Below are 55,153 nucleotides of genomic sequence, written 5' to 3'. Positions count from 1 at the left end.
GTTACGAGCCCTGGGATCCGGACGCCGGGCTCTATCAGCTGGTGCTGCCCGGTCAGCACGAGCTGGCGCTGGCGCTGCCCTGGGGCGGCACCTCGCATCCGGTCTGGTACCGCAGCGACCCCCGCGTGGCCAACGTCAAGGTGCTCGGCGGCGTCTTCAACCGGGCGCTGATGAACGGCGTACCGCGGATCGTGTCGGCCGCCGTCGAGGCGACGAAGGACATGACCCCCGAGGAGAGGTACGCGGCGCTGACCGCGACCGCGGCGCAGGTGATGAACCGGATGCCACCCCGGGAGAACCCGCGGCTGAACAAGTCGGTCGACTCCGTGCACGCCTCCGGTCCGCTCGGCCGGGCGCACTGCGTCATCTACGGCAACTCCAACTACAAGCAGACCGGGCTGATGCAGGCGTACGCCGCGTACCACCTGCTGCAGCGCCCGCCCCGGCGGGTCGGTTTCGCCTCCGGCTGCCAGGCCTTCGGCCACCGCGAGCTGCTCGGCGTGCTGGAGAGCTTCGGCCTGGTCCGCGAGCCGACGGTCACGGTCGAGCGCTGAGTCATGCGACTGGTCGACTACCTGGACAAGGGCGCGTCGCTCGACGCGAGCGCGCCCTGCCTCAGCACCGACGGTGAGACCCGGACCTATGGCGAGGTGCGGCGGCTCAGCTTCCGCATCGCGGCGGCGCTGGCCGCCCGCGGAGTCGTTCCCGGAGAGCGGGTGGCGGTGCTCTCCGGGAACGACCCCACCGCCTTCACCTGCGTCTTCGGCATCAGCCGGGCGGGCGCGGTGTGGTGCCCGATCAACCCCCGCAACGAGGCGTACGAGAACCGGGAGCTCCTTGCGCTCTTCGGGTGCACCGCGCTGATCTACCAGGAGTCGTTCGCCCCGCTGGTGGCGAAGATCCGCGCCGAGCTGCCGGAGCTGAGGACGCTGGTGTGCCTGGAGACCGAGTTCGACGATTTCCTCGCCTCCGCCGGCTCCGACGATGTCGATCGGCCGGCCCGGGACGACCTCGCCATGATTGTCGGCACCGGCGGGACGACCGGGCGGCCCAAGGGCGTCGAGCTGACCGGGGACAACCTGCTGGCGATGACGGCGATCACGCTGATGAGCTATCCCTGGGCGGACCGGCCGGTCTATCTGGCCCTCGCCCCGCTCACCCACGCCGCCGGGGTGCTGTGCTTCCCCGTACTGGCGAAGGGGGGTGAGATCGTGATCATGCGCAAGCCGGACGTCGGCGCGTTCCTCGCGCTGATCGAGCGGCACCGGGTGACGCACACGTTCCTGCCGCCGACGCTGATCTACATGGTGCTCGCCCACCCCGGCCTCGACGAGGCCGACCAGTCCTCGCTGCGCTGCTTCTGGTACGGCGCGGCGCCGATGTCCGCGGCCCGGCTCGAGGAGGCGCTGCGCCGGATCGGCCCGATGGCGCAGCTGTTCGGCCAGACCGAGGCGCCCATGATGATCTCGACGATGGCGCCGGCCGACCACTACCGGCCCGACGGAAGCGTCGCCCGGGATCGGCTGTCGTCGGCCGGCCGCCCGTCGCCGCTGGTCACGGTGGCCATCATGGGACCGGACGGCGCGCTGCTCCCCCGCGGCGGGACCGGTGAGATCGTGTGCCGGGGCCCGCTGGTGATGCGGGGCTACCACCGCGACCCGGCGGCGACCGCGGCCGCCTCGGCGCACGGCTGGCACCACACCGGCGACATCGGCTACCTCGACGAGGACAACTACCTGTTCATCGTGGACCGGGCCAAGGACATGGTGATCACCGGCGGCTTCAACGTCTACTCGACCGAGGTCGAGCAGGCGCTGATGCAGCACCCGGCGGTGCAGGACTGCGCGGTGATCGGCCTGCCGGACGACAAGTGGGGCGAGCGGGTGACCGCGATCCTGCAGCTGCGCGCCGGGGCGACGGCCGACAAGGAGGAGGTGGCGGCGTTCGTGAAGGCGCGGATCGGCAGCGTGAAGGCCCCGAAGCAGATCGAGATCTGGGACGACCTGCCGCGTTCCAAGGTCGGCAAGGTGCTGAAGTCCGACCTGCGCGCCCGCCTCGGCGGCCGGTGAAGACCTACCACTGCTGAGACGATCGTCGATACATTGAGCGCGTCAAATTTCCCGGATGTGGGACGGGGACGCGATGCGAATTCCGGAAATCTCCAGAGCCGCGATGGTGGTCGTGCTTGCGGCCGCGCTTACTCCACTTCTGACCGGCGACCCGGCGAGCGCCACGCCCCGCCCGGGCTCGTGCACCACCGACCCGACCTACCTCGGTTCGGTCCCGAGCCCGGAAAGCTACCTCGGCTTCCCGCTCGGGGCCGGCCAGCAGCGGGTCGTCACCAACGCCGAGATCCGCGGCTATCTGAGCGCGGTCGATCAGGCCTCGGACCGCGTCGTCACCGGGACGATGGGCACCAGCGTGCTCGGCCAGCCGCTGCGGTACGCGGTCGTCGCCGGCAAGCGGGTCGACCGCCGCACGCTCGACGCGATCCGCGCCCTGCGGGATCCGCGCACGCTGAGCGTAGGGCAGGCGCGCCGGATCGCCAGGGACGGGCCGGCCATCGTCTGGATCGCCGGTAACGTGCACGGCGGCGAGACGAGCGGGGCCGACGCCTCCCTCAAGACCCTGTACGAGCTGGCGGCCGGGCTCTCGTGCGCGGTGCGCGACCGGAACGACAACCTGATCACCGTGATCCTGCCGACCCAGAACCCGGACGGGCGGGACGCGGCCCGGCGGCAGAACGAGTTCGGCTTCGACCTCAACCGGGACTGGTTCGCGCGTACACAACCGGAGACCGACAGCAAGCTGGAGCTGCTGCGCCGATACCCGCCGCAGGTCTTCATCGACGCGCACGAGATGGGCGGCCGGCAGTATTTCTTCCCGCCGAACGCGGACCCGATCCACCACGAGATCGCCGATCAGCCGGTCGACTGGATCAATCGGATCGGCGCGGCGAACGCGGCCGCCTTCGGATACAACGGCGCCTGCACCGACACCGTGAACACCGAGTGCTACTTCAACTACGACACCTATGACCTGTTCTACATGGGATACGGCGACACGGTTCCGTCCACCGGCTTCGGAGCGGCCGGTATGACGTACGAGAAAGGCAGCGCCTCCGCCGTCCAGGATCGGGTACAGCAGCAGTTCACCACGCAGTGGGCGACGCTCGGCTGGGCCGCCGCCCACAAGCGAGAGGTGCTGAACGGCTACTACCAGATCTGGTCGGACGCGCTGGCCGAGGGACGGGCCGGCGCGCTCGAGCCGAACGAGGTGGTCCAGCCCGAGAACGAGGTCCAGTTCCCGGTACCGGACATCAAGATCAAGTCGTACTTCCTGATGCCCGGCCGTCAGCTCGGGGACGTGCGCCGGCTGGTCGAGCGGCTGCGCCGGATGGACGTCGAGGTCTACCGGGTGACCAAGCCGCTCACCGTGCCGCACGCGCACATCTTCGGCGGCCGCACCGGCACCGGCGTCAAGGTGCCGGCCGGCGCCTACTGGATCCCGATGGACCAGCCGCAGAAGCACTGGATCCAGGCGACGCTGGGCGAGGACCCCTACGTCCCGTTCCCCTACTTCTACGACGTGTCCTCGTGGAGCAACCCGCTCCTGATGGGCATCGACACGATCTACACCGGCGACGACCTTCGCCCACGCGCCGTCCGGGTCAGAACCATCTCCGGCGGCCGTACGGGATCAGCTCCGCGCCACGGCTCGTACTCCTTCCCGATGGACTCCGCCTCCGCCGCCCAGCTGACCTTCCAGCTTCTGGGGCAGGGTGTCGCCGTGACCCGCGACGCCGGCCGCGCCGAGGTGCCGGCCGCCGCCGTGACGCCGGCCGTCGACCGGCTCGCCCGCTCACTCGGCGTCGACCTGACCCCGTCGCGCCGCCCGGCCGCCGGGGCCGCGATCGCCCTTCCCGACGTCGGGCTGTTCCGGGGCACCGGCATCTCCACGACGTCGGGCTCCTACGGCGAGGCCCGTTACGTGCTCGGTCAGCGGTGGGGCCTGAGCCTGACGCCCGTCACCACGGCCGACATCAACGACAACACGGCCGCGTTCTCCGCGCGTACGGTGCTGATCGTCCCCGACGGCAGCAGCGCGACCGGCGGTCTCACCGCGACCGGGCAGGCGAACCTGCGGAACTGGATCGCCTCCGGCCGCACCTACATCGGGTTGCGCAACGAGGGCACCCGGGTCGCCCGGTCCGCCGGCCTCACCTCCACCACCGAGAAGGCCAAGCCCGACGACTACCTGGTGATCGGCTCGCACCTGCGGGTCGACGCCGACACCACCAACCCGGTCGCGCACGGCCGCCCGGCCGAGGACTTCGAGTTCAACAACGACGACCCGATCCTCAACCCGAGCACGACCGGCGCCAACGTGCTGACCTACCCGGGCGGCGACACGTTCTGGCACAACGGCTACACCGTGGACGCCGACCTGCTCAAGGGCACGGCGGTCGTGGTCGACGAGCCGACCGGCGCCGGGCACGCCGTGCTGTTCGCCTTCAACCCGCTGTTCCGCGGCTACAACGAGAGCGGCCTGCAGCTGGTCGCCAACGCGCTGCTGTACCCGGCCGCGCCGGCCCCGTCACCGCTGCGCGCACCGGGCGTCGACCCGGCCCGCGCGACCGCGGCGGCGCTTCCGGCCCCGGCCAACCTCGGCGGCAAGTGGCGGCCGGCCCGCATCCAGGTCGCCGCGGCCGACCTCGGCCGGACGCAGCGCCTGGTCGCCCGGTACACCGGCACCGCCACGGCCGCGGTCGTCGGCGACTCGGCGTACCTGACCATTCCCAACCCGCAGGGTCTCTCGTTCGACGAGCACCCGTTCCTGCGGGACCTGGTCGGCGACCTGCGCGCGGCTCGCATCCCGCTGCGCTCGGTCGTGGGCTGAGCCGTCCCCCGGCCGGGGTCTTCCGGGACCCCGGCCGGGCTCTACAGGACCTTCGCGCCGTACATCTCGCCCAGCGGATCGGCCAGCAGCTCGAGCCGGGCGCCGTCCGGGTCCCGGAAGTAGATCGACGTGCCGCTCTCCACCTCGTGCGGCACGTTCGCGGCGACGAGCCGCTCCCGCAGGTGCTGCCATCTCTCCGGCGTCACCGAGATGGCGAGGTGGTGCAATCCGCCGAGGACCTCCGCGTACGGGCCGAGATCGAGACCCGGCAGGTCGAAGAATGCCAGCAGGTTGCCGTTGCCGATGTCGAAGAAGAAATGGTTGGAGCCCGGGTAGTCCCGGTTCTCGAAGATCTCGGTGAGCGGGAACTCGAGCACCCCTTGGTAGAACTCGATCGTCCGCCGCACGTCCGAGCAGATCAGCGCGAAGTGGTGCAGGCCGCGGGCGCTGGTCGGCGGGCGCCCGTCCGGCGGCCGGAGATAGTCGTCGCGGATGCGGTCACGCTCGGCCGCGATGGCTTCGAGATCAATCGTCATGGCCGTCCCTCCTCCGGCCATCGTAGGCGCCGGCCGGCCCCCTTCAATGCAGGTAGCCGTTGTTGTCGCAGGTGCGGCGCTGGACCACGCAGTCCTTCGTGCGCTTGTTCATGGCGTCGGCGTCCCACACCAGGAACGCGTCGCCGTGCATCGACGAGGCGCTCCGGCCGGTCGGGTCGGAAGACAGGTAGTAGCCCTGCTTGGTGCCCTTCACCCCGTACTGGATGTCGAAGGTGAGCGCCGGAATCCGCACCGGATGGCCGGCCGGGCAGCCGTTCTCCGTCCCGAAGGCGACGTGGTCCTTGTGGTTGGGGCTGTCCAGGTGCTTGCCGTCCCAGCAGTCCGGGAACTGCAGCATGAAATGCAGGGTGGCCGGCTCGCCGCAGATCGGCCAGTTGCCGTTCGTGCTGCGGGCGATGCCGTCGAGGTCGCCCGGCCCGTAGAAGGCGCAATAGAACTGGCCCTGGGCGCCGCGCGGGGTCGGCACCTTCTTCTTGGCGTCGCCGGCGATCATCCGCAGCCCGGCGGGAATCGGCATCGTGCCCCGCGAATTGCCGCGGATCGATCGGTAATAGACCCGGAAGCCGGTGGTCTCGACCGGTTTGCCGGTGGCCGCGTCGTAGAGCGTCGGCACCCAGTACGAGGAATGGTCGACGGCCGGCTTGCAGGTGGAGGCCGTGAACCGGGTCAGGTCCTCGGCGGTGGTGTCGGCATCGACCGCCTTGTTGCCCACGAACGAATGCATGTGCGAGGCGCCCGGCAGGCCGGGAAAGACGATCGGGTCGTCGGCGCGGCGGTGGCTGTAGGTGCAGTCGGCGCGGAACTCGGGAAGGTTGCCGACGCCGTTCGGGACCGGGTCGACCGGCCGGGCCTTGAAGTTCGCGACCTGCTTCTGCCAGGCCGCCTGGTCGACCGGGATCCAGCCGTTGGTTGCGGCCGGTTTCCGGGGCGTCTCGCTTTTCGCCGGCGTCGTGGTCTTTGCGGTTTCCGGGCTCGGTTTCGCGGGCGGCGCCGCACTCGTCGGGACGATCGAGGCGATCGAGGCGATCGCGGCGGCCGTATCGGAAACGGGCTCCGGGCTCGTCGGCGATGACCCGGCCAGCCGGACGCCGACCGCCGCGCCGGCGAGCACCAGGACGACCAATGCACTGCCCCAGACGGGCTTCGCGGTTATCGACACCCCTGGGAGACGGCCCGCCCGGACCGCCATAACACAAACGAGCCGCGATCTTGCGTACGCCGTCGGCGGCTCGCTATCGTGCATCGCTTTCGACGATTCTCAAAATAGAGGAGACATCACATAATGACCGCCACCCAGACCGTCGCCACCGGCACCAAGTCCTGGATCGCCACCCTGCTGATCTGCTTCTTCCTCGGGTCGCTCGGCATTCACCGCTTTTACGTCGGCAAGGTCGGCACCGGCATCCTGATGCTGATCACCTTCGGCGGCCTCGGCGTCTGGACGCTCATCGACTTCATCATGATCGCGGTCGGGAAGTTCTCCGACAAGGACGGGCTGGCCCTCGCCCGCTGAGCGCGTTCACCGGGCGTCTCCCTTCTCCGGGGGACGCCCGGTTCACCTCCGCGCTGTTAACGTGCGTCGATGGAGCGGGTCGACTACGACGCCAGGCAGCACGCGGTCTATGCGGCCGGCCGGGCGATGCCCGACGACATGCGGCAGACCTGGGCCGAGGTGTTCGCCGCCTGGGCGCCGCCGGAACGGCCGCTGACGGTTCTCGACCTGGGCTCGGGCACCGGGCGATTCACCCCGACGCTGGCCGGGACCTTCGGCGGCCCGGTCTACGGCGTCGAGCCGTCCGAGCGAATGCGCGAACAGGCCGCCCCCCACCCGGGCGTCGAGTACCGGGCCGGCCGGGCCGAAGCCATCCCGCTGCCGGATCGGTCCTGCGATCTCGTGCTGATGTTCCTGATGTTCCACCACGTCGTCGATCGGCCGGCCGCGGTGGCGGAGATCCGGCGGGTGCTGCGGCCGGGCGGGCGGGTCCTGCTGCACAGCACCTTCGCCGATCGGATGCCCGATCTGCTGTGGCATCGCTTCATCCCCGGGGCGCGGACGGTCGAGCAGCGGATGTTCCCCACGCTCACCGAGGTGGTACGGCTTTTCGGCGCGGCCGGCATGCCGGTGGTGGCGATCGAGCGCGTACGCGAGAAGTTCGCCCCCAGCCTGTCCTCGTACGCGGCCCGGATGCGGTTGCGGCCGATCTCCACCTTCGAGCATCTGACCGAGGACGAGATCGTGCGTGGCCTCACCGCGCTGGACCGCGCCGCGGCGGCCGAGACGACCCCGCGGCCGGTGACCGCCGAGGTCGACCTGCTCGTGCTCGGGACCGATCAGAGCGACAGCGCCTCCACCCGGGCCGACGCGACCGGGGAGCCGGCCGGCACCTCGAAGCCGCCGAACGCCACCAGGTGATCGCGGACCACCGCCGCCGACAGGGAGGCGCGACCGACGGCCAGCTGCGCGTCGATCGTCCGCCACCGGTCGGCGTGCGGGTCGTAGACCTCGGTCGTGCGCAGCGGGCCGTCCGGGCTCGCCCCGCCGACCACGAAGATGCGCCGGCCGCCGGCCGCCACGCCCGGGTTGCCGCGGCCCGTGTGCAACGGCGCGACCGTCCCCCAGGTGTCCGAAGCCGGGTCGTACCGCTCCACCGTGGTCTGGAAGACCTGCACGTCGACGGTGCCGGCGATCGCGTACAGGTGGCCGTCGAGCACCTCGGCCTTGAGCAGCCCCCGCGCCGTCGGCATGGGTTTCACGTCGTGCCAGGAGTCGCGCCGGATGTCATAGAAGGCGACCGCCGTGGTCGCGTTGTCGTCCGCGTCGAAGCCACCGACCACGTAGATGCGGTCGCCGATCGCGGCCGCCGCGGCGCCGCCCCGCGCACCCGGAAGCGGCCGCCCGGCGCGCCAGTGACCCGTCCGGTGATCGAGGATCTCCACCACGTCGACGGTCTTGTCGCCGACGAATCCGCCGAGCACGTAGACGTCGCCGTCGCGGGCGGTGGCGGCCGCGGAGTTGCCCCGCTTGACGTTAAGCGGCCGGATCAGGCTCCACCGCCCGGTCGCCGGGTCCAGCCGCTCGACGGAGCCCAACTCGGCGCCGAAGCCCGAGGTATAACCTCCGATCGCGTACGTGATGCCGGTCGTCGTCCCGATCAGCCCGCCGCGCGCCTCGTTGAGCGACGGGCGCGCCTGCCATTCGTTGTGTCCCATGCTTTCCACGCTGCCGTCCGCTGGGTGACAGGCGCCATACGACGTACGTCGTAGGGTCACGCCGTGGGCATAGCGCTCGGTGACGACGCACTTCGGCGGCTGCTCGGCCCGTCGCCGACGATCGCCGACGTGCTGGCGGTCGCCGCCGAGGCCGTGCCGTGCGACATCGTCTCGTGGTCGCGCTTGGACCTGGCCGGCCGGCGCGTGCTCGACAACGTCTGCTCGGTCCCGGTCGACGACGACGATCTCGACGAGGCCTTCTGGGCGACGTATCGCGAGCACCCGCTGTGCCACGGGCCCGGCTCGTTACTGCCGGTATGCGCGATCAGCGACCTGCTGTCGCCGCGGGAGTGGCACCGGACGGCCATCTACGCGGAGTACTTCCAGCCGACCGGCGTGGAGCACGAGCTCGGCGTGAATCTGAGCCATCCGGCGGGCCAGACCAACGTGCTGCTGTTCGACCGAGGCCCCGGCGCCGACTTCGACGGCCACGACCGCCTGGTGCTCACGCTGCTGCGGCCGCATTTGGACGCCGCGATCCAGCGCATCGTCTCGCCGGCGCTGACACCCCGCGAGGAGGAGGTGCTCGGCTTGGTGCGGCACGGCCTGACCAACCGGGCCATCTCCCGGCGGCTGGGCATCTCACCCCACACGGTGCGCAAGCATTTGGAGAACGCGTACGCCCGCCTGGACGTACACACCCGCACCGAGGCCGCCTTCCACGGCGATCGCGCCATTGATGGACGCCACTTGTTAGCGTCGAGAGCCATGGACCCCGCCGACCGATTCCGCCGATGACGGGCCGGCCGCGCAGGCCCCACGGAGGCAACGGCGACGACGGCGGCGAGCCACCCGACCGCCACGGCGGCGGTGGCGACGACGGCGGCGACGAGCCGCCCGGCCACCGCGGTGGCGACGTCCCCGGGCCTGGGGACTTCGGAAGCGTGCGCCGAGCCGAGGACGGCGTCGCCGGCGTGGCCCGCGACGGCAGATCCAACCCGGCTCCCGGATGGAGGCCCAGCACCTCCTCCGGCGCCGGCGACTCCCCATCGCGGCCCGCGCACCCGGACGACGTGCGGCTGCAGCGCATCATGCACACGTACGACCAACTCGGCGACGAGCCGCCCACCTTCAACATCGCAAGCAATGATGCCGCGCACGACAGGGCGCACACGATCGACCGCCATGGCCCGGACCTGCCCATGACCAGGGATCCGAACGTCCAGACGGTCGAAGGGCGGATCTATGGCGACACGGGGTGGGAGAAGGCCGCCAACGGTTCCTACAAGTGGACGGACCACACCACGATGAATCGCGAGGTGAACCGATACGTTGAGGAGAACTGGCCGAGTATCCGCGACGATCTGGCCATCGACGGGTCACACGAGAACGTCTTCGACGCGGGTCATCGCATCGGCGAGGGCTACTACAACAGAGGAATGCACGGTGCCGGTCCACGCCAGTCGCAGTACGACGCGACCAGCCTGGTCAGAATCCGCATCAAGGTAGTGGAGGGCTCCGATCCGCCCGTGCCGTTCATCGTCACCGCATTCCCCGCCGGGCTAGGGTAAGTCGATGGATACGTCGGAACTGCCGGAATCGGTGCGAGCACGCATCGCGGAGCGGTCGGCGCTTCCCGCGGTCGACAAGGTGCGGGCGCTGCTGCATGGATACGTCGCGGACGCGGAGACGTTCTCGGAGATTCGGGACGAGCTCGCGAGCACGGCCCGGACCAACACGGTGTTCCTCCGCCAATACCTCGCGGCGCTGGAAACGATCCTCACCGAGCCTCAGCCGGCCGGGACGCTTCTCCGGCTCGTCGAGAGCGACGGCAACTGGGGAATCGACCACGACCAGACCGACGCCGGCGCCGCGGAGTTTTTTCGAAGGCTTGCCGACATGCTCCGCGAAGTGATCGGTGAGGTCGAGTAGCTCCGCCGTACCAACCGGGCCATCTCCCGGCGGCTGGACATGTCCCGCACCGAGGCCGCCTTCCGCCATTGATGGACGCCACTTGTTAGCGTCGAGAGCCATGGACCCCGCCGACCGATCCCTAGGATGACCGGCCGGCCCCGGAAGCCGCGCGGCGGTGGGGGTGGCGGTGATGACGGCGGAAAGCCACCCGCTCACCACACCGGCGGGCCGCCGGACCCGGACGACTTCGGCAGCATCCGCCGTGGCGAGGATGCCGTCGAGCGGAAGATCCTGGCGAACAGGCCCACCCCGACGCCGAGCGGGCGGCCGCGGCCATCAGGCGGCGACCGCACCACCACGGCGCCGCCGGACCATTCTGACGACGTCGTCCTGCGGAACGCGATGCGCAAGTACGAGCAGCTCGGCGACAAGCCACCGAGGATCCGCTTGGAAGCCAACGATGCCCTGTTCAACAGCGAAGGGGCGCACACGCTGGACCGGCACAGTCCCGATATTCCGCTACGGCGAGCCCCGGGCGAGAAAACGGTCGAGGGAAGAATCTACGGCGATGAAGGGTGGCACGCGCCCGCGAACTGGGCGTTGAAATGGACCGACCACACGACGATGCACCACGAGGTCAATGACTACGTCCAGCGGAACTGGGCGACCATCCGCAGCGATCTCGCGATGGAAGGCCAGCACGTCGGCGCATTCGAGGCAGGCCATCGGGTCGGCGAGGGCTTCTACAACGACGGCATGTTCGGGATGGGACCGGTCCACGCCCGATATACGGCCGCCAGCGCCGTCAAAATCGTCATCGAGCTCGACGAGGGCGTCGATCCGCCGCAGCCCTTCATCGTCACCGCCTACCCTCTCGGCGTTTTGCCGCGCGGACTAATGTGATTTCCATGGAGATCTCCGACCTCCCCGAGCCGCTCCGCCGGCGGATGGCGGAGCAGGCGGCGCAGCCGCCGATCGACACGGTCCGGGAGTTCCTCCACGGCAACGTCGCGGATGCCGAAAGTCTCGACGAAGTTCGCGCGCACCTCCGACGGTTGGCACGATCCACGACGCGGATGCACCACCGGGTCCTCACCGCGCTGGAAACCGTTCTCGCTACGTCGTGGCCGGCCGGCACTCTGGCCCAATTGGTGGGCTGGGACGGCAACTGGGTTTTGGACGACCCGTCCGACGTGGGCGCTGCGGTGTTTTTGCGCGGGCTTGCGGACATGCTGCGCGAAGTGATCGGTGAGGTCGAGTAGCTCCGCCGTACGGCTTGACGAAGCGGTTAACAGCCTTTGAAGGCGGCCGGCGCGGGGCCGCGGGCATGCATCAACTTCGATATGTTGGCCGGGAACAGACGCACGTCGGGCCGTGATCCGGTCCGCCGACGGAAGGAAAGTTCCTGTGCGACGACTGCTTGTGGCCCCGATCGCCACGGCGTTGGTGCTTGCTGGGACGGGGGTGGCGGCCCACGCGGCGCCGGCGGCGCCCACCCCTGGAGCGCCCGGGATCGGCGACAGCTATTTCCCGGACTACGGCAACGGTGGGTACGACGTCTCCCACTATGACATCCGGCTCAAGTACACGCCGGCCACCGACAAACTGACCGGCACCACGACGATCCTGGCCACCGCGACACAGGATCTCAGCCGGTTCAACCTCGACTTCCTGCTCGACGTCTCCTCGATCTACGTCAACAACCGGCCGGCCACGTACGCGCGAGAGGGCGACCACGAGCTCATCGTGACCCCGGCCCGCACCGTGGCCGAGGGCGGCCCGATGACGGTGGTCGTGCAGTACTCCGGTGTGCCGTCGACGAAGGTGGCCGAGGGCTTCACCGCGTGGATCCGCACGCCGGACGGCGCGATGGCGGTCGGCGAGCCGGAGATCGCCTGGTGGTGGTACCCGAGCAACGACCACCCGCGGGACAAGGCCACCTTCGACGTCTCGGTGTCGGTGCCGGACGGGGTCGAGGCGATCAGCAACGGGACGATGCCGCGGCCGCCGGTACGGGAGACGCTCGGCTACACCCGGTGGAGCTGGCGGTCGCTGAAGCCGCAGGCCACCTACCTGACCTTCCTCACCGTCGGTCAATACGACATCACCACGGACAGCGCCGCCAACGGTGACACGGTCTACAACGCGTACTCGCAATTGCTGAGCCCCGATTTCCGCGACGCGGCGCAGGCGAGCGTGGAGCGCACCGCCGAGATCACCGATTGGGAGAGCACCGTCTTCGGCCCCTGGCCGTTCGAGGCCCGCGGCGGCATCGTCGCGCCGCCGGGAACGCTGGGCTTCGCGCTGGAGAACCAGACCCGGCCCAACTACGCCGCCTCGTTCTTCCGGCGCGGGTCCAACACGTACGTGATCGCGCACGAGAACGCCCACCAGTGGTTCGGTGACTCCGTGTCGGTGGCGGACTGGCAACACATCTGGCTCAACGAGGGCTTCGCCAGTTACGCGGAGTGGCTGTGGTCGGAGAAGAACGGCGAGGGCACGACCCAGGAGATCTTCGATTACCTGTACGCGACGTATCCGGACGACGCCTCGATCTGGACCACGGCGCCGGGCGACCCGGGCGTGCCGCGGATGTTCGGCGACGCCGTCTACGACCGCGGCGCGATGACCCTCCACCAGCTGCGGCTCGCGGTGGGCGACGACAACTTCTTCACCATCCTCCGTACGTGGACGGCCGATCACCGCTACGGCAACGGCACCACCGGCGAGTTCGTCGCACTGGCCGAGAAGATCTCCGGTCAGGACCTCGGCGCCCTCTTCCAGGCCTGGCTCTTCACGCCGTCCAAGCCGGTCGTCCCCGGCGCGACGACGACGCTCGCCCGGAAGGCCGCACCCAAGTCGTGGGCCCAGATCAGCCGGACCCACGCGCTGCTGCACGAATAACGAGCGCAACTGATTGACAGTCCTCAATGGTCATCGACAGGGTGGAGAGCGACATCCTTCGATGACGCAGGAGGTTCGATGTCACCTCGGGTCCGCTGGACGGCGGCGCTCTCCGCCGTCCTTCTCACCGCCGCGCTCGCGCCGGCCCAACCGAGCGCCGCCGCACCCGCGACCGCACCGCCGGCCGTGAGCGTCGCGCTCGACGGCGGCGAGCACGCTCTCATCCGCTTCCGCCTTCCCGACCAGGCCGCGTTGCAACGGCTCGTCGCGAACGGCGCCGACATCGCCGCCCGGCCCCGGACCGCCGCGGACGGCGCGATCCTCGCCGACCTCGTGGTCGACTCCGCCGAACTGGCCGCGCTCACCCGCGGCGGCGCCATCCCGGTCCAGGTGATCGAGCGCGAATCCGACGGCGCCCGGCGGCTGGCGCAGAGCAAGGCCAGGATCAGCGCGGCTTCGGCCGACACGCTGACGTTCCTGCAGGCCTACTGGTGGACGACCAACGGGCGAACGTTCCTGCAGACCCAGGTCGCCACCACGGCGACCGACGACCCCGACGTCGAGATCACGGTCACCTGGCGTACGGCCGACGGCACCACCGGCAGTTACCAGCTGATCCGCTTCGAGGACTCGGGTGAGTACCAGTACCACTACGCGCTGCCGCAGCGGCTGCCGGCCAAGCCGGTCTCGGTGACGGCCACCTCCAGCCTCGGCGGCCAGAGCCGGGCGGTCACCCCATCGATCTGGCCCAATGCCACTCCCCCGGCGCTGCCGAGCGGCTATCAGAAGGACTTCATCCAGGCGTACATGACGCCGACCGACATCAGCGCCCGCATCAAGCGCCTGAAGAAGCAGTATCCGAGCCTGGTCGACGTCATCGAACTGCCGAACAGGACCCAGGGCTACCGGCGTACGGCGGTGGCCTATCTCGGCGATCCGAATGCGGCCGCGGTCGTGGTCGAATCGGTGAAGTTCGGCGACCAGGGCATGAACGGTGTGCAGGTGAAGACCGTCGATCCGGGAAGGGCGAACCGGCCGCTCTCGGCGACGTACAAGGACCGGGTCTTGACGGTGAGTCTGGCCACCGACGCCGGCGGCAAGGTGATCAGCACGACCGACGATGTCGCCGCCTTCATCTCGGCGAAATACCCGCAGCGGTTCCGCGCCGTCGTCGAGGACGGGTCGGCCGGCCTGCCGATGCCGGTCGCCGGGCCGGTGCGGCTCGACGACGGGCTGCTGGGCACCGAGGTGCCGAAGAAGCCGTGGACGGTGCAGGCGCTGCGCATCGGAAAGGTGCGCGACGGATCGAAGGTCGGCGTTCTCGCGTACAGCCAGGAACACGCTCGGGAATGGGCGACGCCGTTGGTCACGCTCGAGTTCGCCGAGCGGATGCTGGCCAACTACGCCACCGATCCGGAGACCCGGCGGCTGGTCGACTCGGTCGACATCTTCGTGATCCCGACGGTGAACCCGGACGGCGCGAACTACACCTTCAACGACTACAACTTCCAGCGCAAAAACCTGGTCAATCACTGTACGGGCACGAGCCGCGACCCGAAGTACCGCAATTCCTGGGGCGTGGACGTCAACCGCAACTACACCGTCGGGTCCTATTTCGACGGTTACGTGGGCGGGAGCGGTAACTGCCTTTCCGGGACGTATTCCGGCACCGGGGAGCTGTCCGAGTCGGAGAGCCGGAACGTGATCGCCCTTGCCTCCGCGCATCCGAACATCAAGTTCGCGATGAACGTGCACAGCTACGGCGGTTACTTCATGTGGCCGCCCGGCAGTTACAAGGCGGACGGCCGGGTCACGCTGCCGCGACCGTCGATCGACGAGTCGAAGTTCTTCCTCGACAGCGCCCGCCGGATCGTCGGCGCGATCGCGGCCTCCCGCGGGACGGTGACGTGGCCGGCCCAGACCGGGCCGGTGGCGGACGTGCTCTACTCGGCGGCCGGCAACTCGGCCGACGAGCTGTACTACGAGCTGGGCATCGACGCCTGGGACTTCGAGGTCGGCAACGACCTGTGGAACGACGCCACCCAGGAGTGGGAAGGCGTCGGATTCCAGCCGCCGTACGACGAGGCGCACGCCGAGTCGCAGGAGTATGCCGGCGGCCTCGTCGAGCTCGTGCGGATCGCCGGCGAGACCGCCCAGCCGTAGACGCCCTACTCGTCCCCCACCCCGTTCACTGGGTGGGGGACGAGTAGAACAGACACCTACGACAACTTTCGGCGATCGTCCACAAGGTCAGGAGGAGGACGAGAAGGCGGCGTCGAAGGCGGCGGTCGGCGCGTCGAACGCCAGCCGCCGCACGAACTGCAGGGCCTCGGGGGCGCCGACCAGGCGGTCCATTCCGGCGTCCTCCCACTCGATGGAGATCGGGCCGGTGTAGCCGATCGCGTTCAGGGCCCGGAAGCAGTCCTCCCACGGCACGTCGCCGTGGCCGGTCGAGACGAAGTCCCAGCCTCGGCGCAGGTCGGCCCACGGCAGGTGCGAGCTCAGCCGGCCCCGGCGCCCGTCGCCGGTGCGGACCTTCGCGTCCTTGCAGTCGACGTGGTAGATCAGGTCCTTGAACTCGAGGATGAAGTTGACCGGGTCGAGGTCCTGCCACACGAAGTGCGACGGGTCCCAGTTCAGCCCGAAGGCCGGTCGGTTGCCGATCGCCTCCAGCGTGCGGCGGGTCGTCCAGTAGTCGTACGCGATCTCGCTGGGGTGGACCTCGTGCGCGAACCGCACGCCGACCTCGTCGAACACGTCGAGGATCGGGTTCCAGCGGTCGGCGAAGTCCTGGTAGCCCCGGTCGATCATGGCCGGCGAGGCGGGCGGGAACATCGCGACCGTGTGCCAGATCGACGAACCGGTGAAGCCGACGACCGTCTTCACGCCGAGACGGGCGGCGGCACGCGCGGTGTCCTTCATGCGCTCGGCGGCCCGCTCGCGTACGCCCTCGGGGTCGCCCTCGCCCCAGATGGCGGCCGGAAGGATGTCCTGGTGCCGCTCGTCGATCGGGTGGTCGCAGACGGCCTGCCCGACCAGGTGGTTGGAGATGGCGTACACGGAAAGGCCGTGCTTCTCGAGGACGTCCTTCTTGCGGTCGATGTAGTCGGGCTCGGCGAGCGCCCGGTCGACCTCGAAGTGATCACCCCAGCAGGCGATCTCGAGGCCGTCGTAGCCCCACTCGGAGGCCAGCCGGCACACCTCGTCGAAGGGCAGGTCGGCCCACTGGCCGGTGAAGAGCGTGATGGGTCGCGCCACTGTCGTCTCCCTGATCGCAGCCGAAATCGGCGGACGGCGAGGGTGACCGACCGAGAACAGACGACGGCCGCGCGAGCGTGACGACCGGCCGGGCTTGCGCCTCCCGACCGGCCCACCCGACTGCGGCGTGCCTGGTGAAACCCTATCGAAAAATCACCGCGCGGGGCAGGGCTCGTTCTCCGGCGTCAGGCCGAGGGCGGCCAGCTCGGCCAGCAGGTACGCCACATCGCCGGCCACCTGCTCCGGGGACGGGTCGGGCACCCGGCTCAGCAGTGTGAGGTACTCCGTGAGCGGGCCACCGGCGCCGAAGACCTGCCGCAGCGCCGACCGCCACGCCTCGGTCGTCCCGCCCGGCACCGCGGCCAGCCGCACCTCGATGACGGAGAGCCCGGCCTCGGTCAGCGACGCGATGCCGGCCGCCGGGTCGGTCCAGGTGCGGGCCACGTGCCCGAGGTCGAGGCAGACCCCGAGGCGTTCCCGGTCGGTGCGGCTCATCGCGGTGGCCGTCTGCTCGGGGCCGTCGAGCACAAGACCGGGCGCGGGCTCGAAGCCGACCCGCACCGCCCGCCCGTTCTGCCAGGCCAGGTCGGCCAGGCCGGCCGAAAGGCGGCGCAGGATGCCGGCGCTCGCCTTGTCCGACGCCTCGGCCCAGCCGGCCCGCGGGCCGAGCCCGATCGTGCTGATCGCGCCGCGCACGGCGTCCTCGTCGAGCAGGTCGAGCAGGATGCGGGCCAGATCGAGGGTGTACTCCCGGCGAGCCGGCTCGGTCCACGCCGGCGACATCCCGGCCGGCGACATCCCGGCCGGCGACATCCCGGCCGGCGACATCCCGGCCGACGTCATCCCGGCCGGCGACACCTGAGCCGGCGACACCTGAGCCGGCGACGCCTGGGCCGGGGACACCTGGGCCGAAGGATCGTCGCCGCCGCCCTCGCCGGAGCTGAAAAGCGCGCCGCTCAACGTGACGACCTCGAGCCGGCGGGCGTCGAGCTCGGCACGAAGCCGGGTGCGGGCGCGGCTCTCGACGGCGAGGGCGGCGGCGAGCGCGGGAGGAAGCCACAGGTTGACGCCCAGCAGGTCGGCGCCGAGACGACCACGGACCTGCCCGTAGGTGTCGAGCTGAGCGACGATGCCCGGTAGATTGCTGTCGGGCCGGGGCGCGACCTCACAGCTCAGGTGCACGATCCGGCCGGAAGGATGTCTCAGCCGCATCAGAGTCCTCCCCGGGCACCGGTGCATCTGCACGTGCATCCGCGCGTGCTAAGGCGTCCAGTATGGACCATACGGGCGTCGATCCTCGACGCACGCGGTGCCGTCCGTCGCGTTGCCATGACGCCTCCATCCGTGGTGTCTCTGCCCTCGGATACGAGCGTCATGCGCCCACAGGATCAGCGGCGTACCGACCGTGCGACGCGGTGACATGCGCGGACATGAATCGGCAACGGCGATTCCATCGGCGTACGCCAATACGCGCGGCCCCGGTGACCTGCCGGTAGAGGGGCCCATGGGCAAGCTGCCACGCCCTCGGAGAGCGTGTTCAATGTGCACTATCCGCACCTTCGGACACGCACGCGACGGTGACCCGTGCGACCGCACGAGTGATCCGCAAAGCGCGGCGATAATCCGGAAAGAGTGTTTCCGTCGCGAGCCGGCCCGGCATGGGGCGCAACCATGCCATCCCTCACCGGCTCGCGACGGACGCCTTCATCAAGGAGCGAGAACCGTCAGACGGGTTCGACCTTCGTCCACTGGGACGACTCCGCCGACCGGGACACCGCGTCGAGGACGAGCTGGATCTGCAGCGCGTCGGTGAACGACGGCGCCGGGTTGGTCCCCTCCGCGACGGCCGCGATCAGATCGCGCATCTCGTGGGTGAACGAGTGCTCGTAGCCGATCAGGTGCCCGGGCGGCCACCACGCCGCCATGTACGGGTGGACCGGCTCGGTCACCAGGATCCGGGCGAAGCCCTGCTCGGCCTCGGGCCGGGTCGCGTCGTAGAAGCTGAGCTCGTTCATCCGCTCGAACTCGAACACCAGCGAGCCGAGCGAGCCGTTGAGCTCGACCCGGATGCCGTTCTTGCGCCCGGTCGCGAAGCGGGTCGCCTCGTAGGTGGCGATCGCACCCCCGTCGAGCCGGGCCAGGAACAGCGCCGCGTCGTCCACCGTGACCTCACCGAACTCTTCACTACCAGAGGCCGAAAGCCCGGACGAAGCAGAAGGCAGCGGCCGGGAGGAGACGAACGTCTCGGTGAGCGCGGTGACCGACGAGATCGACTGCCCGGTCACGTACTGGGTGAGATCGATGATGTGAGCGCCGATGTCGCCCAGGGCGCCCGACCCGGCCACCTCCTTCCGCAGGCGCCAGACGAGCGGGAACGAGGGGTCGACGATCCAGTCCTGCAGGTACGTCGCCCGGACGTGCCGCAGGGTGCCCAGCCGGCCGTCGGCGACCATCTGCCGCATGAGCGCCACGGCGGGCACCCGCCGGTAGTTGAAGCCGCACATCGCGCGTACGCCCCGGGTTTGTGCCTCGGTCGCGGCCGCGGCCATCTCGCGTGCCTCGGCCACCGTGTTGGCCAGGGGTTTCTCACAGAGAACGTGCTTACCGGCCGCGAGTGCCGCCAGCGCGATCTCGGCGTGCGTGTCACCGGGCGTGCAGATGTCGATGAGATCGACGTCGTCCCGTTCGATGACCGAGCGCCAGTCCGTGGCGTGCGACTCCCAGCCCAGCTTGGCCGCGGCGGCCGCCACCCCGTCCGGGGAGCGGCCGCACACCACCGACATCCGTGCCGACAGCGGCAGGTCGAAGAAGTGGTTCACGGTGCGCCACGCTTGGGAGTGCGCGGCGCCCATGAACGCATAGCCGACCATGCCGACCCGCAGCTGTTCCGACATCAGATAACCCCTTAGAAGCCCAGTTTCGCGTACTTGTCGGCGTTCTCTTTGGTGATCGTCTCGGACGCGAGCGTGATCTCCTTGGGAACCTGCAACTCGACAAGATCACTCATACCCTTGCCCTGCCCGATCAGGCGCGCCAGGGAGATCGCCGACGAGGCCATCGACGGGCTGTAGGTCACCGTGGCCTTGAGCACGCTGTTGTCGGCCGCGATCGCGTCGATGGCGGCCTTCGAGCCGGCGCCGCCGACCATGAAGAACTCGCTGCGGTTCGCCTGCTTGATCGCGGCGAGCACGCCGATGCCCTGGTCGTCGTCGTGGTTCCAGACCGCGTCCATCTTCGGCAGCGCCTGCAGCAGGGCGGTCGCCGCCGCCTGGCCGGAGTCGGCCGTGAACTCGGCCGGCCGCCGGTTGGCGACCTTGAACCCGTACACGGCGAGGGCGTTGTTGAATCCCTGCGTGCGCTCCTGGGTGAGCTCGAGCGAGTCGATGCCGGGGATCTCCCCGATGATCGGGTTGCTCACGCCCTTGGCCTTGAGCTGCTCGCCGATGTACTGCCCGGCGGCCAGGCCCATGCCGAAGTTGTCGCCCTTGATCTGCAGGCGGTAGGCGGCGGCCGAGGGGAAGGCGCGGTCCAGGTTGACCACCGGGATGCCGGCCTTCATCGCTTCCAGGCCGGCCGCGTTCAGCTCCTTGCCGTCCCACGGGAGCATCACGATGACGTTGGGCTTCTGCGCGATGAGCGTCGAGAGGGCGGCGCGCTGGGCCGCGGCGTCGGCGCCGGCTTCGACGGTCTTCAGCTCCACGTCGGTGTACGCCGCGGCCTGCGCCTTGGCGTTGTTGGTGATCGCCGCGATCCAGCCGTGGTCGGCGGCCGGTGCGGAGAACCCGATGACGACCTTCTGGCCGGCCGCGGCGTTCGCGTCCCCGCTCGCGTTGGTCTTCACCTGGGCGTCGGTGCCGGGGTCGTTGCTGGTGCAGGCGGTGAGAAGCGCGCCGGCGCCGACGGCCGCGCCGCCGAACAGAACGCGCCTACGGGACAAAGCGGACATGATTCCTCCAAGGGGTACCCGGGTTGGAGCATCCGGGCGAAGGACTAGCGCTTGAGGAGCTGGGTGAGCGAGCGGTACCGGAACTGCTGGATCAAGACGGCGACGACGATGATGCCGCCCTTGACCATGTTCTGAACCTCGGTGGAGAGGTTGTTGATCGCGAAGAGGTTGGTGATCGTGGAGAAGACCAGCACCCCGAAGAGGGCGCCGATGATGGTGCCGCGGCCGCCGCTGAGCAGCGTGCCGCCGATGATCGCCGCGGCGATCGCGTCCAGTTCGTAGAGGTTCGCCATGGCGGCCTGGGCACTGGTCGCCTGGGACGTCAGCATGATCGCGGCGATGCCGCAGCACAGGCCGGAGAGCGCGTAGAGCAGCACGGTATGCCGCTTGACGTTGATGCCGGCGAGCCGGGCCGCCTCCGGGTTGCCGCCGACCGCTACCGTGCGCCGGCCGAACGTCGTGCGGTTGAGCAGCACCCAACCGGCGGCGACGACCACGGCGAGGATCCAGACCAGCAGCGGGATGCCGAGCAGCTTCGTGGTCGCGATGCTGTTGATCACGTCGTTGGCCGAGACCTGGGTCTGTTTCCCGGAGATCTGCGCCGCCAGGCCACGAGCCGACACCAGCATCGCGAGCGTCGCGATGAAGGGAACCAATCGGCCGTACGAGATCAGCACCCCGTTGATCAGACCGACCGCGACCCCGACCACCAGGGCCGTGAAGATCATGCCCATCGCCCCGTAGCTCTGGGTCGCCAGCGTCGTGCACCAGACGCCGGCCAGCGCGATGATCGCCCCGACCGACAGGTCGATGCCGCCCCCGATGATCACGAACGTCATCCCGACCGTGACCACGCCGATCGCCGACGCCTGCTGCAGGATCGTGAGGATGTTGTTGCGCACCCAGGTCGGGTCGGAGTAGAGCTCGGGCCGGGTGATGATCCCGATGATCACCAGCGCCACGAGCACACCGACCAGGCCCAGGTTGCGCACCGCGTTCTCGTCCAGCCGCCACTTCCGCCTGGAGGCGGGCACCGTTTCGGCGATCATGCGGGCTCTCCCTCCAGAAGCGACCCCGCCATCACGAGGTCGAGCACGGTGTCTTCGTCCAGTTCCCCGGCCGGCGCCTCGTGGATGAGCCGGCCCTCGCGCATCACGAGCACCCGATCGGCCAGGCCGAGCACCTCGGGCACCTCGCTGGAGACCAGCAGCACGCCCACCCCGTTCTCGGCCAGCCCCCGGATCACCTGGTAGAGCTCGGCGCGGGCGCCCACATCGACGCCGCGGGTCGGCTCGTCGAGCAGCAGCAGGCGGGTGTCGCCCAGCAGCCAGCGGCCCACGACCACCTTCTGCTGGTTGCCACCGGAGAGCGTGCGGGCCGCGCGGTCCACGTCGCGCGGGCGCAGCTCGAGCTGGTCGGCCGTCTTGAGGGCGGCCGCGCGCTCGTCCCGGGCGTCGGTGAAGCCGCCGTGCGCGAAGCCGGCGAACGACGCGAGGGTCATGTTCTTGTAGACCGGCTCGTCGAGCAGCAGCGCCTGGCTCTTGCGCTCCTCGGGGGCCATTCCCATGCCGCTCTTGACGGCCTTGCCGACCCCGCTCACCCGGCGGCCGTCCAGGACGACCGTGCCGGCGTCGGGCCGGCGTGCTCCGAAGATCGTCTCGAGCAGCTCGGAGCGGCCCGAGCCGACCAGGCCGGCGATTCCCACGATCTCGCCGGGCGCGACCGTGAGGTTCGCGTCGGCGAACTCGCCGTGCCTGGTCAGCCCACTCACGACCAACAGCGGCTCGTTCCGTTCCCCGGTCGCCGGCCGCGGGGGGAAGACGTACTCGATGCTGCGGCCGGTCATCTTGCCGACCAGCTCCCGCGTCGGGGTGGTCCGGGCCGGCAGGTTGGCGGCGGTCGTGCGCCCGTCCTTCAGCACCGTCACCCGGTCGCCGATCTCGCGGATCTCGGCGAGCCGGTGCGAGATGTAGATGACCGCGATCCCCTCGGCCGTCAGCTCCCGGATGATGCGGAACAGGTTGGCGACCTCGTCATGAGCGAGCACGGCGCTGGGCTCGTCCATGACGATCAGCTTGGCGTCGTGCGAGAGCGCCCGGGCCATGCTGACGATCTGTTTGCCGGCCGCCGGCAGCTTCCGGACCAGCTGGGTGGCCGGGATCTCGGCGTGCCCGAGCCGGGCGAGGATCTCCTTGGTGCGCCCGGCCGTCGAGCGCCGCCGGGTGAAGCCGAAGCGCGCGTGCTCGTGGCCGAGGAACGCGTTCTCCGCCACCGACAGGTCGTCGACCAGGTCGAGCTCCTGATAGATGGTGGCGATGCCGGCCCGCATCGCGGCCTGCGGCGTGGCCGGCGCGAACGGCTCGCCCAGCCAGCTGATCTCCCCGCCGTCCGCGTGGTGCACGCCGGCGAGCACCTTGATCAGCGTGGACTTGCCGGCGCCGTTCTGCCCGAGCAGGCAGTGGACCTCACCGGCTTCGACCTCGAGCTGCACGCCGTCGAGCGCCCGCACGCCGGGGAACGTCTTCACGACATCCGTCAGCTTCAGGACCACGTCGCTCATGACGCCTGCTCGAAGGCCATGTCGCTGGCAAGCACGGCCGCCCCGGTCACGCCCGCGCGGCCGCCGAGCTCGGAGAGCACCACCGGCAGGTTCCCGGTGGCCAGCGGCAGCGACCGCCGGTACACGACGCTCCTGATCTCGGCTAGTAGCACGTGCCCGAGCTGGGCCAACCCACCCCCGATCACGATCATCGACGGGTTGGCGAACGAGACGAGCGTGGCGAGCACCCCGCCCACCCGCCGGCCGCCCTCCCGGATCAGCCGGATGCAGGTGACGTCGCCCTCGGCCGCACCGTCGGCGACGTCCTTGGCGCTGAGCTCCTCGCCGCCGCCGGCCGCCAGCCGCTCGGCCAGAGCCGGCGACTCCCCCGCCCGCGCCGCGGCCAGCGCGTCCCGGGCCAGCGCGGCGCCGCTGAACAGCGCCTCCAGGCAGCCGGCGTTGCCGCAGGAGCAGACCGGCCCGCTCGCGTCGACCTGGATGTGCCCGATGTCGCCGGCACACCCGTCGACGCCGCGGTAGACCGCGCCGGCCAGGTGTATGCCGCACCCGATGCCGGTGCCGATCTTCACGAACAGGAAGTCGTCGACGCTGTGCGCGACCCCGCCGTGCCGCTCGCCGATCGCCATGATGTTGACGTCGTTGTCGACCACGGCCGGGCACCCGTGCTCCCGGGCGAGCACCTCGCGCACCGGATAGCGGTCCCACCCCGGCATGATCGGCGGCGACACCGGCACCCCGTCGCGGAAGCTGACCGGCCCCGGCACGCCGATCCCGACGGCGTCGAGCCGCTCGTATGCCCCGTCGGTGCGCGCCTTGGCCAGCAGCTCGTTGACCCGCTGGAGGATCGCCTTGGGCCCGGACCTGATGTCGGCCGCCTCCCGATAGGCGGCGACCGGCTCGAGCCGCCCGTTGGTCACCTCGATGTCGATCGAACTTGCCCCCAGATCGACGGCCGCGAAGCGCAGCCGCGGGTGAATCTCCACGAGCGTCGACCGCCGGCCGCCACGCGAGGCCGCCATGCCCGCCTCGGCGATCTGCCCGGCCCCCACCAGGCGCTCCACCTCGGCGAGCAGTCGTGGCCGGGTCAGCTCGAGCCGGTCGCCGAGCTCGGCCCGGGACACCGGCCCCTCGTCCCGAAGCAGCCGCAGAATCCGCAGATGCGGAGCGTCGGCATAGAACACGGACACCTCCGTTTACACCGCCGTGTTGTGCCCGTCACAGTAGGCTGCTTCCGCCTCCGCAGTCCATACCTTCTCGAAGATCATTACGAACTTTTGTATCCCTGGTCGAAAGTAGGACCCCTCCACCGGCCGAAGTGCCGGAACAGGGCCCATAGAAGCTTGCAAGTAGGCAAGCAAGAAGTTAGGGACCGACCCCCGGTGGGCAATGCGATTACAGGCCGTATGCGCCGGTGGCGGGGAGGACCTGCGTGGCGGCCGCACGAACGCACACCCCGCTCGGAGGGAACCTCGCGATGAAGCTCCGCCACGGCAACGGCAACGGCGACGCGGACGCGTCCGCCACCACGAAGGCCGCGCCGCGCGACGCCGACGCCAAGGAGGCGCATGCGCGCGGCGCCGAGGACTACGACGTCGCCACCACGAAGACCGGTTCCGACGCCGACGAGCTCGGCGACACGGTGCCGCCGGACGCCGGCCCGGACAGCCCCACCGAGCTGCGCGGCAAGGGGATGTTCGCCGCGGTCAAGCGCACGTTCAAGCAGTTCTCCGAGGACAACATCTCGGACTGGGCGGCGGCGCTGACCTACTACGGCGTGCTCTCGATCTTCCCGGGCGCCCTGGTGCTGGTGTCGATCCTGGGCTTCCTGAGCTCCAACGGCCGGGAGACCGTGCAGAACACGATCAGCGAGGTGACCACCAACAAGCAGATCCAGGACCTGGCCAACACGGTGCTGGGCCAGGTCAACGGCTCGGGCAAGGCCAGCCTCTCGGCGATCATCGGTATCGTGCTGGCCTTCTGGTCGGCGTCCGGCTACATCGCCGCCTTCATGCGCGCGTCGAACGCGGTCTACGACGTGCCCGAGGGCCGGCCGATCTGGAAGACGCTGCCGATCCGGGTCGGCGTCACCGCGGTCGTCGGCCTCATGCTGATCATCTCGGCCTTCATCGTGGTTTTCACCGGCGACGTGGCCAGGGTGGTCGGCGAGAAGCTCGGCTTCGGCGGCGTCGCGGTCACCGTCTGGAGCATCGCCAAGTGGCCGGTGCTGGTGATCCTGGTCAGCTTGATGTTCGCGATCCTCTACTGGGCGTCCCCGAACGCCAAGACCGGCGGCTTCCGCTGGGTCAGCCCCGGCGGCATCTTCGCCGTGGTGCTGTGGCTGGCGGCCTCGGCGGCGTTCGCGATCTACCTGGCCAACTTCGCCAACTACAACAAGACGTACGGCACGCTGGGCGGCGTGATCGCGTTCCTGGTCTGGATGTGGATCTCGAACATCGCCATCCTGCTGGGCGCCGAGCTGGACGCCGAGCTGGAACGAGGCCGCGCGATCGCCGCCGGCCACGACCCGACCGACGAGCCGTTCCTGGAGCTGCGCGACGACCGCAAGCTCAAGAAGGGCAGCGAAAAGGGCCTGACAGTCGATTAGCGCCCCGGTGGGCGTGCGCGGGGGTGGGTGACGGGTTCGTCGCCCACCCCCGCGGCCGTCCCGCCCCCGAGACCTTGAAGACTTCGCACACCCGTAACGCACCATCTCGCCAAGATTCGCCGACCAGCACGGCAGGAAGCCCGCCAAGACGCAGATCGCCGGCCGCGGCAGGAGAGCATCGCCGAGCCGAGCGACGCAGCGCCTCACGGCGGCAACCACGACGACCGAGCGAGAGGCGGCAGCCAGCCCGGCCACGCAGCGCCCGTTGCCATGGCCGCGCAGCCCAGCCACGCAGCACCCGTGCCATGGCCGCCCAGCCCAGCCCCGCAGCGCCCGTGCCATGGCCGCCCAGCCCAGCCACGCAACGCCCGTGCCATGGCCGCCCAGCCCAGCCACGCAGCGCCGTGCCATGGCCGCCCAGCCCAGCCCCCGCACGGCCGCAGCCGACCCCACCACGCCGGGCCCGCCGAGCCGGCGGCCGCCGCCGACGACGGGCGGCCTACTTGCAGAGCATCTTCTGCATTCGCCGGCCCGCCACCGTCAGCCCCGCCGCCAGCAACGCCACCAGGTAGACCATGTCGAGCGCCTGCAACCACCCCACCGGGCCCAGGCTCAGGGCGCGGACCAGGTCGACCGAGCGGTACAACGGCGTCACCTCGATCAGCCAGCGCAACCACGCGGGGTAGCTGGTGGCGGGGACGAACGTGCCGGAGAAGAGGAACAGGGCGAACTGCGCGGAGGCGATCAGGTCGAAATCCTGCCAGCTGCGGATGACCGTGGACGTGGCCATGCCCAGGGCGCCGAAGGCGAAGCCGACCAGGACCGTGGCGGGGAGCATGGCCAGCGCGCGCGGGGTGGTCGTCAGGTCGAGCGCGACCATCAGCACCAGGAACGCGGCCGAATAGAGCACGCCGCGGACCATCGCCCACGCCAGCTCGCCCAGCGCGATCTCGATCGGGCGCACCGGCGTGGCCAGCATGCCGTCGTAGAGGCGCATGAACTTCATCTTGCCGAAGAAGTTGAACGTGGTCTCCGACAGCGCCCCGGTCATCGCCGCCGACGCCAGCATGGCCGGGGCCACGAACTCGGCGTAGCTCACCAGGCGGCCGTCGGGCAACGGCAGGTCGCCGATCAGGCCGCCCACGCCAACGCCGATCGAGAACAGGTAGAGCACCGGCTCGAGGAAGCCGGACAGCATGACCACCCAATAGGCCGAGCGCAGGCAGGCGACGTTGCGCTCGGTGACCGACAGCGCGCGCCGGCCCATCCCCGCGGCGACCCGCGGCAGCACCAGGCTGGAGACCGGCATCTCAGATCACCAACTGCCGGCGGAAGCGGTCGTGCGCGAGCCACGAGCCGAGCGCGCACCAGGCCAGCAGGTAGAGCACGTGCCCGAGGCCGGGCAGCCCGGGCGCCAGGCCGAGCATCGCGTCGCGGCTGAGGTCGACGCCGTGCCACAGCGGCAGCGCCCACGCCACCCAGCGCAGCAGCGTGGGCAGCGACTCGATCGGGAAGAAGACGCCCGAGAACAGCGACATCGGCAGCACCGCGAACCGCATGAGGATCGCCAGGAAGCTGTCGATGGTGATCGACGCGCTGTAGGCCACCGTCGGCGCGGCCACGGCCAGGCCGACCAGCAGCGAGATCGGCACGACCAGCAGCGCCCACCACGAGTGGACCACGCCGAAGAGGACGGCCACGACGAGGAAGACGACGGTGCTGAGCAGGATGCGGAACAGCATGAACAGGACGTGGCCGCCGAGGATGTCGGCCACCCGCAGCGGCGCCGCGGCCTGCGCGAAGTAGACCTTGAGCCACTTGAAGTAGCTGAGCACCGGCCACGTCGCCTCGCCCAGCGCGGCCTGCACCGCGGTCGACGCGATCAGGCCCGGGACGATCCAGTCGAGGTAGGGCACGCCGTCGACGCCGCCGGTCACGTACGCCCCGACGCCGACCCCGAAGCCGAGCATCGTCAGCAGCGGCATGACCAGCATGGACAGCGCACTGGACCGCCACGTGCGGCGGTAGTGGACCAGGTGGTACTCCAGGACGTGGGTCATCAGTCCACCAGCGTCCGGCCGGTGAGGTGCAGGAACACGTCTTCCAGGCTGCTGCGCCGGACGAGCACGCTGGCCGGGTTGAGCGACCGCCGCTGCACCTCGGCCGCGGCCTCGTCGCCGTCGTCCACATAGAGCAGGATGCGGTCGGGCAGGACCTCGGTGCGCTCCCCCAGGCCGGCGAGCTTTTCCGCGTACGCCTCCTGCGACTCGGCGGCGAAGCGTAACTCGACCACCTCGCGCGTCGAATACTGCTCGATCAGGCCGCGCGGCGAGCCCTCGGCCACGATGCGACCGCCGTCCATCACCACGAGCCGGTCGCACAGCTGCTCGGCCTCGTCCATGTAGTGGGTGGTCAGCACCAGCGTCACGCCCTGCCGCTTGAGCCGGAACAGCCGCTCCCACACCAGGTGCCGGGCCTGCGGGTCGAGACCGGTGGTCGGCTCGTCGAGCAGCACGATCTCGGGCTCGTTGACCAGGGCCCGGGCGATCGTGAGCCGCCTTTTCATGCCGCCCGACAACGGCTCGACCTGACTCGTCGCCCGCTCACCGAGCTGCACGAACTCCAGCAGCTCGGCGGCCCGGGCACGGGCCACCTTGCGAGGGATGCCGAAGAACCGCGCGTACGTCGTGAGGTTTTCCTGGACGGTGAGCTCCATGTCGAGGTTGTCCAGCTGTGGGCAGACGCCGAGCTTGGCCCGGATGCGCGGGCCGTCGCGCCGGGGGTCGAGCCCGAGGATTTCGAGGACCCCGCCGGTCGGTGGCGAGACGCACCCGATCATGCGCATGGTCGAGCTCTTGCCGGCGCCGTTGGGCCCGAGGAAGCCGAACGCCTCCCCGCGACGCACGTCGACGTCGATGCCGTCGACCGCCGTGAAGTCGCCGAACTTTTTGACCAGACCGCGCGCATGAATGAGGGAATCCACAGTGCCGACCCTAGAGAAGGGGTACGACAATTTCCGCCGACTTTCAGTCCGGCGGGGTGGCCGCCCCCTGCGCCGCCGAGACCAGCTCACCGGTCAGCTCCACCACCGCGGGCAGGGTCACCGGCGTGCCGGAGTCGTAGCGCACCGCCCACGAGAGCCCGTTGTGCCCCGGCACCCGCCGGCCCACCACCCGCACCCCGCCGGCGTTCAGCGGGTGGTGCGAGGTGTACGCCACCGACCGGGTCACCCGGGTGCGCACCTGGTCGGGCAGATCACCGGGCTCCAGCAGCAGGAAGCCGATCGCCGGGCCGTCGACCAGGACGACGTACCCGTCGCGCTCCTCGGCCATCTCGGCCGGCGTGATCCGCAGCTCCCGCCCGGACCACGCCGCCTTGTGGATCTCGTGCCAGCCGAGCCTCCTGCCGTCCGGCAGCCACAGGCCGAAGTTGGTGGCGACCAGCGCCTTGTCGTCGACCGGAGCCCAGGCCAGGACCCGTTCGTCCGGCTCGAGCGCGGGGCGCAGCGCCGCCGGGAGCTTCGGCTTGCGTCGAAGGAAACTCACAATCCACCTGCCGCTTGATCGCGCAACGCGCGTGCCTGCTGTTCGAGCGAGAAGAGCTCGCCGGCCAGCGCCAGGTAGTCATCCTTGTGCGCCACCGGGTTGAGCCGCTGCACCTTCGACTTGAGATCACGGATCCGGGTGGTGATCGAGCCGAGCTGGAGGCTGGCCAGGAGCACCTGCACGTAGCGCGGGTCGACCACGCCGTCGACGATCAGGGGCTCGACCGCCAGCTCCGAGATAAGGCCCTTGCCGGCGAGGTCGTCGCAGCTGTCGCGCACCTTCTCGATCCAGACCACACCGCCGGTGGACACCGACGACGCGCCCCCGGCGGCCGAGATCGCGAGCCGGATCGCGCGGTACACGTCGTCGGCGTAGTTCTCCTCGCCAACCACGTCGAACATGGGCCCGGCCAGCACCGGCTCCTGCAGCGCGAGCTTCAGCGACTCCCGCTCACGCACCCGCTGAGGCGCCTCGGCCGCGCGCGCGACCGGCCGCGAGTCGACCTGATCGGCGCCGCGCAGGGCGGCGTTGACGGCCCGCTGCACCGGCTCGAGATCCATCCCGAGGTCGCCGGCGAGCTTTCGCGCGTACTCCGGCCGCTTCTCCCTGTCCTTGATCTTGGCAACCAGGGGCGCCGCCTTGCGCATGGCCTCGACCCGCCCCTCGACCGTGTCCAGATCGAAGCGCGAGATCGTGTGCCGCAGCGCGAAGTCCACCAGCGGCTCCCGGCCGGCGATCATGTCGCGTACGGCCAGATCGCCCTTGGCCAGACGCAGCTCGCAGGGGTCCATGTTGTCCGGGCTCACCGCGATGAAGGTGCGGCCGACGAAGCGCTGGTCCTCCTCGAAGGCGCGCAGCGCCGCCTTCTGACCGGCCGCGTCACCGTCGAACGTGTAGATGATCTCGCCGGTGAAGCTGTCGCTGTCCATCAGGAGCCGCCGCAGTACGCCGATGTGGTCGATGCCGAACGCCGTGCCGCAGGTCGCCACCGCCGTCGGCTCGCCCGCCTCGTGACAGGCCATGACGTCGGTGTAGCCCTCGACGATCACCGCCCGGCCGCGCTTGGCGATCTCGCGTTTCGCCTGGTCGATGCCGTAGAGCACGTGTGACTTCTTGTAGAGCGGGGTCTCCGGCGTGTTCAGGTATTTCGGGCCGTCGTCGTCGTCGAAGAGCTTGCGCGCCCCGAAGCCGATGACATCGCCGCCCAGGTCCTTGATCGGCCAGAGCAGCCGGCGCCGGAACCGGTCGATCAGCGAGCCGGAGCGGGCCGGCTTGGTGAGGCCGGCCGCGTTGAGCTCCTCGGCGGTGAAGCCCTTCTGCCGCAGGTGCTTGGCCAGCGCGTCCCACGAGTCGGGGGCGAAGCCGCAGCCGTAGCGCTCGGCCGCGTCCTTGCCGAAGCCGCGCTGGGCGAGGAACTCGCGGGCCTTGCGGGCGCCGGGGGTGCCGAGCTGGTCGCGGTAGAACTCGAGCGCGGAGACGTGCGCCGCGAGCAGCCGCTGCCGCTGCCCGGTCTGCGGGCGGGGCGCGCTCGGCGAGTTGTCGGTCTCGTAGCGAAGCTGAATGCCGGCCCGCGAGGCGAGGCGCTCGATCGACTCGATGAACGAGAGGTGCTCCGCGTCCATCAGGAACTTGATCGCGTCCCCGCCCTGGCCGCAGCCGTGGCAATAGTACACATTTCGGGCAGGGGCCACCGTGAAGGACGGCGTCTTCTCGTCGTGGAAGGGGCACAAACCCTTCAGGTTGCCGCCGCCCGCGGGCCGCAACGTCACCGACTCGCTGATGATGTCGGCGATCGACGTCCGGTCCCGGACCAGCGCGATGTCCTCGTCCTTGACCCTGCCCGCCACGGCATACATCCTGCCTCGCCCCGGCCGCGCGCCGCCACCAGGGTCCGGTGCCACGATGCCGGCCGTCAGGCGCGCGCCGCCACCAGGGTCCGGTGCCACGATGCCGGCCGTCAGGCGCGCGCCGCCACCAGGGTCCGGTGCCATGCCACGGCGGCGTGGTCGGTGAGCGACGCGACCTGGTCGACCACCACCCGCAGTGCCGCGGCGTCACTCTCCGCGGCGTCGTACAGCGGGCGAAAGACCACATCCAACCCGGCGGGCGTACGCATCAGGGCCTCCACCAGCTCGACCAGGATCTGCCGCTGCTGCTCGTACCACTCCTCGGCCGCCCGGGTCCGCATCACGTACCGCAACGCCATGCCCTTCAGCAGCGCGCACTGGTTACGCACGGTTCTCGGCACGATCAGGTCGGCGTCGTACCGGCGTACCGGATCGGTGCCGTAGCGGCTCTGCGTCGCGCCCACCGCCGAGGCGACGAACCGCCCGGTCAGGACGCTGGTCATGCGCTTGAGGGTGACCTGCGCCCCGAACGTGCCGTCGTAGCCGGCGACCGCGGCCACGGCCGGGTCGGCGAGCAGCTGGTCGAGGGCCGCCGCCAGCGCCGGCACCGGCTCGTCCGAGTACGTCGCGGCCACGTCCGCGCAGAGCTCGGCCCGCTCGCCGGCCGAGTCGAGCAGGGGCTGCAGCGAGAGATAACCCCCGTGCACGCCGTCCTCGACGTCGTGCACGGAGTACGCGACGTCGTCGGCCCAGTCCATGACCTGGGCCTCCAGGCAACGACGGTCGCCGAGCGAGGCCGGACGCATCCAGTCGAAGACCGGCCGGTCGTCGTCGTAGACGCCGAACTTCCGCCGGCCGGAACGGCGCGGCCACGGGTACTTGCTGCACGCGTCGAGCGAGGCCCGGGTCAGGTTGAGGCCGGCGCCGGGTACCTTGGCCTCGAGCCGGGTGAGCACCCGCAGCGTCTGCGCATTGCCCTCGAAGCCGCCGCAGGGCTGGGCGACCTGGTCGAGGGCGTGCTCGCCGTTGTGGCCGAAGGGCGGGTGGCCCAGGTCGTGCGCGAGCCCGGCGACGTCGACCACGTCCGGGTCGCAGCCGAGCCGGGCGCCCATCTCCCGGGAGATCTGGGCCACTTCGAGGGAGTGCGTCAGACGCGTACGGAGGAAGTCGTCGGAGCCCGCGGTGTGCACCTGGGTCTTGGCCGCCAGGCGCCGGAAGCCGGCCGAGTGCAGCACCCGTGCCCGGTCGCGCTGGTACGGGGTCCGTCCGTATCCGCTGTCCTTGGCCGGTTCGGTGATCCACCGCTGGGCGTCGGGCGCCGTCATGATCCCAGCCTAAGCGTCTCGTCCCCTGTGCCGATCTAGTTGCCGTGGAGTCCGATTCGCCGAGCGGGCGAGGCCTGACGATCGTGGCGCGTCTGTTGATCATGGGCGCGGCCGGGCTGGCGTCCGTCGCCCTGGTCGTCGCCTTCGCGATCTACAGTTCGTCGGTGCAGGCCGCCGCCAGCCGGGACATCGCCCGGGTGAGCAGCGGGATGAGCGCCCAGTGGAACGCCGACATGATGCACGACGCCCTGCGGGCCGACGTGATGTCGGCGATGTATGCCACCACCGACGCGCAGCGCACGGCGTACGGCGTGGCCGACGTGAACGATCACGCGAAGACCATCGTCGAGATGTACGACGCCGCGCAGGCCCAGGCCCCGGATGCCCTCAAGGCCGAGTACGCGCAGGTCAGGCCCCGTCTGGTGATGTACGCCGACACCGCCCGGTCGGTCGTGGCCACCGCTTCCACCGACCACGCCAAGGCCGCCGGCGAGCTCGAGGGCTACCTGGCGATCTACGCGGAGCTGGAGGAGAAGCTCGGCGCGCTCGACGACGGCATGCTCGAGGCGGTCGAGGCGGCCAGCGACCACGGCGTCGCGTCGGCCCGCCGGAGTGACTGGATCATCGCGCTGGCCGGCCTGCTGGGCGCGCTGATCACGATCTTCGCCGGGTGGCGGACCCTGCGGGCGATCCGGCGGCCGCTGCGGGAGATGCTGTTCGGCCTGCGTGCGGTGGCGGGCTGCGACCTGACCGTACGGGTGCCGGTCCTGCACCGCGACGAGCTGGGCGAGATGGCCGGGGCCCTGAACACCGCGATGGGCGCGCTGCAGGAGACCGTGGCGGCGACCGCGGCCAGCGTCGGCACGTTGTCGGCGGCCAGCGGCGATCTCCGGTCGCTCGCCGGCGACCTGGACTCGTCGGCCGAGCGGACGTCGGCCGAGGCCCGCAGCGCGGACACGTCGGCGCGTCAGGTGTCGCAGGCGGTGACCGACATGATGACCGCGACCGAGCAGCTGTCCAGCTCGATCCGGGAGATCTCCCGGCAGACCGCGTCGGCCTCGGTGACCACGGGCGAGGCGACCCGCGACGCGGCCGACACGGCGGCGGCGGTGGCCCGGCTCAGCGACGCGAGCCGGGAGGTCGGCGACATCGTGCAGCTGATCACCAACATCGCCGAGCAGACGAACCTGCTGGCGCTGAACGCGACGATCGAGGCGGCCCGGGCCGGCGAGATGGGCAAGGGCTTCGCCGTGGTGGCGACCGAGGTCAAGGACCTGGCGCAGGAGACGGCCCAGGCGACCGCCGACATCACCGCCAAGATCTCGGCGATCCAGGAGATGACCTCGGGCACCGCCGACGCGATCGCGGCGATCACCGGGGTGATCCGGCAGATCGACGACGGTCAGCAGACCATCGCGGCGGCGGTCGAGGAGCAGGCGGCGACCACCGACCTGATGGCCCGCAACGTGCACGCGGTGTCGGCGGCGGCCGGCGAGATCAGCGGCACGGTCTCGAACATCACCCGTTCGACGGAGGCCACGGCCGAGGGCGCGAACACCACCCGCGGCTCCGCCGAGCAGGTGAGCTCGGCGGCCGGCGAGATCGAGACCCTGATGGCCCGCTTCCGGTACTGAGGCGGGTTCAGGGCTTCCGCGCGGAGAGCACGCAGAACTCGTTGCCCTCGGGGTCGGCGAGCACGACCCAGCTGACGTCGCCCTGACCGATGTCGACCGGCCGGGCGCCCATGTCGACCAGCCGCTCGACCTCGGCCTCCTGGTCGTCCGGGCGCAGGTCGATGTGCAGCCGGTTCTTCACGGTCTTGGCTTCCGGCACCGGGGTGAACAGCAGGCCGGGCAGCTCGTCGGGCGTGCGCCGGATCTCGACCTCGTCCGGCGCCTCGTGCACGATCTCGTACTTGAGGGCCTCGGCCCACCAGCGGGCCAGCCGGTGCGGGTCCTCGGCGTCCACGACGATCTGTTCCCAGCTGACCGGCATATGGCGCCCTCCTTATCGAAAAGTGACGATCATGTTACGCCCCAGGGCCTCTCGTGCCGCGCCGGAAACGGCGCACGTAGCGTGCGACGACGCTTCTCGATGCCGATGAGGATGCGAGATGTGTCGGGACTGCGGACGTCCCGGCCGTCCGTTCGGGGAGCGAGTCGTGACATCTGCGGCACCGGCCGTCGGCGCCCTGCGGCGCCTGCTGAGCGAGTTGGGCGAGGACTGGCGGACCGGGGCGGTCGAGGTGGGTGGCCGGCCCGGGGGTGTCCTTTATCTCGTCGCGGGGCGCATCGCGTACGCCGAGACGCCCGCCACACCGACGCTGGGTGAGCGGCTGGTGGCCTCGGGCCGGGTCAGCCCCGCCGCCTGGAACGCCGCCCGGGCCGAGGGCCGCGGTGCCCGGCTGCTCGTGCGGGACGGGCTGATCGGGCCGAACGAGCTCGCCCTGCGGCTGGTCGCGGCGATCGGGGACGCGACCCGGCTGCTGCTGCGGTCGGAGGGCGCGCCGCTGCGGTTCGTGCCCGGCGCCCGGCATTGGCTCGGTGTGGTGGTGCCTCATCGCGTACCCGGTCCGGATCTTTATCGACGCAGCGTGACCAATGCGCCGAGGCCGCGTCCCGGCCGTTCACGCTCAACGGCGTGCGGCTCCCGACCGTGACGCACAGCGGGTGCGACTTCTGGCCGCACCGTCGCCGCAGGATGGCCCACGGTGACGGCGCGGGGAAGCCGTCCCGCCGAACAAGGGGAAAGCGTGCCCGGGGTCGATCACTGTTTGCAGGAGGCCATGGCGATTCCTGGCGCGGTCGGCGCCAGCATCGTCGACTACACCACCGGCTTCCCGGTCGCCACGACCGGAGCCGCACCGAACTCCGACCACGAGGCCGCCGCGGCCGGCACGGCGGACGTGGTCCAGGCCGCGACCAGCCGCTCGCTGTTCGTCTCGGCCGTGCCGCACGACCTGCTCGAAGACCTGATCATCACGACCGCCGGGGGCTATCACCTGCTGCGTCTCGTGCAGACCGACTTCGACAGCCGGCTCGTCCTCTACGTCTGGCTCGACCGGGTCCAGGGGAACCTCGCGGTGGCCCGCCGCCGCATGCAGAAGCTCGCCGACGACCTCGTCGTCGTCTGACGTCCTTGTGGGGAGAAGCGTTGTCCACCTCGAAGACCGCCACGCCGGCGCGCCTGCTCGCGCAGGTCGCCGGGGAGCGGCAGACCGGCGCGCTGGTGGTCGGCGGCCACCCCGGCGGCGCGGTCTACGTCCTCGAGGGGCAGGTCATCTACGCCGAGTCGCCGGCCGCCCCCGGCGTCGGCGAGCTGCTCACGTCGTCCGGGCGGCTGGCCGGGCGCACCTGGCAGAGCGCGCTCGACCAGGGCACCTCGACCGCCCAGGTGGGCCGGCTGCTGGTCGAGCAGGGTCACCTCACCCAGGGCGAGCTGGAGCTGTGCGTGCTGGGCGCGACCTACGACGCCGCCTACTTCGCGCTCGCGCCGCCCTCCGCCCCGGTCGACTTCCTGGCCGGGGCGACGCACTGGCTGGGACCGGTCGTGCACGTCGACCCGGCCGCGGTCGCGCGCGAGGTGCGCCGCCGGGTGCGGCTGCTCGACGAGATCTTCCCGGACGCGCGGGTGGACACCGCCGCGGTCACGCCGGTCACCCGCCCGCCGCGGGAGCGGGTCACGCTGACCGCGCCGCAGTGGGAGCTGCTGGTGCACGCCGACGGCCAGCGCACCCCGGCCGACCTCGCGCTGCTGCTCGGGCGGGCCGGCTACGCGACGGTGCAGGAGCTGCGCCGGCTTGCGGCCGCGGGGCTTCTCGAGCTTTCGGCCGTACGCGCGGAAAGCCCCGAGTTCGTCCGGCTCCCGCGGGCCCGGGGCACGGCGGTTCCGTCGCGGCGCCCGGTGGTCGCGCCGGCCGCCCCGGCCGCCGGGTCCCCCCAGGCTGCCCACGCCGCCCCGGCCGCCGGGTCCGCCCAGGCCGCCCCGGCCGCCGGATCCGCCCAGGCCGCGCCGGCGGGTGGGGCCGCCCAGGCCGCTCCGGCCGTCCCGGTCGTCCCCGCACCTTCCCCGGCCCCCGCTCCCACACCCGCTCGCGCTCCCGCTCCCGGCGAGGAGGTCGGCGCCAACGGGACCGTCTACCGGCCGCCCCGGCTGGCCCGCCGGAAACCGGGGGCCAAACTGCCCAAGGAGGTCGCCGGCGAGACCCCGCCGGCGCATCCGGGCACCGACGAGGTGCTGCTCAAACGCATCCGTACCGCCCTGCGGGCCCTGCGGTGACGCGCGCGCCCCCCGACCCCCGACCTTCCGACGAGAAAGTGAGACCCGAGGATGACGGTGGACCCGGCGGTGCTCCAGGAGCTCGACCGCCTGCGTGGCCGGGTGCCGGAGCTGTCCGGCAGCGTTCTGGCCACGACCGACGGGCTGGTGGTCGCGCACGACGCGCACGGCATCGAGCCGGACGGGCTCGCCGCGCTGGCCGCCGCGCACCTGGCGCTGGCCCGGCGGTTCGCCCACGCCGTGAACCACGGCGAGCTGCGGGAGTCGGTGGTCGAGTGCGACCGGGGCTACATCACCACGTACACCGCCGGCCCGAACGCGCTGCTCACCCTCGTCACGTCGGGTGACGCGAACCTGGCGATGGTCCACCTCGAGGCGCGGCGATGCGTACGCCGGCTCGTGAAGATCCTCGCGATCGGGGCGAAGCCGCCGCAGGCCCGGCCCGAGATACCCACGCAGGCCGGCCCGGCCGCGCCGCTCGCGCGGCGCACGCCGATGGCCACCCTGCCCAACAACGCCCGCCGCCGGCAGGCGACGGGTTGAGCCTCCCGGCTCACCCCACCCGCGCTCGTGGCACCCGCCACGGCCGGCCGGTACCGCCAGCCAAGCGGCGGACCGCCATCCCACCGCATACGGAGGACTCATCCATGGGTGACATGGACACCGCACTCAAGGAAATCATGGAGATCGACGGCGCGATCGGCGTCGCCCTCGTGGACCACACGAGCGGCATGGCGCTGGGCACCGTCGGCGGCGGCAAGGAGCTCGACCTGACGGTCGCCGCGGCCGGCAACACGGACGTGGTCCGGGCGAAGCTGCGGGCGATGGAGATGCTCAACATCTCCGAGAAGATCGAGGACATCCTGATCACGCTCGACACCCAGTACCACATGATCCGCCCGCTGACGAGCCGCTCGGGCAAGGGCCTGTTCCTCTACCTGGCCCTGCGCCGCGACCGGGCCAACCTGGCCATGTCCCGGCACCAGCTGCGCCGCATCGAGAACGACCTCGACGTCTGACCCGGACCGGCGAAGCATGCCCGCTCCCGGCGGGGAGGGCCCGCACCGCCCTCCCCGCCCCGGGCGCCCGGTCAGTAGGGCTGGGGATTCCTGTGTTCGCCGAAGGTCTCCAGAAGGATCTCGCGCTCGCCGTCGGTCAGGTTCGTCTCGATCAGGCGGCTGTGCTGGCCCATCCCGTGGAAACGCTCGCCCAGGCGGTCGAGGTTGCCGGCGTCGGTGACCAGGAACAGGGCGGACGTGCCCTCGGTGATCTCGGTGCGGATCGTCTCCAGCTGTTCCTTGGTGATGCCGGAATCCTCGGTGGCCTTGGAGAGGGCGCCGATCGCGGCGCCGGCCACGCCGCCGATGACCGGGATCAGGAAGAGCGTGCCGGCCACGATGCCCCACAGCGCGCCCCACCCGGCGCCGCGCCAGACGCCGTCGCGGCCGTGGTGCACCCGCTGCGGCTCGCTGGCGCCCTTCGGCCAGGTGATCACCGCGTGGTCGAGCACCTTCACGAGACCTTCGCCCTGGGCGTCCTTGAGCTGGTCGGCGGCGTGCTGCGCGCCCTCGGGGTTATCGAACTTCCACACGGTAAACGTCGTCATGTCGCGCTCCTGAGAAGACTCCGGACGGAGGACTGACGCTCATCGTCGGCCGTAGGCCGGGCGCGCTCCTCATCCCGGGCGGACGAAATCATCCCCGGCGAATCGACCTCGGACGATCTCGAGCAGGGCGGTGAGCCCGATCGGCAGCGCGGCCAGGGCGAACAGCACCGGCAGCGGCAGCATGAGCGCGAAGCCGGCATACAGCAGCACGGCGAAGACCTCGGCCGCGAAGCCGCTCACCGACAGAACGGTGGTGCGGGCGGGTCCGGTGATCTCCTCCTGGAGGCGGGTTTCGGCCCGGATCATCGCGTACTGCAGCAGCCCGAAGGCGGCCGACACCGGGATCATGCCGGCCAGGTGCGGCATCAGCGCGCCGGCGGCCAGCAGGATGGCGGCGGCAACGATCACACCGGGAAGAGACGCGGCGGAGAGTGACCGCCTTCTCGCCACCGACGGCCTTACCACCGACGGCCCGCTTCCGGCGGGCGCGCTCTCCGCGGGCGCGCTCTCTGCGGGCACGCTTCCGGCGAGCGCGCTTCCCGCGGCCATCGCCAGGGCGGTCAGCGCGAACAGCAGCGGTACGGCCGAGGTCGCCGCGCCTTTCTCCCGGGCGAGCAGCGGAAGGTACTCGTCGAGCGCGCTGAACCCGGGCACCAACGCGGCGACCAGGACGGCGAGCACCATGCGCCGGCCGCGGATCGCCTCGCGCACGCCGGACCGCAGCAACGAGAGGTAGCCCATCTCGGCGGCTTCCTCGTCCGCAGGGCCGCTGCCGGAGACGCAGCGCTGTCTGGCGGCGTCTCCACCCGCCGGGCCGCTGCCGGAGAGGTCGCGCTGCCCGGCGGCGTCCCCAGCCGTACCGCCGCAATCGGGCAGTCGCAGCGCGAGAAGCGCACCCAGCGTGACCACCGCGATGCTGGCGATCCCGACCAGACGGTAACCACCCAGCGTGTAGGCCGGCGTCGCGAGCAGCGTGGCGGCCAGCATCGCGAGGATGCCCACCGTGCCCGACCGGCCCATCAGCTTCGCGTACGCCGCCGGCTCGCCGACCTGGTCATAGACGAGCGCCTCGATCGTGCCCGACGCCATCGCGCCGCCCAGTCCCCACAGCACGAAGCCCAGCGCGAAGCCCGGGAAGGCCGGCCAGATCAGCCACAGCGCGTAGCCGGCGGCGGTGAGCAGCTCACCGATCGCGTAAAGGCCGCGGCGGGACCAGGCGTCGGCCAGCGCGCCGGAGGGCACCTCGAACGCGAAGGCGACCACCGACCAGATGGCGAACAGCGTCGAGATCTCGGCGGTGGACAGCCCGGCGTCGGCGAACAGCAGCGCGTAGACCGGATAGAGCAGGACTCCGTCGGCGCAGGCGCGGACGGCGTAGAGAAGCGGAGATCAACGTCAAACCGGATGCATGGTCCCATCCTGCTCCGGGCGTCAACCGAGATTTGCCTCGTCGGCCGCGGCTCGGCCCGACTCCCAGCCCTCGAGACTGTCGACGCGGCTGCCGCGGGCTCGCACCGTACGGGGAAACGCCCTGGTCACCGCCTCCCGGACCCGCAGATCGCGCCCGCGCAGGACCGGCCGCAGATCCGGTTCGCCGTGCTGGGCGATCTCCCGCCGGGTGGTTTCGGAGAGCCCGCCGCCCTGGCGGCCCCGGCCGCCCTGGCGGCCCCGGCCGCCCCCGCTCGCTCGCGGGAGATCGTCAGCCTGGGCGCGCCATCGCGGGTCTATGTCGCGAAATTTCGCCATATAGCGGCGAGCCGCCTCGGCGATCACCGCCGCCTGCAGCGGATCGCCCAGCCGGGCCACCACCCGGTGCAGCTCGGCCGGCTGCCAACCGCCCTGGAACAGCCGGTCGACCGCGACATCGAGGGCACTGGTCAGCGCCGCGTCGACCTCGGCCGCAGGCGCCACGGTCAGCGCGTCGAGCCCGTCCTCGTAACTGAGAGTTCCGTCCAGCACCTCACGGATCGTGCTGGTCATCCGCCCGACTCGTCGGTCTCGGCGCCCACCGGCACGGTCTCGTCGTCGCGGCTGTCGAGCCAGCCGTACGGCAGCGAGACCTTGCCTGGCGAGTTGACCCGCCCGCGCGGCTGGCCCAGCGTCTCGACCGGGAACGGCACCGCCGGGTCGAGGGCCTCGAGCAGGTCGTCGAGCTCGGCCAGCGACGAGATCATCGCGAGGCTGCGGCGCAGCTCGCCGCCGATCGGGAAGCCCTTCAGGTACCACGCGACGTGCTTGCGGAAGTCGGCGCACCCGTGCTTCTCGTCCCCGAGGGCGTCGACCAGCAGCTCGGCATGCCGCGACATGATCTTCGCGACCTCGCCCAGCGACGGCAGCACCGGCCGGTAGCTCGCGCCCTGCGTGAACGCGGCCTCGAGGTCGGCGAACAGCCAGGGCCGGCCCAGGCAGCCGCGGCCGACCACGACCCCGTCCACTCCGGTGTGCTCGACCATGCGCAGCGCGTCCGAGCCTTCCCAGATGTCGCCGTTGCCGAGCACGGGCACGTCGAGCGCCTGCTTGAGCGTGGCGATCGCATCCCAGTCGGCCTGGCCCGAGTAGCGCTGCTCGGCGGTGCGCGCGTGCAGGGCGACCGCGGCCACGCCCGCCTCCTGCGCGATGAGACCGGCTTCGACGTACGTGAGATGGTCGTCGTCGATGCCCTTGCGCATCTTGATCGTGACCGGAATCCCGAACGGCCGCGCCGCCTCCACGGCCTGCGCCACGATCCGCCCGAACAGACGCCGCCGCCACGGCAGAGCCGACCCCCCACCGCGGCGCGTCACCTTGGGCACCGGGCAGCCGAAGTTGAGGTCGATGTGATCGGCCAGCCCGTCCTCGCCGACCATGCGCACGGCCCGGGCCGTCACATCCGGATCGACACCGTAGAGCTGGAGGCTCCGGAAGTCCTCGTCCTCGGCGAACGCAATCATCTTCAGCGTCTTGGGGATCCGCTCGACCAGCGCCCGCGTCGTGATCATCTCGCAGACGTAGACGCCGCCCCCTTGCTCGCGGCAGAGCCGCCGAAACGCCACGTTGGTGATACCCGCCATCGGCGCCAGCACGACGGGCGGATTGACGGCGCGGTCGCCGAGCTCGAGCGGTGCAGTCACGCCCTACAGCGTGACACGTCCGGCCCGGCGACCTCGAATCGCCGCCTGGTTAACCGCGGTTGCCGCGCTCGACAAGCGTCGCGACCATGTCGATGACTTGGCTGACCTTGCCGTCGAGCTGAGTGACCTTGCCGTCTAGCTGGCTCACCTTGCCATCGAGCTGGGTCACCTTGCCATCAAGCTTGGTGAACTTGCCATCGAGCTGGGTCACCTTGCCATCAAGCTGCGTGACCTTGCCGTCTAGCTGGCTCACGTTGCCATCGAGCCGGGCGACGTTGTGGTCGAGCTGAGTGACCCTGCCGGTCAGCGCAGCGACATTTCCCTTAATCTCGGTCACATCGGAGGTGAGTCGAGCCAGACTCTCGGTGTGCTCGGACTGCGTGATCGCGAGAGCCTGGAGAAGGCCTCTCTGGGCGCGCACGCCCTCCCCGATGTCAGCCAGGTCGCGATCCTGGCCGGCGCGGAGCCGTTCCTGCTCATCCATGCGGTGCTCCAGTACGGTGACGCGCTCGTCGAGTGTGGGAGTCATCGGTTCCTCCAGGGAAGGGTAACCGGGCCTCGGGCCCAGGGGGGTGGGTGCGACTCGGCCTGCAGGCTAGCCTAATGACTAGGCGTCATGCGACAGGGATAGGCATGCGTCATGTGCCAACATTTGTTCGACGCGGCCGTGCCGTGCGATCCATGCCTTGCTGACCGGACAGATCCAGCCCGCCACCTCGAGGGCGATGATGTGGATGTCCTCGATCGGCCGGTTGAACATCGGCTCGTGGTGCGCAATCCGATTGCGCGACCGATGCAGGACCTCGACCGCCTCGTGCAGGACCCGGCGCCGCGGCTGACCGGGGAAGGCTCGATAGAGGCTTTCCCGCCACAGGGTCGAGTCGTAGTGGTTAGCCAGCAGGTATCGCCAGAAGCCGAGACTGAGCTCGGCGACGACCTGGCCCGGCGTCTCTCCGCGTTGCCTCGCTCGCATCCGGGCGAGCTGGACGACTTCGGCCTGGCGACGCTGAAGGAGATGGCCGGGGTCCAGGTACCACCTCGGCTCGCCGAATCTCCGGGCCGACCACTCCGTCAGGTTCTCGTGGATGGCGTTGCGCATGATGACCTCGACATGCCCGATCGTCACGGCCAGCGCTGCCGAGACTTCCGAGTTCCAGTGATAGACGCGCAGGGCCGCGGCGTTGTCGTCGCCCCCGGCAATGACGTAAGGACCCAGCCGTTCGGGTGATAGCCGGCGGATCAGAACCGCCATCTCGGGTGAATAGGCACGCATCATCTGGCTTCCCTCCCCCATGGCCCGGTACACTTTCCCCAGAAACCCCGGACAGCCTCTGCTTCGCATGCGGCCGGGGTTCCTTAATGTCCGGGGTCGTTTTGACGCGGCCGACCCTAGTCCCATGACAGCTCGGCTCGCGACAACCGCGGGCGGGCGACGACGGAATCTGGCACAGTCGACGGCATGGGTGAGGGCGGACCGCGACGGCTGGTGGTGGTCTTCGAATCGCCGGTAGCCGAGGCTCTGCTGCGGCTCGCCGTGGAGGTGGGGTTTCAGTCGGTGCTCGTGGAGCCGGACCAGACCCGGCTCCAGGGCACCCCGCGGCCGCACGGCGACCTCTTCGTGCACGATCTCGCGGCGGCTCATCTCGACGACGACACCGACGTCGTGCTCACCGACCACCACCGGGCCGAGATTGGAACCGTGCTCAAGGAAGCGCTGGCCGCGCGGACGCGGTGGATCGGCATTCTCGGGAAGCCGCAGGTCGAGGGGCCGCACGTCAAGATGCTGCGCGACCTCGGCGTGCCCGAGGAGGAGATCGCCCGGGTGCACCGGCCGATCGGGCTCAACATCGGGGCGAGGACCCCGGCCGAGATCGCTGTCGCGACCCTGGCCGGGCTCATCGCGGACCGTAACAACAGGCCGGGCGGAACGGCCTTCTAGCAGCCGGGCAGGCGCCGCAGCAGGTAGTCCTCGACCTGGGCGAGCGCGACCCGCTCCTGCTTCATGGTGTCGCGGTCGCGGATCGTCACCGCGTCGTCGGTGAGGGTGTCGAAGTCGACCGTCACGCAGAACGGCGTGCCGATCTCGTCCTGGCGCCGGTAGCGCCGGCCGATCGCCTGCGAGTCGTCGAACTCGACGATCCAGCGCTTGCGCAGGTCGGCGGCCAGGCCGCGGGCCTTCGGGGACAGCTCGGGGTTGCGGGACAGCGGCAGCACGGCCACCTTGATCGGCGCCAGGCGGGGGTCGAAGCGCATGACGGTGCGCTTGTCGACACCGCCCTTGGTGTTGGGCGCCTCGTCCTCGTCGTACGCCTCGAGGAGGAACGCCAGCACCGCACGAGTCAGGCCGGCCGCGGGCTCGATGACGTACGGGACCCAGCGCTCCTGCTTTTCCTGGTCGAAGAAGCTGAGGTCGACGCCGGAGTGCTTGGAGTGCGTGGTCAGGTCGAAGTCGGTGCGGTTCGCGATGCCCTCGAGCTCGGCGAACTCGGTGCCGCCGAACTGGAAGCGGTACTCGATGTCGACGGTCCGCTTCGAGTAGTGCGAGAGCTTCTCCTTGGGGTGCTCGTAGAAGCGCAGGTTCGACTCCGAGAGGCCCAGGTCGCGGTACCAGTTCCAGCGCTCCTGCAGCCAGTACTCGTGCCACTGCTCGTCGCTGCCGGGCTCGACGAAGAACTCCATCTCCATCTGCTCGAACTCACGCGTACGGAAGATGAAGTTGCCCGGGGTGATCTCGTTGCGGAAGCTCTTACCGACCTGCGCGATGCCGAACGGCGGCTTCTTGCGGGCGGCGGTGGCCACGTTGTTGTAGTTGACGAAGATGCCCTGCGCGGTCTCCGGCCGCAGGTAGTGCAGGCCCTCGGCGCTCTCGGTCGGGCCGAGGTAGGTCTTCATCAGGCCGTTGAACATCTTCGGCTCGGTGAAGGTGCCCTTGTTGCCGCAGTTCGGGCAGTTGATCTCCTGGAGCGAGGACGGGAGCGAGCCGTGCTTGGCCTCCCACGCCTCCTCGAGGTGGTCGGCGCGGAACCGCTTGTGGCAGGACTGGCACTCGGTCAGCGGGTCGACGAACGCGTCGAGGTGACCGGAGGCGGCCCACACGTCGCGGGCCAGGATGACGGCGGAGTCGAGGCCGACGATGTCGTCACGCTGCTGCACCATGGTGCGCCACCACTGGCGGCGGACGTTCTCCTTCAGCTCCACGCCCAGCGGACCGTAGTCCCAGGCCGAGCGGGTTCCTCCGTAGATCTCACTGGAGGGGAAGACGAAGCCACGGCGCTTGGCCAGGCTGACGACGGCATCGATACGGTCGGCGGGCATGTTCCTCCTACGCCGGCTGGGTGTCGGCGGGGACTACGAGTAGGAAAGGATCGGGACAAACAGCGAGATTACTCTCCGAGCTCGCACACCTCGAAAGCGCCCGTGCCGCTGTCCACGCCCAGATAGGCCTCGAGCTTCGCGCTGTCGCCGTTGTCATAGACGGCGTCGACCGGCACCGACCAACTTACAAGATCAAACTTCCCCATCGTGTACGACCGGATGGCCGGCTCCGCGGTGACCTTGGAGCGGAACGCGGCCGGGCTCTCACCCTGTTGCGTCTCGTCGCAGAGCATCCCGTAGGCCGCGTCGTAGCGCCCGTCGCGCAACGCGTTGAGGTAACCGCTCACCGCGGCGTGTGCCTTCTCCTGGTACGACCCCTGGCTGGACACGGCCACGCCGATGATCGCGGCCAGGCCGCCGCCGCAGACCAGCAGGACGACGCCGGCCGCGATGCCGATGCTCAGGCCGATGCGTTTGCCCTTGCCCTCGACCGGCGGCGCCGGGAACGGCGGGTAGACGCCGGGACCGGGCGGCGGGGCGGGCGGCTCCTCGGGCACCGGCGGCCCCGAGGCGGCCGGCGCCCACGCGGGCGGCGGCCCATAACCGGCCGAGACCGGCGGCGTTTCCCAAGCGGGCGGATAGACGCCGGCGCCCTGCTGCGGCACGGGAACGTGAGGCTCCGTCGTCATAGGGCCAGATTAGCCGTCAGCGCCAGGGCTCGGCCGCCCGGTCGCTGGCGGTCACGACCACCTCGCCGCCCGGCGCCGCGCTCGCCAGCGTCTCGAACGCGGACGGCTCGTCGACCGACTCGGAGAGCAGCGGCGTCGCGTGCACCTTGACGTCGAACCCGCCCAGGGCCCGCCGGTAGGCTCCCACCGACTCCCACTCGGTCACCAGGGTCCAGTGGGCGGGCTCGTCGAGCGCGCGGGTGAGCCGCCCGGAGAGATAACCGGGCCGCTCAGCCAGGGCGGTGAGGGCGGCGTGCGCCCGGAGCACGAAGCCGTCCTGCGTGTCCGGCGGGACGACGAAGCGGTTGAGCACGAGCATGCGACGAGCGTACGCAGCGCGAGGAGGCGACATGGTGGCACCGTCGGAGAACCTGCTGCGCCGGCTGGCCCGGGTCAACCCGACCACGGCCTTCGTCGTGGCGCTGGTGCTGATGCTGGCCGGCCTCTTCCTGCCCGGCATCGTCGGCGCCGCGCTGCTGTTCCTGCTCGCCGCCGGCCTGGCCGCGCTCACGTTCACCACCTGGCCGGTGCAGTCCCCGTCGACCCGCGCCCTGCGCGCGACGATGCTCGTTCTCCTTCTCGCCGGGGTCGTGGCCAAGGCGCTCTGAGCGGCGACTCATGCGCTTTTGACAATCATTATCATTGTCGGCGACAGTGGGTGCTATGCCCCGCGCCCTGCTTGCCGTGCTCCTGACGCTCGCCGTCGCCGCCGGCTGCGCGGGCCGGGCCGCCGCCGGCGGGTTCACCGCCGGGAAGCTCAACGTCGTCACGGCGTTCTACCCGTTGCAGTTCCTCAGCGAGCGGATCGGGGGCGACGACGTGACGGTCACCAACCTCACCAAGCCCGGCGCCGAGCCGCACGACGTCGAGCTGAACCCACGCCAGGTCGCCCAGGTGGCGGACGCGGGGGTCGCGGTCTACCTCAAGGGCTTCCAGCCGGCCGTCGACGCCGCCGTCGGCCAGGAGGCGAAGGGCCGCTCGTTCGACGTGACGACCGTGGTCGACCTCAAGCCGTTCGACCCGGGCTCCGACGAGGGCGGCCTCGACCCGCACGTCTGGCTCGATCCGGTCCGGTTCGCCACCATCGCCGGCGCCCTCGGGGAGCGCCTCGCGCAGGCCGATCCCGCGCACGCTTCCGACTACCGGTCACGGGCGCGCCAACTTCAAGGGCAACTGCAGACCCTCGATGACGCGTACGCGAAAAGCCTCCGCAGTTGTCAGCGCCACGAGCTGGTCACCAGTCACGAGGCGTTCGGCTACCTGGCCGCCCGCTACGGCCTGACCCAGATCGGCATCACCGGCATCTCCCCCGAGGCCGAGCCCTCGCCGCGCCGCCTCGGCCAGGTCGCCGCCGAGGCCCGCCGCACCGGCACCACCACGATCTTCTTCGAGACGCTGGTCAGCCCGAAGGTCGCCGACACGATCGCCCGCGAGGTCGGCGCCCGCAGCGCGGTGCTCGACCCGCTCGAGGGCCTGACCGAGGCTGAGCCGACCCGCGGCGGAAAACCCCAGAATGAAAACCACGAAGACGCCGACTACTTCTCCGTCATGCGCGCCAACCTGGCCGCCCTCACCACGGCATTGGGGTGCACCTCATGAGCGTCGTCGACGTACGCCATCTCGCCGCCGGCTACGACGGCCGCGAGATCCTGCACGACGTCTCGCTCTCCGTCACCGGCGGCGAGGTCGTCGCCATCCTGGGCGCCAACGGCTCCGGCAAGTCCACGCTGATCCGCACGGTCCTCGGGCTGGTGCCGGCCGCCCGCGGTGAGATCGACCTGTTCGGCACCGCCCAGCGCAAGTTCCGGGACTGGGCCCGGGTCGGCTACGTCCCGCAGCGGCTCGGCGCCGGCAGCGGGGTGCCGGCCACGGTCGGCGAGGTGGTCGCCTCCGGCCGGCTGGCCCGGCGCGGGATCTTCCGGCCGTCCGGCGCCGCCGACAAGGCCGCCGTCCGCGAGGCGCTCACCGACGTGGGCCTGCTCGACCGCATCGGCGACCCGGTCGCCACCCTCTCCGGCGGCCAGCAGCAGCGCACGCTCATCGCCCGGGCGCTGGCCGGCCGGCCCGACCTGCTGGTGCTGGACGAGCCGACGGCCGGCGTGGACGCGGCCAGCCAGGAGGCGTTCGCCGCGGCGCTGGGCCGGTTCGCGACCGCGGGCGGCACGATCCTGCTCGTCGCGCACGAGCTCGGCCCGCTGCGGCCGCTGATCGACCGGGCGATCGTGGTGCACGAGGGCCGGATCGCGTACGAGGGCGTCCCGCCGGAGCCGGCCGGTCACCACGCCGACCCCGACCACGACCACGTGCACCCGCATGCCGCCCTCGAGAAGGCCGGCATCTGCGAGTGGGCCCCCACGGACCGGATGGCTGCAAACTAGATGGACCTCTTCGCGTACGACTTCATGATCCGCGCGTTGATCGGCGCGCTGGTGATCGGCCTGGCCGCGCCCGCGCTCGGCATCTACCTGGTCCAGCGGCGCCTGTCGCTGATCGGCGACGGCATCGGCCACGTGGCGCTGACCGGCGTCGGCGTCGGCCTTCTGCTGCACCACTCCCCGGTGATCAGCGCGGTGATCGTCTCGGCCGCGGGCGCGGTCGGCATCGAGCTGATCCGGCAGCGCGGGCGCACCTCCGGCGACCTCGCGCTGGCCCTGCTGTTCTACGGCGGCATCGCGGGCGGCGTGGTGCTGGTCGGCCTCTCCGACGACAGCAGCAACGCGAACCTGATGCAGTACCTGTTCGGCTCGCTGATCACGACCTCGCCGCAGGACCTGGTGGTGATCGTCGTCCTCGGCGTCGCGGTGCTCGTGGCCATGACCGTCTTCCGGCCGGCGCTGTTCGCGGTCTGCAACGACGAGGAGTACGCGCGGGTCAGCGGCCTGCCGGTGCGGACGCTCAACCTGCTCATGGCGATCACCACCGCGGTCACGGTGACGATTGCCATGCGTACGGTGGGATTGCTCTTGGTCTCGGCTTTGATGGTCGTGCCGGTCGCCGCCGCCCAGCAGGTCACCCACGGTTTCCGCACCACCATGGCGCTCGCGATGGTGATCGGGCTCGGCGCCGCCGGTGCCGGCGTGGCCGTCTCCGCCGAGATCGACACCGCCCCCGGCGCCACCACCGTCATCATCGCCCTCGGCGCCTTCTTGGCGATCTCGCTCGGCGGTGGGGTCCTGCGGGCATTGCGCCGCCGCGCCCACCAGCCCCGCGAAGTCGAGCCGCCCGATGTCGTCCTCGCCGCGCGATAGGTTGGCACCACCATGACGACGGGCTACGAGGCGTACGAGTCGGCCGGGGAGCTGCTGCGGGCCCTCTCCGCGCCGATCCGCGTCGCGATCGTCGCCGAGCTCGGCGTGGGCGAGCGCTGCGTGCACGAGCTGGTGGAGAAGCTGGGCGCGCCCCAGCCCCTGGTCTCCCAGCACCTGCGGGTGCTGCGCGGCGCCGGGGTGGTCCGGGGCGCGCGCCGCGGACGCGAGATCGCATACTCCCTGGTGGACGACCATGTCGCACACATCGTCGCCGACGCCGTCAGCCACGCCCGGGAGGTCCGATCATGAGCGCCGCCGACTCGACCGCGCAGCGCAACACGAAGCAGCGCAGCGCGGTGAGCGCCGTGCTCAACGAGGTCGAGGGCTTCCACAGCGCTCAGGACCTGCACGCGAAGCTGCGCGAGCGGGGCGAGCGGGTCGGCCTCACCACCGTCTACCGCACGCTGCAGGGCCTCGCCGACGCCGGCGAGATCGACGTGATGCGCCCGCCCGGCGGCGAGCACCTCTACCGCCGCTGCAGCCAGGGCCACCATCACCACCTGGTCTGCCGCTCGTGCGGCCGGGCGGTCGAGGTCGAGGGCCCCGCGGTCGAGTCCTGGGCCGACCGGGTGGCGGCCCAGCACGGCTTCGCCGACGTGTCGCACACGATGGAGATCTTCGGTACGTGCCCGGAGTGCGCGGCCAAGCGCTGAGCACTTCCACATGGGACGCTTTGGCCGTGAAGCTTTACGCCGAGCGCATCCCCACGGCCATCCGCCAGCTGCTCACCGACATCGCGGTCGTCATCTGGGTCTACCTATGGATCAGGGCCGGCCTCTGGGTGCACGCCATGGTCGAGAAGCTGGCCGTGCCCGGCCAGAAGCTGGAGAGCGCGGGCGGCGGCATAGCCACGAACCTGGCCGACGCCGGCAGCAAGGTCGACCGCGTCCCCCTGGTGGGTGACCAGCTGGTGAAGCCCTTCAACGGCGCGGCCGACGCGGCCCGCTCGATCGCCGACGCCGGCCACCAGCAGGAGCAGATCGTCGACCAGATGGCCCTGGTCCTGACGATCCTCGCGCTCTCCGTTCCGCTCGCGCTGGTGCTGTTCCTCTGGCTACCGTTGCGGTTGCGCTGGATGCGCCGGGCCGGGGTGGCTTCGTCCGTACGATCGGAGCCCGCCGGCCGCGACCTGCTGGCGCTCCGCGCGCTGGCGTCCCAGCCGCTCGACGAGCTGGCCCGCTTGGGTCCCGACATCGCCCAGAGCTGGCGGAACGGCGACGCGGACGCCGTCGACGCGCTGGCCGAGCTCGAACTGAAGCGCTTGGGTTTGACGGTCTCGGGGCGTCGTCGATAGGCCGTCCGTTTTGGGCGCCGTTGTCTGCCGCGGGGTTTACCCGCTCTGCGGGTGCCGGCCGCGTCGTGGCGCGCCGCGCGTTTACCCGACCGCGCCGTTGTCCGCCGCATTGCCACCGCTGCGCCGTCGCCTGCTGCGCCGTCGCGCTGCGCCCCGCCCACTGCGCCGTCGTCCGCTGCTCCCTCACTCGCTGCGCCGGTGCGCGCCGCACAATCACCGCCGGAGCGTCGCCCGCCACCTTGCTACCGCCGCGCCCCGCCGACCGCACTGTTGCCCGCTAAGCCGTTGCTTGCCGCGCCGTCGCCCGCCCAATGTCGGATCTTGATGACCTGCTGCTCTCGGAGCGCCGCAAGTCATCAGCCTGGCCGACGCCCATCAACCCCACCCACAACCAGCGACCCTGATGACCTGCCGTGCGCCCAACGCCGCACTTCATCAACCCTGCCCCGCCGCCCGCCAACCGCCGCCCACAACCCGCCGACCCTGATGACTTCCCGTGCGCCCAACGCCGCACCTCATCAGCCCTGCCCCGCGCCCGCGTGCCCTCCGTGGGTGGGAGGCAGCGCGATCCGCCCGGTGGCGCGTATTGGTGAGCAGAGCGAAAGCGCAACAAACCCGCTGCCGATCATGCGGCCCCCGCCCTTTGGGTGGGGGTGAGTTAAGCACGGGGCTACGACAACTTTTCGTCTTTTCCACAGGCATCACCGGGTGGCACGCCGCCGTCTACCACGCGCTCGTCCTCCTCCTCGGCGTCCTCGTCTATCCAGCTGTGGCGGTACCAGGGGAACGCCGCCCACAGCGCCACGAACCAGAGGGCTGTGGCGCCGGACAGGAGGAACGCCAGGCCTCGGCTGAGGATGAAGTCGGTCACCAGCAGGACGCTGCTCACCATCGATATCAGCAGGAACGCCAGGCCGCCGGTGGTCATGCGGTGGGCGTGGCGGACCAGTTCGGGCTTGCGGCCCTGGCGGAACAGGGCCCGGTGGAAGGCGACCGGCGCAATGATCATGGCGGTGGAGAAGGCGGCCGCCAGCAGGGCCACCACGTAGACGGTCTTCTGGAACGGGGTGGCGCGCGGGAAGCCGCTGGTGAAGGGCAGCGTCAGCAGGAAGGCGAACAGGATCTGGATGCCGGTCTGGGCGACCCGCAGCTCCTGCAGCAGGTCGCCGAAGTTGCGGTCCCAGCGTTGTTTCTCGGTCTCGTCCCGGACCCGGCGTTTCTCCAGTCCCAGCCGGGACGAGATCCTCATGCGCCCGTTATGCGCGCCAGCGCGGCGTCGGCGACCGCCGTGGGGGCCTGCTCGGGCGCCCAGTGCGAGACGTCGCGCAGCACCACGAGCTGATAGTCGGCCTCCACCCAGTCGCGGGTGCGCAGGGCGGCGGTACGCGCGACGACGCCGTCGTGGTCGGGCCAGATGTACGTGGTCGGCACCGTGATCACCGCCACCGGCGCCAGCTGCTCGCCGGACAGGCCGCGATACCAGTTCAGCCCGCCGGTCAGCCGGGCCGGGTCGTCGCGCATCGCGTCGGCGTAGAGGGCCGCGCGGCCGCCGATCGGGCGCAGCATCGTGCGCAGGGCGAGGGCGTTGCCGGCCAGCAGGAACCGCTCGGCGACCGGCGACCGGAACAGAGCGAAGTAGGCGAACCGGGCGCGCTGGGTCGGGCGTACGCGCATCGCCAGCCGCAGCGCCCGCGGGTGCGGGACCGAGATCGCCGTCAGCGTGCGCACGCGCTCCGGATGCTGCGCCGCGAGCATCCAGCCGACCTGTGCGCCCCAGTCGTGGCCGATGACGTGGGCCGACTCGAGGCCGAGCGCGTCGAGCACGGCGATCGCGTCGGCGGCCGGCTCGGCGGCGCGGTAGTCGGAGACCTCGGTGGGGCGTGCGCCGGGCGAGTAGCCGCGCTGGTCCAAGGCGTACGTGCGCAGACCGGCCGCGTGCAGCCGGGGCCGGATCAGGTCGAACTCGCGGTGGTCCTGGGGGAACCCGTGCAGGAGCAGAACCGGGTCACCGTCGGCGGGCCCGCCCTCGTACACGTCGAAGGTGAGGCCCCGCGCCTTGATCTCCATGTTCTTGATCACTCCTCAACTGTCCCGCCGCCAACAACGGTGTTAGCGTCATCGAAGCAATGTAATCCGACAGGGGAGCGCACAGCGCTGAGAGTGCGGGGTGACCCGCAGACCCTCGTACCTGATCTGGGTAATGCCAGCGCAGGAAGCTCGGTCTTTTCTCCAGCCGCGCCGTGTAAAAGCGGCGTGCGTCTCCTCCCGGTCACCCCACTGGGAGGCACCTATGGCTACTACCACCAACCGATGGCGCACGATCGACATCGTGATCGCCTCGATCATCGCGGTCGCGTTCGGCGTCATCTTCTGGGCGTGGAACCTGCTCTGGAACGGGCCGGCCGACGCCATCCCGCTGCCCGGGCGGGCGATCCTCTACGGCATGTGGCTGGTCCCGGCCGTGCTGGGCGCGCTGATCGTGCGCAAGCCGGGGGCCGCGTTCTACACGCTCACGCTGGCCTCCTTGGTGAGTGTGGCGATCGGCACGAGCTGGGGCTGGACGCTCGTCGTGCAAGGCCCGCTCGAGGCGCTCGGCGCGGAGCTGATCTTCGCCGCATTCGCCTACAAGGTGTACAACGTGCCGGTGGCCCTGCTCGCCGGCGCCACGGCCGGCGTCGTGGCCTCGGTCTACGACGCGTTCGTCTGGTACGGCGGCACGTCGTGGGCCACGCTGCGCATCCCGTACATCCTGCTCGCCGCCCTGTCCTCGCTGGTGGTGGCCGGTCTCGGCAGCGTGCTGCTGGTGCGGGCGCTCGCCCAGACGGGTGTGCTGGACCGGTTCCCGGCGGGCCGGTCGCGCGCGCTGGTCTGACCACTGATCTCATGTGAATCATGAGCACGGTCGAGCTGCGGGGATTCGGGTGGCGGCATGCGGGCCGCCGCGCCTGGGCGGTCCGCGACGTCGACCTGACCGTCGGGCACGGCGAGCGGGTGCTGCTGCTCGGTCCCTCGGGGGCCGGCAAGAGCACCCTGCTCGCGGCCCTGGCCGGGCTGCTGCCCGACGACTCGGGCGAGCAGGCGGGCACGGTCACGATCGACGGGCTCGACCCGCGCGCGGCCCGCGACCGTGCCGCTTCCGACGCCTGGTCCGCCGGACGGCGCGGAGAAGCCGGGCGTGGGGTGGGCATCGTCTTCCAGGATCCGCAGACCCAGCTGGTGATGGCCCGCAGCGGCGACGACGTCGCGTTCGGCCTGGAGAACCGGGGAGTGCCGGCCGCCGACATCTGGCCCCGGGTCAGCGACGCGCTCGACCGGGTCGGCTTCCCCTACCCGATCACCCGCTCGACGGCCGCACTGTCCGGCGGCGAGGCGCAGCGGCTGGCGCTGGCCGGCGTGCTCGCGCTGCGGCCCTCGCTGCTGCTGCTGGACGAGCCGACCGCGAACCTCGACCCGGCCGGCGCGGCGCTGGTGCGGGAGGCGATCGGCCGGTCCCGCGGCGACGAGACGCTGATCGTGGTCGAGCACCGGGTGGCCGAGGCGCTGCCGCTGGTCGACCGGGTGGTGGTGCTCGAGCCGGGCGGCGGGATCCGGGCCGACGGCGCGCCCGAGGTGGTCTTCGCCGCGTACGGTGACCGGCTCGCCGACGAGGGCGTGTGGGTGCCCGGCTTCGCGATCCCGCCGGTGAAGTCCTCGACTCCCGCCGGCGAGGAGGTGATCCGGGCCGAGGACGTCACGGTCGCCCAGCGGCTGGCCCCGGTGTCGATGGGCGCGAACGCCGGCGAGGTGCTGGCCGTGACCGGGCCGAACGGCGCCGGCAAGTCGACCTTGGCGCTGGCCCTGGGCGGTCTCCTGGCCCCCACCGGCGGCCGGGTCACCGGGTTCGGCGATCCGCGGCCGCCGCACAAGTGGCGGGCCGCCGACCTCACCCAGCGGATCGGGTCGGTCTTCCAGAATCCGGAGCACCAGTTCGTCACCGCCCGGGTCGCCGACGAGCTCGCGGCCGGACCCCGGCGCGTCGGGCGGAGCGACGCCGAGATCAAGGACATCGTGGATGCGCTGCTCGACCGGCTGCGCCTGGCGAAGCTGGCACAGGCCAACCCGTACACCCTCTCGGGGGGTGAGGCCCGCCGGCTGAGCGTCGCCACCGCCCTGGCCACCGCCCCGCGCCTGCTCGTGCTCGACGAGCCGACCTTCGGCCAGGACCGGCGCACCTGGATCGAGCTGGTCACGCTGCTCGCCACGCTGCGCGACGAGGGGCACGCCGTCGTCGCGGTCACGCACGACGACGACTTCGTGCAGACACTGGCCGACCGTACGTTCGTGCTGGGCTCCTCCCGCCTGCGCGACCCACTCCCCCGCCGGCGGCGCGCATGAGCCTCGCCCTGCAGCCGGTCGCGAACCCCACCGCGCCGCTGGCGCGCCGCAACCCGGTCGCCAAGCTCGCCGCCGCCCTGCTCTTCTCGCTGCCATTGATCAGCACGCTGGATCCGCTCACGCCGGCCCTGGCGATCGCGGTCGAGCTGATGCTGCTGCCCCTCTTCGGCCTGCGCTACGGCGTGCTGGCCCGGCGCGCGTGGCCGCTGGTGGTGGCGTCGGCCGGCCTGCTGGTCACGATGATCCTGTTCGCCGCCCACCGCGACGGCCGGCTCCTGCTCGATCTCGGGCCGTTCGACGTGACGACCGGCGTGCTGATCTCGGCGCTCGGGCTGATCCTGCGGCTGTTCGCGATCGCCCTGCCCGGCGTGATCGTCTTCGCCACCACCGACCCGACCGACCTGGCCGACGCGCTGGTGCAGAACGCCAAGGCGCCGGCCCGGTTCGCGATCGGGGCGCTGGCCGCCTTCCGGCTGCTGCCGCTGCTCGGCGCCGAGTGGCAGATGCTCACGCTGGCCCGGCGGGCGCGGGGCGTCGACACCGGGATCAGGACGTTCCCGGCGACCGCCT

58 protein-coding genes and 1 riboswitch (2 of these 59 running past the window's edge) are annotated in these 55,153 nt (G+C 70.9%); of the genes, 30 read left to right on the top strand and 28 right to left on the bottom strand.

Annotated elements, in window-relative coordinates; genetic code table 11:
- The 3 genes from ACQP2F_RS08080 to ACQP2F_RS08070 form a co-directional block, all read left to right on the top strand.
- Positions 1–554, top strand: the final stretch of a protein-coding gene (locus tag ACQP2F_RS08080) for a DUF5938 domain-containing protein (RefSeq protein ID WP_433302101.1). The gene continues 574 nt to the left of window position 1, outside the view; the window shows 554 of its 1,128 coding nt (coding positions 575–1,128); its start codon lies off the left edge, out of view; its stop codon occupies positions 552–554.
- A 3-nt stretch (positions 555–557) separates the two neighbouring features.
- Entirely contained in the window at positions 558–2,069 is a 1,512-nt protein-coding gene (locus ACQP2F_RS08075) for an acyl-CoA synthetase (protein WP_433302099.1), read from the top strand.
- Between the two features lie 73 nt (positions 2,070–2,142).
- On the top strand, positions 2,143–4,899 hold the full coding sequence (locus ACQP2F_RS08070) for a M14 family zinc carboxypeptidase (protein WP_433302097.1): 2,757 nt from the start codon (positions 2,143–2,145) through the stop codon (positions 4,897–4,899).
- A gap of 41 nt (positions 4,900–4,940) precedes the next feature.
- Here ACQP2F_RS08070 and ACQP2F_RS08065 read toward each other — a convergent pair whose 3' ends face one another.
- Together ACQP2F_RS08065 and ACQP2F_RS08060 are read right to left on the bottom strand one after the other, a co-directional pair.
- Entirely contained in the window at positions 4,941–5,435 is a 495-nt protein-coding gene (locus ACQP2F_RS08065) for a VOC family protein (protein ID WP_433302096.1), read from the bottom strand.
- Between the two features lie 43 nt (positions 5,436–5,478).
- Positions 5,479–6,615 carry a DUF1996 domain-containing protein gene (locus ACQP2F_RS08060; RefSeq protein ID WP_433302094.1) on the bottom strand — a complete coding sequence of 379 codons (1,137 nt, stop codon included), beginning with the start codon at positions 6,613–6,615 and terminating at the stop codon, positions 5,479–5,481.
- Between the two features lie 123 nt (positions 6,616–6,738).
- Between ACQP2F_RS08060 and ACQP2F_RS08055 the strand changes: the two genes are divergently transcribed.
- Positions 6,739–6,969 carry a TM2 domain-containing protein gene (locus ACQP2F_RS08055; RefSeq protein ID WP_433302093.1) on the top strand — a complete coding sequence of 77 codons (231 nt, stop codon included), beginning with the start codon at positions 6,739–6,741 and terminating at the stop codon, positions 6,967–6,969.
- A 69-nt stretch (positions 6,970–7,038) separates the two neighbouring features.
- Positions 7,039–7,869 (top strand): class I SAM-dependent methyltransferase, encoded by an 831-nt coding sequence (locus ACQP2F_RS08050; protein WP_433302091.1) that lies wholly within the window; start codon positions 7,039–7,041, stop codon positions 7,867–7,869.
- Here the strand turns inward: ACQP2F_RS08050 and ACQP2F_RS08045 are convergent.
- A complete protein-coding gene (locus tag ACQP2F_RS08045; RefSeq protein WP_433302089.1) occupies positions 7,788–8,666 on the bottom strand; it encodes a Kelch repeat-containing protein in 879 nt (292 codons plus the stop codon). The genes ACQP2F_RS08050 and ACQP2F_RS08045 overlap by 82 nt on opposite strands.
- A gap of 63 nt (positions 8,667–8,729) precedes the next feature.
- Between ACQP2F_RS08045 and ACQP2F_RS08040 the strand changes: the two genes are divergently transcribed.
- The 7 genes from ACQP2F_RS08040 (at position 8,730) to ACQP2F_RS08010 (ending at position 15,647) form a co-directional block, all read left to right on the top strand.
- Positions 8,730–9,464 (top strand): helix-turn-helix domain-containing protein, encoded by a 735-nt coding sequence (locus ACQP2F_RS08040; RefSeq protein ID WP_433302088.1) that lies wholly within the window; start codon positions 8,730–8,732, stop codon positions 9,462–9,464.
- Entirely contained in the window at positions 9,461–10,237 is a 777-nt protein-coding gene (locus ACQP2F_RS08035; protein ID WP_433302086.1) for a hypothetical protein, read from the top strand. Before ACQP2F_RS08040 ends, ACQP2F_RS08035 begins: the two co-directional genes overlap by 4 nt.
- A gap of 4 nt (positions 10,238–10,241) precedes the next feature.
- A complete protein-coding gene (locus tag ACQP2F_RS08030; protein ID WP_433302085.1) occupies positions 10,242–10,598 on the top strand; it encodes a hypothetical protein in 357 nt (118 codons plus the stop codon).
- Between the two features lie 126 nt (positions 10,599–10,724).
- Positions 10,725–11,483 carry a hypothetical protein gene (locus ACQP2F_RS08025; protein ID WP_433302083.1) on the top strand — a complete coding sequence of 253 codons (759 nt, stop codon included), beginning with the start codon at positions 10,725–10,727 and terminating at the stop codon, positions 11,481–11,483.
- A 5-nt stretch (positions 11,484–11,488) separates the two neighbouring features.
- Entirely contained in the window at positions 11,489–11,842 is a 354-nt protein-coding gene (locus tag ACQP2F_RS08020) for a hypothetical protein (RefSeq protein ID WP_433302081.1), read from the top strand.
- Positions 11,843–11,987: 145 nt separating this feature from the next.
- Positions 11,988–13,484 carry a M1 family metallopeptidase gene (locus ACQP2F_RS08015; RefSeq protein ID WP_433302080.1) on the top strand — a complete coding sequence of 499 codons (1,497 nt, stop codon included), beginning with the start codon at positions 11,988–11,990 and terminating at the stop codon, positions 13,482–13,484.
- Between the two features lie 78 nt (positions 13,485–13,562).
- On the top strand, positions 13,563–15,647 hold the full coding sequence (locus ACQP2F_RS08010; protein ID WP_433302078.1) for a M14 family zinc carboxypeptidase: 2,085 nt from the start codon (positions 13,563–13,565) through the stop codon (positions 15,645–15,647).
- 87 nt (positions 15,648–15,734) lie between these two features.
- Here the strand turns inward: ACQP2F_RS08010 and ACQP2F_RS08005 are convergent, their stop codons facing one another.
- The 7 genes from ACQP2F_RS08005 to ACQP2F_RS07975 form a co-directional block, all read right to left on the bottom strand.
- Positions 15,735–16,742 (bottom strand): sugar phosphate isomerase/epimerase family protein, encoded by a 1,008-nt coding sequence (locus ACQP2F_RS08005; protein WP_433302076.1) that lies wholly within the window; start codon positions 16,740–16,742, stop codon positions 15,735–15,737.
- 153 nt (positions 16,743–16,895) lie between these two features.
- Positions 16,896–17,954 carry a sugar phosphate isomerase/epimerase family protein gene (locus ACQP2F_RS08000; RefSeq protein ID WP_433302074.1) on the bottom strand — a complete coding sequence of 353 codons (1,059 nt, stop codon included), beginning with the start codon at positions 17,952–17,954 and terminating at the stop codon, positions 16,896–16,898.
- 512 nt (positions 17,955–18,466) lie between these two features.
- The gene (locus tag ACQP2F_RS07995) at positions 18,467–19,636 is read right to left on the bottom strand and encodes a Gfo/Idh/MocA family protein (RefSeq protein ID WP_433302072.1); all 1,170 of its coding nucleotides are present in this window, start codon (positions 19,634–19,636) and stop codon (positions 18,467–18,469) included.
- An 11-nt stretch (positions 19,637–19,647) separates the two neighbouring features.
- Positions 19,648–20,688: a substrate-binding domain-containing protein gene (locus tag ACQP2F_RS07990; RefSeq protein ID WP_433302071.1), complete on the bottom strand. Its 1,041-nt coding sequence runs from the start codon at positions 20,686–20,688 to the stop codon at positions 19,648–19,650.
- A gap of 44 nt (positions 20,689–20,732) precedes the next feature.
- Positions 20,733–21,737: an ABC transporter permease gene (locus ACQP2F_RS07985; RefSeq protein ID WP_433302069.1), complete on the bottom strand. Its 1,005-nt coding sequence runs from the start codon at positions 21,735–21,737 to the stop codon at positions 20,733–20,735.
- Positions 21,734–23,248: a sugar ABC transporter ATP-binding protein gene (locus ACQP2F_RS07980; RefSeq protein ID WP_433302067.1), complete on the bottom strand. Its 1,515-nt coding sequence runs from the start codon at positions 23,246–23,248 to the stop codon at positions 21,734–21,736. The genes ACQP2F_RS07985 and ACQP2F_RS07980 overlap by 4 nt, the downstream gene beginning before the upstream one ends.
- The gene (locus tag ACQP2F_RS07975) at positions 23,245–24,429 is read right to left on the bottom strand and encodes an ROK family protein (RefSeq protein WP_433302065.1); all 1,185 of its coding nucleotides are present in this window, start codon (positions 24,427–24,429) and stop codon (positions 23,245–23,247) included. The genes ACQP2F_RS07980 and ACQP2F_RS07975 overlap by 4 nt, the downstream gene beginning before the upstream one ends.
- A 293-nt stretch (positions 24,430–24,722) precedes the next feature.
- On the opposite strand from ACQP2F_RS07975, the gene ACQP2F_RS07970 reads away from it, so the two are divergent.
- Positions 24,723–25,853, top strand: a complete 1,131-nt coding sequence (locus ACQP2F_RS07970) for a YihY/virulence factor BrkB family protein (RefSeq protein ID WP_433302063.1) — start codon at positions 24,723–24,725, stop codon at positions 25,851–25,853.
- 499 nt (positions 25,854–26,352) lie between these two features.
- Here the strand turns inward: ACQP2F_RS07970 and ACQP2F_RS07965 are convergent, their stop codons facing one another.
- The 6 genes from ACQP2F_RS07965 to ACQP2F_RS07940 all read right to left on the bottom strand — a co-directional run bounded on the left by ACQP2F_RS07965 (position 26,353) and on the right by ACQP2F_RS07940 (position 32,570).
- Complete coding sequence (locus tag ACQP2F_RS07965; RefSeq protein ID WP_433302062.1) at positions 26,353–27,162, bottom strand: ABC transporter permease; 810 nt, start codon at positions 27,160–27,162, stop codon at positions 26,353–26,355.
- Between the two features lies 1 nt (position 27,163).
- A complete protein-coding gene (locus tag ACQP2F_RS07960) occupies positions 27,164–27,913 on the bottom strand; it encodes an ABC transporter permease (RefSeq protein ID WP_433302061.1) in 750 nt (249 codons plus the stop codon).
- Positions 27,913–28,836: an ABC transporter ATP-binding protein gene (locus ACQP2F_RS07955; RefSeq protein ID WP_433302059.1), complete on the bottom strand. Its 924-nt coding sequence runs from the start codon at positions 28,834–28,836 to the stop codon at positions 27,913–27,915. The genes ACQP2F_RS07960 and ACQP2F_RS07955 overlap by 1 nt, the downstream gene beginning before the upstream one ends.
- Before the next feature lie 43 nt (positions 28,837–28,879).
- Positions 28,880–29,398, bottom strand: a complete 519-nt coding sequence (locus tag ACQP2F_RS07950; RefSeq protein WP_433302057.1) for a hypothetical protein — start codon at positions 29,396–29,398, stop codon at positions 28,880–28,882.
- Positions 29,395–31,254 carry a DNA primase gene (gene dnaG / locus ACQP2F_RS07945; RefSeq protein ID WP_433302055.1) on the bottom strand — a complete coding sequence of 620 codons (1,860 nt, stop codon included), beginning with the start codon at positions 31,252–31,254 and terminating at the stop codon, positions 29,395–29,397. Before dnaG ends, ACQP2F_RS07950 begins: the two co-directional genes overlap by 4 nt.
- 101 nt (positions 31,255–31,355) lie before the next feature.
- Positions 31,356–32,570, bottom strand: a complete 1,215-nt coding sequence (locus tag ACQP2F_RS07940; protein WP_433302054.1) for a deoxyguanosinetriphosphate triphosphohydrolase — start codon at positions 32,568–32,570, stop codon at positions 31,356–31,358.
- An 83-nt stretch (positions 32,571–32,653) separates the two neighbouring features.
- Here ACQP2F_RS07940 and ACQP2F_RS07935 point away from each other — a divergent pair, with 83 nt between their 5' ends.
- Positions 32,654–34,204, top strand: coding sequence for a methyl-accepting chemotaxis protein (locus tag ACQP2F_RS07935; RefSeq protein ID WP_433302053.1), 1,551 nt, complete (start codon positions 32,654–32,656; stop codon positions 34,202–34,204).
- A 7-nt stretch (positions 34,205–34,211) separates the two neighbouring features.
- Here ACQP2F_RS07935 and ACQP2F_RS07930 read toward each other — a convergent pair whose 3' ends face one another.
- On the bottom strand, positions 34,212–34,565 hold the full coding sequence (locus ACQP2F_RS07930) for a VOC family protein (RefSeq protein WP_433302051.1): 354 nt from the start codon (positions 34,563–34,565) through the stop codon (positions 34,212–34,214).
- A 166-nt stretch (positions 34,566–34,731) separates the two neighbouring features.
- Between ACQP2F_RS07930 and ACQP2F_RS07925 the strand changes: the two genes are divergently transcribed.
- The 5 genes from ACQP2F_RS07925 to ACQP2F_RS07905 all read left to right on the top strand — a co-directional run bounded on the left by ACQP2F_RS07925 (position 34,732) and on the right by ACQP2F_RS07905 (position 37,867).
- Positions 34,732–35,229, top strand: coding sequence for a hypothetical protein (locus ACQP2F_RS07925; protein ID WP_433302050.1), 498 nt, complete (start codon positions 34,732–34,734; stop codon positions 35,227–35,229).
- Between the two features lie 126 nt (positions 35,230–35,355).
- A complete protein-coding gene (locus ACQP2F_RS07920; RefSeq protein ID WP_433302048.1) occupies positions 35,356–35,703 on the top strand; it encodes a hypothetical protein in 348 nt (115 codons plus the stop codon).
- A 20-nt stretch (positions 35,704–35,723) separates the two neighbouring features.
- A complete protein-coding gene (locus ACQP2F_RS07915) occupies positions 35,724–36,848 on the top strand; it encodes a DUF4388 domain-containing protein (RefSeq protein WP_433302046.1) in 1,125 nt (374 codons plus the stop codon).
- A 51-nt stretch (positions 36,849–36,899) separates the two neighbouring features.
- Entirely contained in the window at positions 36,900–37,391 is a 492-nt protein-coding gene (locus ACQP2F_RS07910) for a roadblock/LC7 domain-containing protein (RefSeq protein ID WP_433302045.1), read from the top strand.
- A 104-nt stretch (positions 37,392–37,495) separates the two neighbouring features.
- Positions 37,496–37,867, top strand: a complete 372-nt coding sequence (locus ACQP2F_RS07905) for a hypothetical protein (RefSeq protein ID WP_433302043.1) — start codon at positions 37,496–37,498, stop codon at positions 37,865–37,867.
- A 71-nt stretch (positions 37,868–37,938) separates the two neighbouring features.
- On the opposite strand, the gene ACQP2F_RS07900 is transcribed toward ACQP2F_RS07905, so the two are convergent.
- The 6 genes from ACQP2F_RS07900 to ACQP2F_RS07875 all read right to left on the bottom strand — a co-directional run bounded on the left by ACQP2F_RS07900 (position 37,939) and on the right by ACQP2F_RS07875 (position 42,816).
- Positions 37,939–38,454 (bottom strand): DUF1269 domain-containing protein, encoded by a 516-nt coding sequence (locus ACQP2F_RS07900; protein ID WP_433302041.1) that lies wholly within the window; start codon positions 38,452–38,454, stop codon positions 37,939–37,941.
- A gap of 69 nt (positions 38,455–38,523) precedes the next feature.
- Positions 38,524–39,777, bottom strand: a complete 1,254-nt coding sequence (locus tag ACQP2F_RS07895) for an MFS transporter (protein WP_433307391.1) — start codon at positions 39,775–39,777, stop codon at positions 38,524–38,526.
- Between the two features lie 108 nt (positions 39,778–39,885).
- Complete coding sequence (locus tag ACQP2F_RS07890; RefSeq protein WP_433302039.1) at positions 39,886–40,434, bottom strand: hypothetical protein; 549 nt, start codon at positions 40,432–40,434, stop codon at positions 39,886–39,888.
- Positions 40,431–41,504: a tRNA dihydrouridine synthase DusB gene (gene dusB, locus ACQP2F_RS07885; protein WP_433307389.1), complete on the bottom strand. Its 1,074-nt coding sequence runs from the start codon at positions 41,502–41,504 to the stop codon at positions 40,431–40,433. Before dusB ends, ACQP2F_RS07890 begins: the two co-directional genes overlap by 4 nt.
- Before the next feature lie 109 nt (positions 41,505–41,613).
- Positions 41,614–42,093, bottom strand: a complete 480-nt coding sequence (locus ACQP2F_RS07880) for a hypothetical protein (RefSeq protein WP_433302037.1) — start codon at positions 42,091–42,093, stop codon at positions 41,614–41,616.
- A 78-nt stretch (positions 42,094–42,171) separates the two neighbouring features.
- Entirely contained in the window at positions 42,172–42,816 is a 645-nt protein-coding gene (locus ACQP2F_RS07875) for an Abi family protein (RefSeq protein ID WP_433302035.1), read from the bottom strand.
- 207 nt (positions 42,817–43,023) lie between these two features.
- Here ACQP2F_RS07875 and ACQP2F_RS07870 point away from each other — a divergent pair, with 207 nt between their 5' ends.
- Complete coding sequence (locus tag ACQP2F_RS07870; protein ID WP_433302033.1) at positions 43,024–43,503, top strand: XdhC family protein; 480 nt, start codon at positions 43,024–43,026, stop codon at positions 43,501–43,503.
- On the opposite strand, the gene ACQP2F_RS07865 is transcribed toward ACQP2F_RS07870, so the two are convergent.
- From ACQP2F_RS07865 to ACQP2F_RS07855, 3 genes are all read right to left on the bottom strand, one after another.
- Positions 43,500–44,879: a glycine--tRNA ligase gene (locus ACQP2F_RS07865; RefSeq protein WP_433302031.1), complete on the bottom strand. Its 1,380-nt coding sequence runs from the start codon at positions 44,877–44,879 to the stop codon at positions 43,500–43,502. The two genes, ACQP2F_RS07870 and ACQP2F_RS07865, sit on opposite strands and share 4 nt — an antisense overlap.
- A 68-nt stretch (positions 44,880–44,947) precedes the next feature.
- On the bottom strand, positions 44,948–45,568 hold the full coding sequence (locus ACQP2F_RS07860; protein ID WP_433302030.1) for a hypothetical protein: 621 nt from the start codon (positions 45,566–45,568) through the stop codon (positions 44,948–44,950).
- Positions 45,569–45,584: 16 nt separating this feature from the next.
- Entirely contained in the window at positions 45,585–45,926 is a 342-nt protein-coding gene (locus tag ACQP2F_RS07855) for an antibiotic biosynthesis monooxygenase family protein (protein WP_433302028.1), read from the bottom strand.
- Positions 45,927–45,957: 31 nt separating this feature from the next.
- On the opposite strand from ACQP2F_RS07855, the gene ACQP2F_RS07850 reads away from it, so the two are divergent.
- Genes ACQP2F_RS07850 through ACQP2F_RS07820 form a run of 7 tightly spaced genes read left to right on the top strand, consistent with a single transcriptional unit; the run spans position 45,958 to position 50,209 of the window.
- Entirely contained in the window at positions 45,958–46,215 is a 258-nt protein-coding gene (locus ACQP2F_RS07850) for a DUF6703 family protein (RefSeq protein ID WP_433302026.1), read from the top strand.
- A gap of 55 nt (positions 46,216–46,270) precedes the next feature.
- A complete protein-coding gene (locus ACQP2F_RS07845) occupies positions 46,271–47,206 on the top strand; it encodes a metal ABC transporter substrate-binding protein (RefSeq protein WP_433302024.1) in 936 nt (311 codons plus the stop codon).
- A complete protein-coding gene (locus ACQP2F_RS07840; RefSeq protein ID WP_433302023.1) occupies positions 47,203–47,985 on the top strand; it encodes a metal ABC transporter ATP-binding protein in 783 nt (260 codons plus the stop codon). Before ACQP2F_RS07845 ends, ACQP2F_RS07840 begins: the two co-directional genes overlap by 4 nt.
- On the top strand, positions 47,986–48,855 hold the full coding sequence (locus tag ACQP2F_RS07835) for a metal ABC transporter permease (RefSeq protein WP_433302022.1): 870 nt from the start codon (positions 47,986–47,988) through the stop codon (positions 48,853–48,855). It abuts the gene before it with no gap.
- Positions 48,856–48,867: 12 nt separating this feature from the next.
- A complete protein-coding gene (locus ACQP2F_RS07830; protein ID WP_296066296.1) occupies positions 48,868–49,164 on the top strand; it encodes an ArsR/SmtB family transcription factor in 297 nt (98 codons plus the stop codon).
- Positions 49,161–49,568 (top strand): Fur family transcriptional regulator, encoded by a 408-nt coding sequence (locus ACQP2F_RS07825; protein ID WP_433302020.1) that lies wholly within the window; start codon positions 49,161–49,163, stop codon positions 49,566–49,568. Before ACQP2F_RS07830 ends, ACQP2F_RS07825 begins: the two co-directional genes overlap by 4 nt.
- 26 nt (positions 49,569–49,594) lie before the next feature.
- A complete protein-coding gene (locus ACQP2F_RS07820) occupies positions 49,595–50,209 on the top strand; it encodes a hypothetical protein (RefSeq protein WP_433302018.1) in 615 nt (204 codons plus the stop codon).
- A gap of 670 nt (positions 50,210–50,879) precedes the next feature.
- Here the strand turns inward: ACQP2F_RS07820 and ACQP2F_RS07815 are convergent.
- The gene (locus tag ACQP2F_RS07815; RefSeq protein ID WP_433302016.1) at positions 50,880–51,458 is read right to left on the bottom strand and encodes a DUF6328 family protein; all 579 of its coding nucleotides are present in this window, start codon (positions 51,456–51,458) and stop codon (positions 50,880–50,882) included.
- The gene (locus tag ACQP2F_RS07810) at positions 51,455–52,276 is read right to left on the bottom strand and encodes an alpha/beta fold hydrolase (RefSeq protein ID WP_433307388.1); all 822 of its coding nucleotides are present in this window, start codon (positions 52,274–52,276) and stop codon (positions 51,455–51,457) included. Before ACQP2F_RS07810 ends, ACQP2F_RS07815 begins: the two co-directional genes overlap by 4 nt.
- A gap of 61 nt (positions 52,277–52,337) precedes the next feature.
- Positions 52,338–52,442, top strand: a riboswitch (TPP riboswitch).
- Between the two features lie 57 nt (positions 52,443–52,499).
- On the opposite strand from ACQP2F_RS07810, the gene ACQP2F_RS07805 reads away from it, so the two are divergent.
- The 3 genes in view from ACQP2F_RS07805 to ACQP2F_RS07795 are tightly spaced (at most 20 nt apart) and all read left to right on the top strand, a layout consistent with a single transcriptional unit that may run on beyond the window.
- Complete coding sequence (locus tag ACQP2F_RS07805; protein ID WP_433302014.1) at positions 52,500–53,081, top strand: ECF transporter S component; 582 nt, start codon at positions 52,500–52,502, stop codon at positions 53,079–53,081.
- 20 nt (positions 53,082–53,101) lie between these two features.
- On the top strand, positions 53,102–54,583 hold the full coding sequence (locus ACQP2F_RS07800) for an ABC transporter ATP-binding protein (protein WP_433302013.1): 1,482 nt from the start codon (positions 53,102–53,104) through the stop codon (positions 54,581–54,583).
- A protein-coding gene (locus tag ACQP2F_RS07795) for an energy-coupling factor transporter transmembrane component T family protein (RefSeq protein WP_433302011.1) crosses the window boundary here: on the top strand, positions 54,580–55,153 show its 5' portion. The gene runs 212 nt beyond the window's last position; the window shows 574 of its 786 coding nt (coding positions 1–574); the start codon lies at positions 54,580–54,582; the stop codon falls past the right edge of the window. Before ACQP2F_RS07800 ends, ACQP2F_RS07795 begins: the two co-directional genes overlap by 4 nt.

Source organism: Actinoplanes sp. CA-030573, assembly GCF_050951115.1.
GTDB lineage: Bacteria > Actinomycetota > Actinomycetes > Mycobacteriales > Micromonosporaceae > Actinoplanes.
The sequence above is the reverse complement of the archived record's forward strand: the minus strand, read 5'-3'. Positions and strand labels throughout refer to the sequence as shown.

Coding starts and splice junctions, on each gene's coding strand:
- ACQP2F_RS07890 (WP_433302039.1), bottom strand. CDS start 40,434: ATGACCAGCACGATCCGTGAGGTGCTGGACGGAACTCTCAGTTACGAG.
- ACQP2F_RS08050 (WP_433302091.1), top strand. CDS start 7,039: ATGGAGCGGGTCGACTACGACGCCAGGCAGCACGCGGTCTATGCGGCC.
- ACQP2F_RS08055 (WP_433302093.1), top strand. CDS start 6,739: ATGACCGCCACCCAGACCGTCGCCACCGGCACCAAGTCCTGGATCGCC.
- ACQP2F_RS07900 (WP_433302041.1), bottom strand. CDS start 38,454: ATGACGACGTTTACCGTGTGGAAGTTCGATAACCCCGAGGGCGCGCAG.
- ACQP2F_RS07845 (WP_433302024.1), top strand. CDS start 46,271: ATGCCCCGCGCCCTGCTTGCCGTGCTCCTGACGCTCGCCGTCGCCGCC.
- ACQP2F_RS07995 (WP_433302072.1), bottom strand. CDS start 19,636: ATGTCGGAACAGCTGCGGGTCGGCATGGTCGGCTATGCGTTCATGGGC.
- ACQP2F_RS08030 (WP_433302085.1), top strand. CDS start 10,242: ATGGATACGTCGGAACTGCCGGAATCGGTGCGAGCACGCATCGCGGAG.
- ACQP2F_RS07815 (WP_433302016.1), bottom strand. CDS start 51,458: ATGAGGATCTCGTCCCGGCTGGGACTGGAGAAACGCCGGGTCCGGGAC.
- ACQP2F_RS07905 (WP_433302043.1), top strand. CDS start 37,496: ATGGGTGACATGGACACCGCACTCAAGGAAATCATGGAGATCGACGGC.
- ACQP2F_RS07920 (WP_433302048.1), top strand. CDS start 35,356: ATGGCGATTCCTGGCGCGGTCGGCGCCAGCATCGTCGACTACACCACC.
- ACQP2F_RS07985 (WP_433302069.1), bottom strand. CDS start 21,737: ATGATCGCCGAAACGGTGCCCGCCTCCAGGCGGAAGTGGCGGCTGGAC.
- ACQP2F_RS07855 (WP_433302028.1), bottom strand. CDS start 45,926: ATGCTCGTGCTCAACCGCTTCGTCGTCCCGCCGGACACGCAGGACGGC.
- ACQP2F_RS07910 (WP_433302045.1), top strand. CDS start 36,900: ATGACGGTGGACCCGGCGGTGCTCCAGGAGCTCGACCGCCTGCGTGGC.
- ACQP2F_RS07810 (WP_433307388.1), bottom strand. CDS start 52,276: ATGGAGATCAAGGCGCGGGGCCTCACCTTCGACGTGTACGAGGGCGGG.
- ACQP2F_RS07840 (WP_433302023.1), top strand. CDS start 47,203: ATGAGCGTCGTCGACGTACGCCATCTCGCCGCCGGCTACGACGGCCGC.
- ACQP2F_RS07880 (WP_433302037.1), bottom strand. CDS start 42,093: ATGACTCCCACACTCGACGAGCGCGTCACCGTACTGGAGCACCGCATG.
- ACQP2F_RS07930 (WP_433302051.1), bottom strand. CDS start 34,565: ATGCCGGTCAGCTGGGAACAGATCGTCGTGGACGCCGAGGACCCGCAC.
- dusB (WP_433307389.1), bottom strand. CDS start 41,504: ATGGCGGGTATCACCAACGTGGCGTTTCGGCGGCTCTGCCGCGAGCAA.
- ACQP2F_RS07990 (WP_433302071.1), bottom strand. CDS start 20,688: ATGTCCGCTTTGTCCCGTAGGCGCGTTCTGTTCGGCGGCGCGGCCGTC.
- ACQP2F_RS07870 (WP_433302033.1), top strand. CDS start 43,024: ATGGGTGAGGGCGGACCGCGACGGCTGGTGGTGGTCTTCGAATCGCCG.
- ACQP2F_RS08045 (WP_433302089.1), bottom strand. CDS start 8,666: ATGGGACACAACGAATGGCAGGCGCGCCCGTCGCTCAACGAGGCGCGC.
- ACQP2F_RS07875 (WP_433302035.1), bottom strand. CDS start 42,816: ATGGCGGTTCTGATCCGCCGGCTATCACCCGAACGGCTGGGTCCTTAC.
- ACQP2F_RS07830 (WP_296066296.1), top strand. CDS start 48,868: ATGACGACGGGCTACGAGGCGTACGAGTCGGCCGGGGAGCTGCTGCGG.
- ACQP2F_RS07800 (WP_433302013.1), top strand. CDS start 53,102: ATGAGCACGGTCGAGCTGCGGGGATTCGGGTGGCGGCATGCGGGCCGC.
- ACQP2F_RS07825 (WP_433302020.1), top strand. CDS start 49,161: ATGAGCGCCGCCGACTCGACCGCGCAGCGCAACACGAAGCAGCGCAGC.
- ACQP2F_RS07865 (WP_433302031.1), bottom strand. CDS start 44,879: ATGCCCGCCGACCGTATCGATGCCGTCGTCAGCCTGGCCAAGCGCCGT.
- ACQP2F_RS07940 (WP_433302054.1), bottom strand. CDS start 32,570: ATGACGGCGCCCGACGCCCAGCGGTGGATCACCGAACCGGCCAAGGAC.
- ACQP2F_RS08070 (WP_433302097.1), top strand. CDS start 2,143: ATGCGAATTCCGGAAATCTCCAGAGCCGCGATGGTGGTCGTGCTTGCG.
- ACQP2F_RS07835 (WP_433302022.1), top strand. CDS start 47,986: ATGGACCTCTTCGCGTACGACTTCATGATCCGCGCGTTGATCGGCGCG.
- ACQP2F_RS07965 (WP_433302062.1), bottom strand. CDS start 27,162: ATGCCGGTCTCCAGCCTGGTGCTGCCGCGGGTCGCCGCGGGGATGGGC.
- ACQP2F_RS07960 (WP_433302061.1), bottom strand. CDS start 27,913: ATGACCCACGTCCTGGAGTACCACCTGGTCCACTACCGCCGCACGTGG.
- ACQP2F_RS07970 (WP_433302063.1), top strand. CDS start 24,723: ATGAAGCTCCGCCACGGCAACGGCAACGGCGACGCGGACGCGTCCGCC.
- ACQP2F_RS08065 (WP_433302096.1), bottom strand. CDS start 5,435: ATGACGATTGATCTCGAAGCCATCGCGGCCGAGCGTGACCGCATCCGC.
- ACQP2F_RS07860 (WP_433302030.1), bottom strand. CDS start 45,568: ATGACGACGGAGCCTCACGTTCCCGTGCCGCAGCAGGGCGCCGGCGTC.
- dnaG (WP_433302055.1), bottom strand. CDS start 31,254: ATGTATGCCGTGGCGGGCAGGGTCAAGGACGAGGACATCGCGCTGGTC.
- ACQP2F_RS08000 (WP_433302074.1), bottom strand. CDS start 17,954: ATGCGGCTGAGACATCCTTCCGGCCGGATCGTGCACCTGAGCTGTGAG.
- ACQP2F_RS07980 (WP_433302067.1), bottom strand. CDS start 23,248: ATGAGCGACGTGGTCCTGAAGCTGACGGATGTCGTGAAGACGTTCCCC.
- ACQP2F_RS08020 (WP_433302081.1), top strand. CDS start 11,489: ATGGAGATCTCCGACCTCCCCGAGCCGCTCCGCCGGCGGATGGCGGAG.
- ACQP2F_RS07850 (WP_433302026.1), top strand. CDS start 45,958: ATGGTGGCACCGTCGGAGAACCTGCTGCGCCGGCTGGCCCGGGTCAAC.
- ACQP2F_RS08025 (WP_433302083.1), top strand. CDS start 10,725: ATGACCGGCCGGCCCCGGAAGCCGCGCGGCGGTGGGGGTGGCGGTGAT.
- ACQP2F_RS08035 (WP_433302086.1), top strand. CDS start 9,461: ATGACGGGCCGGCCGCGCAGGCCCCACGGAGGCAACGGCGACGACGGC.
- ACQP2F_RS08010 (WP_433302078.1), top strand. CDS start 13,563: ATGTCACCTCGGGTCCGCTGGACGGCGGCGCTCTCCGCCGTCCTTCTC.
- ACQP2F_RS08075 (WP_433302099.1), top strand. CDS start 558: ATGCGACTGGTCGACTACCTGGACAAGGGCGCGTCGCTCGACGCGAGC.
- ACQP2F_RS07805 (WP_433302014.1), top strand. CDS start 52,500: ATGGCTACTACCACCAACCGATGGCGCACGATCGACATCGTGATCGCC.